Raw genomic sequence first — 57,671 nt, forward strand, 5'->3', positions numbered from 1 at the left:
CCCCAAATGAATACCATCCACAAACACCACATGATGGACCTCATCCACCACGCCCGGCAGGGGCCACACCTCCCACAAACCCTGAGTGCGACGCCGGAACGACCGTCCCGCCCCCGGCATATCGCACTGACGCTCCCGAGACAGCAGCCAGGCTAAGAACTCCTCTAAATGCTTGGCGCGAGTATCCAAAGTAACCACCTGAGAGATCCCGCAAACCCGACACCGCCACCGCTGACGACCAGTTGAAGTCTTGCCATGACGAGTCATCACCTTGCCGCAAACAGGGCACTTCGGAATGTTCATCACCCAAACATGCAGGCAACCAACTTCAACCCCGACTTTGCCGCGCCATCACAAAGGAAACTAAACCCCACAGCAACACAAACTGTCCGACCTTCAAGTTGGCAACCACCAACTTCAACCCCGACTTTGTCGCACCATCACAAGCACAACCCGACCCGCGAGCAACACCAGCTGTCCTATAAGCCGTTTTTCAACCCATTACACCAAGGCACCTCGCGATGCCCGTGGGTCAAAGTTTGCTTACTCGGAGTCTTTCGGGAGCAGGGCCTGAAGGTCCTGCGCAGCCTGGACGATGGCACCGTGGTGGTACTGGGTTGCCTCTTCTTCCGCGGCGATAAGCGCTGAACGGTAAACATCGCGGAAATCGCCATAAGGGAAGCTGTAGTTCGACTTCTCGCCGTAGGATCCCCCTGCGCGGATTCCTAGGTTCCACTCGGCGTAGCCCTTCATGCCCCGCTCGTGGATGTATTCCTTTTGCTGTTCCGAAGAGGGAGCTGCCTTGTCCCAGTCACCTTGCTTGTCGAGAACGTAGCGTCCATCAGCGATGAGCTGCTTGGCGTGCTCGAAGGCATCACGGTTGAGTTCTGTAGCCATGTATTGTCCCTTTCCTGGAAACCGGCCGCCTGTCTTGTTCGATTCTATGGTTCTTACTATCCTGCCGCCTGCGACTCAGTGAACTTTTCCTCTTGTATGTCCAGGGAGTGCGACGCTGGCGAGCATCACCGCCGTAAGGAGGAACAAAAACACGCTTATGCCCCAGATTGTCATATACCCCGACAATGCGGTGATCCGGTCAGGGCCACGGAACGCAGCAAGCACCTGCTTGAACACCGCACCGCCGACGGCTCCGCCCATCGCGAGAAGCGCGGAGTAAATGCCGTTGGCGATGCCGGTACGGCCAAGGGGCGCAGCATGAGAGACCAAGGCGGGCAAGGTACCGACCAAAACCCCCAGACCAAAGCCCGTCAAGATTCCCGAAATCCAGAATGCGAGGACGTAGTGGGGCAGGACGAGGACGACCAACTGTCCCACCGCGCCGAGCAACGCCGCGCTAACCAGCGTTCGGCGCATTCCGGCCTTCGCCGCGATGAAGGATGAAAGGAAGGCGCCGGCCGCAGCAAAGATCAGCATGATCGCAATCATGGTCGCCAACAGAGAGGGCCCTGCTCCAAACCCGTAACCAAATTTCTCGGGGTCGCGACTGAGGTAGTCGGCAAGGTTTGGCGGAGCATCAATCATGATGATCCCCATTGCGAACGCGGACGCGTAAAGCGGGCCCATAGCCTTAGAAACGACGAGCTTCAAGTCCACCGCTGGGTCCGGGGAGCGCTGTTCCCACCACAGCCAGATGGCGAAGAGGACGGCGGTCGCAGCAAAAAGAATCAGGGAAAGCCGGGCATGTGATGGACCCATGAAGGCCAAAGCCAAAATCAGCGTCACGAGGAGCAACCCCAGCCCCACAAAACCCACCCAGTCGATCTTGCCAGCGGATAGGTCGACGTCTGCTGGCAAGAAGAAGAACACGACAACGGTCGACAGGGCCACCATCAGCACCGGCACCATGAGAATGGTGGGCAAATTAGGAAGGAGCGCCTCCGCGGCTCCAGCGGCGAGAGTCCCAACGACGATCCCGCCCATTAGGGAGGCAGAAATAATACTGATTGACCGTGTGGTTGAACCTTGGCTTGCCCGAACGTAAATGATAGCGATCGCGAGCGGCAGCCAAACTCCCAGAGGGCCGATCAGCACCCGCCCCAAAAGCACGATCGCATACGTGGGGGCCACCGCCACCAGCACCGTCCCGACTAGGACGACCCCTATGGCGGCCCGCAAGACTCGGCGGGGCCCATACACGTCTCCCATCCGCGCCATGAGCGGAACCATGACGGCCGCCGCCATCGCCTGCGCGGTTTGGAACCAGTTCATCGCCTCACCAGAGACGCCGACCTGCGCCGCGATCGCCGGCAGCAAAGGAGTGTAGAAACCCTGTACGAATCCGCTGGTTATCTCAATGAAGACGAGAAAAACCAGGACTGACCCCGCTGCTCCGCGGGCGGCACCGACCGCGTTTGGTTGCGCCGTGCGCGGCATTCCTTGGCTCATATGTGAAGTTTACGGCTTAGAGGTTCGCCTGGCCCGTTTTCGCGTAGGTTCGTCTTTACTTGGCCAGCCTCTTGAGTTCTTTGCGGAGCTCGTGGATCTTCGCAGTGGCCTCCGCCAACTGTTCGTCGGTTGCATCCATGGACAGTTCGCGAACTTGGTTCATCAGCCGGTGCGTTGCGTGGCGCAGTCCATCGGCACCTTCTCGAGCGCCCTCGGTTTGCTCCCACACTCTTGCAATGTCTTCTTCTCGCTCGCGGACGTGGGCTTCCCCGGAAGCGGTTATCGAAAACTCGTTTCCGCCTCCCTCTGCAGCCACCGAGGCCACAAGCCCTTCATCAACAAGCTGCGCCAGCGTTGGGTAAACGGAACCCGGACTGGCCTTCCATACTCCGTCGGTCCTCTGCTCAATCCTTTGGATGAGGGCGTACCCAGTTCCGGCCTCTTCTACTAGAAGGGCGAGGAGGGCCAGTCGGACGTCACCGCGGCGGGCGCGTCCTCGTCGTGGACCGGGCATTTCCCCGCGGCCACGTCGGTCCGGACCGTGTCCACGTCCTTTGCCATGGCCCCTCCCATGGCGCATGCCGCGTTCTCCACCGTGGTCCATGCGCGGAGGTTCGTGGTGCTGTCGCCGCTGTCCAGGGGCGCCGTGTCTGTGCGGACCTGCATGCCCGCCCATATCTAAATCGTCAAAAAAGTTCATGATTCATTCCTTCAGAATCTGTCGTCTTGCGCCAGCGTTTCCCACCGACGCACTTACCGACATATCGTTACATGCGCGTTTCTTGACGTCAACGATATATCGCTAATAGAAAGCTGGATCACCTTCGCAGCACTGGCCGTGATAGTTTCGCGGTGTGACACGCAGACGTCCGCAGACCTGAAGGAAGTGCTTCCTGTGACCGATGTCGATCCCTTCGAGAGCCGACCTTTTGTGGTCAGCCACGTCGTGACAACCCTCAATGGTCAAGGGCGCGGGGAATTCGAAACTCTTCCCCTGGCGATAACTGCAGCGGCTCTCTCTGAAGAAATCCGCACCGCTTTCCAAGCCCCCGCCACCCTCATTGATGCTCGCCAGCTCGAAGAACCGATAGGCCCGTTCCTATTGCCTCCGCCAGAGCCCAGTGCCGATGGCAGAGAGGCGACGCCCCACGACGGCGGATATCTAGTCGTTCTGAACCTGGGTGAGGATCCGCTCCCATTCGATCCCCTCAACCCACACGCTGGGGCGACCCTCTACCGCCGACTGGAAGTCCTTTCTTCTACCTGCCCACCCGCCCACGTCGATCAGCTAGAGAAACAAGGAATCCCGCACTTCCAGATCGAGGGCGAAGCCCCCGACCTGGACCTCACTCGCTTTCTGGAAGTCCTGCGCACGAACTACGGGATTGACGCCCTGGTCAGTATCGCCGGGCCGGAAATCAATTCGCTCCTCCTCCGCAGTGGACTAACCGACGAACTTTCCCTTGTAGTTCTTCCCGTCGTGGAAGCGGGCGCGCAGACCCAGAACGTCTTTGCGGCCACGTCAAACCCCTTGGGCCCGACGACTTTTACCCTCGTCAGCGCACAAGCTCTCGAGGATGGCATCCTGTGGACAAGGTACCGGTAATCTAGGGGGGTAGAACCCAAGCACTGACACCGACAACTACTTCGATAAAGAGAGGTGACGATACATGAACTCCCATGACGAAACGGACACCTCCCTGCCGCCGTTGCGCCAGACAATAGCCCCTGGAGAAAAAGAAACCTGCGACTGCGCCAAGTGCCAGTGTCAAGCCTGCGCGGGAATCGGAAACACCCATTGCGCCTGCTGCGCGCACGGATGCGCCTGCTGTGGACACAACGCCGACGCAAAATGCGACTGCCCTGAGGATTGTGGCTGCCGTCCAGGTGACTGCAACTGCGGGCACGGACCCTGCGCGTCAGGCAGCGGGACGGCCTGCGGATGTGGGGCCTAGAAGACAAACACGTCTGCCCTGCATGCGGTGCCCCCTTGAACGACGGCAAACCTTGCACTTGCGGGCGGCCAACTTGACCTCCACACACCCTCGACTACTTGCCTTTGGACAACATGTCCTCACCTAAGCGCGGAGATGCGCCACCAACGATAGAGCCGGCCCAACTCGCCGACAGCCGCACTCTGGCCGCGCTATACGCGACGGCGTTTTCGCCCGACCCAGTCTGGTCAGCGATCGTGCCCAACAACCGGCTTCGGCCCCACGTGATCCGCCGCTCCTTCAGCCGCGATATGCGTCGCGGAGGCTACCGCCATGTCGACGTGGTGCGTGGCGACGACGGTGAGATACTCGCGGCCCTGAACTACGCATCGCCTTCAGATAGCACGGCCAGTGAAGCAAGGCCCTCTTGGCGAGGACGCGGTAGGCAGATCGTTCAAGAGGCGCTACCGCGACTGCTCCTGATGGCGCCGAGCGCGCGTCGCGGACTGATGCATGACCAAGCCGTTCACGCCTGTCGCCCGGAAGAGCCCCACTGGTACCTGCGCGACCTAGTAACCTCCCCCAGCGCGCAAGGCGGCGGCCTCATCCGAAAGGCTCGCGAAGCTGAAGCCGGTATTTCCGGCCTCCCACTCCCCCTCATTGATGAACTTCGTCAGGTTCTCAGAGATAAACCGATAAAAGAGGATCCCCAGCACATAGGACTTGAAATCCCAGCCATCCACAGACCCGCGAAGATCGTTCGCTACCTGCCATATCGTCTTGTGAAGGTCTGCCCGCTGCTGCTCTCTCATGTTCTGCCCAACCACTTTCTATCGCGCCACACTGCACGACTTGCGCCTGGTGGATAACGCCCGTTAGACGACCATGTCCTAACGTATCCGTAGGCTCCGACATCTGTCATCTTGCCCGCCAAATAGCAACGAAAAAGTGGGACATCATTAGTTGATGTCCCACTTTTTAAAACGTCGGGGCGACAGGATTCGAACCTGCGACCTTCCGGTCCCAAACCGGACGCGCTACCAAGCTGCGCCACGCCCCGAGGCCTGACCACGCCGTTTGACCGGCTTGATCACAGCAATGCTACGCACCGCCGTCGATCATCATACCGATAGTTGACTCAAAGCCTGACATTAGAAATCGCCGGTTAAGTCACATGGTCGTGGTTGGTTTGTGCCTTAGAACTTGAAGTCAACAGCAACTCTGGCGCTGACAACCGCACGGATCTGCTTGACAACCTCAAGGTGAGCGGGGTGAACAGCGTAGTTCCGCAGCGCTTCTTCGTCCTCGAAATCAACCACCAGGCCGAAATCCCAGTTCTCTTCATCATTCATGCAGTTCGGACCCGCCTGCAGATCGATGATCCCGGGAACCACGCCTACCAGGGCGCGCAGTTCAGCGGAGAGTCTCTCTGCCACGTCCTCACGAACTGCATTCGAGCCGAGTTTGTCAGCTGAGATCTTCCACATGACCACATGTCGCAGCATGTTCTACCCCTCTTCTACTTGGACTTCCTCAACTCTACTGCTCCCCCAAAAGCAACTGAAATCACCCTGGGAAAGACACTGAGGGACATGGTGAAGCGGGTCGTCCTCTGGTTCTGTGAGTGTCAGCTTTCGCTGCTTGGAAGGCACGGTCAGCCAAAAAGGAAGGAACCCGCATCCATTAACCGGATGCGGGTTACCTAACCTGCTGCTGGGAAAAAGCGACTACTCAACTTCGGGGAACATAGCCAGCAGGTCATCAGCTGCCTGCTCAACTGCTCCGTGGTGGAACTCTGCAGCACGTTCCTTGGCTGCGATGAGACCCGAGCGGTACACCTTTTCAAAGTCACCGTAAGGGAAGCTGTAGGTGCCCTTTTCGCCATAGGAACCGCCAACCTTGATCCCCAGGTGCCACTTGCCGAAGCCTTCCATTCCGTGTTCGTGAATGTAAGCGTTCTGGGCCTCGGTGTCCGGGTTGATCTCTGCCCACTCACCGTGCTTGTCATTGACGAACTTGCCGTCCTCAATCAGCTGGCGTGCGTACTCAACGGCCTCGCGGTTTGCATCAATCGACATACTCTGTCTCCGTTCTGAAGAACTACTGGTCCTAACCATGACAGTCTACTTCCCTCATAGGAACAGTCCGTTCCAAGTTGCCCCGACGAAGCTATCCGCTGAGACCGCGCCCTCAACCAGCGTTGCTCCGGCCGCAAGAGTACCCTGGAAGGAAGATTCAACCCGAGGACCGAGTTCGGCGACTGCCCTGTGCAAACTTGCGAAACGAACGAGAAGCAGGTCCGCGCTAAAAGAGAGGTCGAAGAGAGATGTCCCAAGAAGAGATTCCCCTGGAAGATGTAAGTTCTGAGCCGACTAAGTGCGGTTGCGGCAAGCACCACGGCGAAGGACACGGTTGCCGTTGCGGTGGTCATGACCACGGACACGGCCACCATCACGGTCACGGTCACCATCATGGCCACAGACACGGTGCCGACCGAGGCTGCCCCTGCCGTGGAGGGCACGGCCACGGGCATTCCTACGACGTTGAGTTTGCCTATGAGGGCGAAGGTGATGAGGTGGAAGAGTTCTACCACCCCCACATGATGGGCCCGGTCCCCTTCCATTCTGTCCCCCTGCCCGCCAAGCTACTCCTTGGCGCCCTGGCGATCGGTGAGATCACGCTTAAGGTGATCGCGATTCGCCGCGCCATTCAACGCCGTGATGAGGCGTGGATTCTGCCGCTGGCACTGGTGAACTCGGTTGGCATTCTGCCCACCGTCTACCTTTCAACCCATGGCAAGGTTGCCGACAAGTGACCTCGGGTTCCCCCGCATCCCCCGGGCCAGAAGTTCGTCTGGCGCGGGCGGATGAGGCCAGGGAGATCGCCCAGCTCTACGCAGATACCTTCGCGGCTGACCCAACATGGACTGCGATCGTGCCGAACCAACGGTTGCGCCGCTTTACCATCCGTTCCGGTTTCCTTTCGGAACTGAAACGCGGCAGCTTCAACTACGTCGATGTTGCGGTTGACGAGGACGACCACATCCTCGGGGCCCTGAACTATCACCCACCCGGGGTGCGGACCCCGCGTATGCCTGCCTGGCACCGTTTCATCTACAGGATTGCCGAACGCATCCTCCCCTCGACAAGGCGAGGAATGCTGCATGACAATGCCGTGCATGCGCACCGTCCCGAGGGACCACACTGGTACTTCCGTGATCTGGTGACCTCACCAAAAGCCCGCAACCGGGGTATCGGCACCATGCTTTTGCAGAACCGATTGGCCGAGGTCGATAAGGATCCGCTTCCAGTTTTCCTTGAGGCCACAACCGAGGGCAGCAAGCGTCTCTATGAGCGCCACGGGTTCAGGCATGTAGCCAATGTGACCGCGATTCCCGGAGGAACCGTGTTTATCATGATTCGGCCTCCGCAGACCCCCCGGAACTAGAAGCCAAACCTCTGGGGCGCGCGGGACATTTTGCCCACGATTGCAAAAGGTCTTTCACTCCCCGCCGCTTTCGTTACCAAGTCGTTATATTCAACCTTGCCAATCTCTTTATGTTAGCGCTAACCTTACTTGTAGCGGGGCAACACTTCCCCGCAGTCGTATAGGGCTCACAGTGCTCAAGGTGGAGTGAAGTGTCCGGGTGTCAGGGGTTTCTCCAGTGCATCCGCACCACATTCAACGATGACCTTCACCTTCGACTACAGGCATAGTTGCGGTGAAGGAACGGGATTAACAGTGACAGTTGTTATCAAAGCTGGCGACTACCAGGCCACCCTGGTCGAACAGGGTGCAGGTCTAGCGGGTCTGACCAGTGATGGGCTTGATCTGGTCGTACCCCACGATCCCGCGGTCGAACCGCTCGGCTACTCCGGCAAGGTACTAACCCCGTGGCCCAACCGCATCACCGACGGCACCTACAGGTGGGAGGGCGAGACCCTCAGCGTCCCCATCAATGAGACCGTCACCCAGTCTGCCCTGCACGGCCTGCGCTGCTGGGATCACTGGGAGGTTCTTAGCCGCACGGACGATTCCGTCACCTTCCGCACCGAAATTGAACCGACCTCCGGCTACCCCTTCCATGTGGAGACCACTGCTACCTACTCACTTGACCCTGAGACGGGACTGTCGATCACGGTGGCGACGACGAACCTGGGTGAGGTCGACGCCCCCTACGGCACCTCGATCCACCCCTACCTCACCTGCGGAACCTCCGTCGACGATGCCGTTCTCACCTCTCCGGCAGCAACCGTGCTCGAGGTCGATGAACGCCTCAGTCCCCTGAAGCTGGTCGAGGTCGAGGGAACCCGATTCGACCTGCGCGGGGGCGCCCCCATGAAGGACCGGCAAATCGACCACGCCTTCACCGACCTCCCCGAGGGGACCTGGCAGGTGGTGCTGCGTGATCCGGTTTCAGGGCGCGGAGTCGAGTTGAGTTCTGACCACCCCTGGCTGCAGATCTACTCCGGTGAAATCCTCGACAGACGCGGTGTCGCAGTCGAGCCCATGACCTGCCCCCCGAATGCCTTCAACTCAGGTACCGATGTCATAGTCCTGCAGCCGGGTGAGACCCACTCTTTCCACGCAGCCATCCGCCGCGCCGACTAACCCTGAACGACCCTCATCCAGAAAGGACCCCGACGTGACGACTTCGGTAGACCAGATCACCCCCACCCCTTCAGAAACGATTGCGGCGGGTGAGGCCGCCCTCGGAATCGAGTTTGGTTCCACCCGAATCAAAGCAGTCCTCATCGACGCCAGCGGCACCCCCATCGCCACCGGCGGCTTCGACTGGGAAAACCAACTCGTTGATGGCCTCTGGTCCTACCCGGAGGAGCAAATCTGGGAGGGGCTGCGCGGTGCCTATGCCTCCCTTTGCTCAGATGTGAAGCAGCGCTACGACCTCGAGATCACCCACCTCGGCGCAATGGGCATCTCCGCGATGATGCACGGCTACATCGCCCTGGATGAGGACGGCCAGCTCCTGGCCCCCTTCCGGACCTGGCGCAACACCAACACCGGACCGGCGACGGAGATTCTCTCGGAGGCTCTCAACTTCAACATGCCGCACCGCTGGAGCGGCGCCCACCTCTACCAGGCAGTTCTTGACGGAGAGGACCACCTGGGTTCCATTCGCCAGATCACCACCCTGGCGGGCCTGGTTCACCAGAAGCTCTCGGGTAGGTCGGTTCTTGGGATCGGGGACGCCTCAGGCATGTTCCCCATCGACCCTGTTGCCCACGACTACGACCAGAAGCGTCTGGCGAAGTTCGATGAACTGCTTGCCCAGGCCCAAGTTCCATTCAGCCTGCGCGATGTTCTGCCCCCGGTTCTGGTGGCGGGTCAGGACGCCGGTCACCTCACCGAGGCCGGAGCCCGTCTGCTTGATCCCAGTGGAACCCTGCAGCCCGGGGTGCTCATGTGTCCCCCGGAAGGCGACGCTGGAACCGGGATGGTTGCCACCAATGCCGTTGCGGCCCGCACCGGCAACGTCTCCGCGGGTACCTCGATCTTCGCGATGGTCGTCCTCGAACGGGACCTGGCTCGCGTCCACCCGGAACTCGATATGGTCACCACCCCCGACGGCCTGCCCGTCGCGATGGTCCACTCTAACAACGGCGCCTCCGAATGGGACCAGTGGGTCGGTGTCTTCGCAGAGCTGATTGAGAGCGCGGGGTTCACCCTGCCGCGTCCCGCCCTCTACGACCTTGCCTACGCGAAGGCCCTGGAAGGAGCTGCGGATGGTGGCGGGCTAGTGGCCTACAACTTCCTGTCCGGTGAGCCCATCGTTGGCTTGGACCAGGGACGTCCCCTGTTCTTCCGCACCCCCGACTCCCCCGTCACCCTGGCGAACTTCATGCGCACCCAGCTCATGGCTATCTTCGGTGTCCTGCGCCTCGGCATGGACATTCTGATCGAAGACGAGGGCGTCCAACTGGACCGCCTTCTCGCCCACGGCGGCCTCTTCAAGACCCCGGTGGTGGCACAGAAGATTATGGCCGGAGCCCTGAGAACCCCGGTGGAGGTCAGCACCACGGCCGGGGAGGGTGGCCCGTGGGGTATGGCCCTGCTGGCCCTGTACACCAGCCAGTTCGCGCAGGAGATGACGCTGCCCCAGTTCCTGGATACGAAGATTTTCGCCAGGATGGACTCTTCGGTCATTGAGCCTGATCCGGCAGACATTGAGGGGTTCAACAGCTTCCTGGGCCGCTACCGACGCGGACTTCCCGCTGAGGCAGCTGCGGGAGAGAACAGCTGACCGAGGTCCGCAACAGGCGCACGAAACACCCGTGAACGCTAACCTAGACGTATCCAACACGATGAAGAGGACGGAAACTCAAGCATGACCCCGCAGTGGTCGCCCCGCATGGCGGAGCAGGTTGAAGAAACCAAGAAAGTTGTCTGCGAACTACACACCGAGCTGATCAAGTGGAACCTGGTGGTGTGGACTGCCGGCAACGTTTCCCAGCGCGTCAAAGGGATCGACGGAAGTGACGACGTCATGGTCATCAAGCCCTCCGGCATCCCCTACGACCGCCTCAGCCCCGCCGACATGGTCGTCTGCGACCTCGACGGCAATCTCATCATCGGAGAGCACGCACCCTCGTCTGACACCGCGGCGCACGCCTACGTCTACCGGCACATGCCCGAGGTCGGCGGGGTGACCCACACCCACTCCACCTACGCGACAGCATGGGCTGCCGTGGGTGAAGAGATCCCCTGCGTCCTCACCATGATGGGTGACGAGTTCGGGGGGCCCGTCCCCATCGGCCCGTTCGCCCTCATCGGGGATGATTCAATCGGCCGGGGCATCGTTGAGACGCTGGCGACGTCAAACTCGCGCGCCGTCCTGATGCAGAACCACGGCCCCTTCACCATCGGCCACGACGGCGAAGCATCGGTAAAGACAGCCGCCATGGTTGAAGAGGTGGCGAAGACTATCTGGGCGGCCCGGCAGCTGGGCCCTCTCATCCCCATTCCCCAGGAGAAGATCGACTCGCTCTTCTACAGGTACCAAAATGTCTACGGGCAACGCAGTGAAGGAGCAACTGACCCGAAATGAAAAGCGCATTTGTTGGAAAAGAGATCTGGTTCCTGACGGGCAGCCAGGATCTCTACGGTGAGGAGACGCTGGCACAGGTCGCTCACCAGTCACAGGAGGTCGTCACCGAGCTCAACCGCCCCGGTGACATCCCTGTCCGCATCGTTTGGAAGCCCACGCTAAAGGACTCGGATGCGATTCGCCGGGCCATGCTCGAAGCCAACAGCGACGACAACGTGGTCGGCGTCATCACCTGGATGCACACGTTCAGCCCGGCCAAGATGTGGATCAACGGCCTCGGCGTCCTCAAGAAGCCGCTGCTGCACCTGCACACACAGGCCAATGTTGAGCTGCCGTGGGACACCATCGACTTCGACTTCATGAACCTGAACCAGTCGGCTCACGGTGACCGCGAGTACGCCTACATCCTGTCGCGTCTGCGCATCACCCGTGAAACCGTGGTCGGACACGTTGGTGACCCAGAGGTTCGCAGCCGGGTTGCCAACTGGTCGAGGGCGTGTATCGGCTGGTCGGCAGTGAACGGCCTGAACGTGGTCCGCTTCGGTGACAACATGCGTAACGTTGCTGTCACCGACGGGGATAAAACAGAGGCTGAGCGGATCCTGGGGGTCAACGTCTCCACCTGGTCCGCCAACGAGCTGGTGGAGGAGATCGCCAAGGTTACGGACGATGAGGCCGAGGCCCTCGCCCGTGAGTACGAAGAGCTCTACGATGTGGTTCCCGAACTGCGCGACGGTGGCGAGCGTCACGATTCGCTGGTCTACGCCGCCAAGCAGGAGATCGGTATTCGCCGCTTCCTGGAGGAACGCAATGCCGGCGCATTCACCACCAACTTCGAGGACCTCGGCGCCCTGAAGCAACTGCCCGGCATTGCCGCGCAGCGCCTCATGGCCCAGGGTTACGGCTTTGGCGCAGAGGGCGACTGGAAGACCGCCGTCCTGGTTCGTGCGGTGAAGGCCATGAGTGAGGGACTGCCTGGTGGCGCCTCCCTGATGGAGGACTACACCTACAACCTGGTGCCGGGTGAAGAGCTGATTCTTGGCGCTCACATGCTGGAAATCTGCCCCACCCTGACCACCCAGAAGCCAAAGGTAGAGATTCACCCCCTTGGCATCGGCGGCAAGGAAGACCCTGTGCGAATGGTTTTCCACACCGATCCGGGACCCGCCCTGGTCGTTTCACTGGCAGATATGGGAACCCGTTTCCGTCTGACTGCCAACGAGGTCGAGGTGGTTACGCCACCGGCTCCGATGCCGCATCTGCCCGTGGCTCACGCCGTGTGGAAGCCGCAGCCCTCCCTCGAAGTTTCCGCGGAATGCTGGATGGAGTCCGGGGGCGCCCACCACACCGTCCTCACCAACTCGATTGGCGCCGACATCTTCCGGATCTTCGCCGATATGGTTCGCACCGAACTGCTGCTGATTGACCAGGACACTACAGTCCCTGCGTTCAAGGACAAGGTGCGCTGGAACTTCGCCTATTACCACCTCGCTAATGGCTTGTAAGAGGTAATCTGGCAGGCCGGTGGATGTTGGTGCAGCGCTAAAATCCACCGGTTTTTCACAAATCGACAACAACCATGTGACCGGTGGTGTTTACAGCAGTAGGAGTGTCATGACTAAGCCCACTTCAGCAGGTGGTTCCGCCCCGGTCTCCCGGGCCGGACGCATGCCCTCCATGGCTGACGTTGCGGCCCGGGCCGGCGTCTCCCACCAAACGGTCTCCAGGGTTATCAACAACAAGGGTGCTGTGCGGGATGAGACCCGCCAGCGGGTTCTGGACGCCATGGCTGAAATGGGCTACCGACGCAACGAAGCGGCCCGAGCCCTCGCTTCCAGCCAAAGCCGCCTGATTGGGGTGATCACACCCCGGTTTGTTGAGTGGGGTCCGGCGACCACCCTGCTCTCCCTTCAGCTTGCTGCCAACCACGCCGGTTACTTCGTCAGTGTGGCGACCTTGGCCGAGTTCACCGCTGAAGCGATGCGTGCCGCGCTAGATGACCTGCTCAGCCTGGGGGTGGCCGGCCTGATCGTCATTGCACCGGTTGAACAGATGGCCCAGGAACTGGAAGCGCAAACCGTTCCCGTTCCCACCCTGGTTATCGCCTCGCGTTGGATCAAAGAAGACTCGAAGCTACCCCGGATGGGCATGGATCAGCGTTCAGGTTCCAGGGCTGCCCTGGAGCACCTCAAGGACCAGGGCTGCAGGTCGGTGGCCCACATCGCTGGACCCTCAGATGACTTTGATGCCATGGAACGCGACTATGCCTGGGAGACCTTCACCGAAGAGTTGGGTCTTGAGAAGGCGGCGCGCGTCCGCGGCGACTGGTCCGCAGGCAGTGGGTACAGCGCCATGCAGGAGCTACTGACCCAACCACTGCCCGATGCAGTCTTTGTCGCCAACGACCAGATGTCGCTGGGGGCCCTCAAGGCCCTTTCTGAAGCTGGCATCCGTGTTCCCGAGGATGTGCGGGTGTTCGGGTTTGACGACCAGGACGGAGTCGCCTTCTTTGAGCCGGCCCTGACCTCGGTGCGCCAACATTTCAGCCTGATTGGTAAGAATGCCATCGGGGCTCTCATCGAGTTGATCGCGGGGCAAGAGCCCGAGCTGCAGAGTATTCCCACCAAGCTCAAGATTCGGGCTAGCGCCTAGCACTTCCCTATCCACCGGGCCCTCCGCTGGGGTCCGGATCTCTTTCGCGCCCATTTGCTTTTCACCACACAGCTCTCAAGTGCGCCGGTTTGACTCTTTGCCGACCCAGTAATCAATTGTTACAAAACCGAGACATAACTGACTGGACAGGGTGTTCGTTAGCGCTAACATTGTGTGTAAGAACTCGTTCTAACATTGGAATGATTCTTTCGGCACCAAATCCCGGCTCCCCCGGGGCGAACGTGCAGTTACCCCGGAGGGTCGAGACACAGAAGTTATCGACTGATCGGTCAACCGAAACGACACTCAATGAGGAGAAAATCGAATGAAAGCTATTGGTAAAGGCAGGATGTGGGCCAGCGGCGCCGGCCTCCTAGCTGCAAGTGCTCTGATCCTCGCCGGTTGTGGCGGCGGCGGCGCAGGCGCTTCAAATGAAACCACCGGCGAAGAAGAGTCCGGCGGAGATGCAGGAACCGAGGCCAGCGGTGAATGCGGCACCGATATGACCATCGGTGTGGCCATGCCGACCCAGACCTCAGAGCGTTGGATTGCTGATGGCAATGCTGTGAAGGAAGGCCTTGAGGCCGCCGGATACACCGTTGACCTGCAGTACGCCAACGACGATATCCCCACCCAAACCCAGCAGATCGACCAGATGATCACCAACGGAGCAGACGTCCTCGTCCTCGCCTCGATTGACGGAACCGCACTCTCCAGCCAGCTGGACGCCGCGGGCGCCGCGGGAATCCCGGTCATCTCCTACGACCGCCTGATCCGAGACAATGAGAACGTTGATTTCTACGTTTCCTTCGACAATTACCTGGTTGGCGTTGCCCAGGGCACCGCTCTCCTCTACGGCCTCGGCCTGGTTGAGATGGACGGCACCCCTGTTGCTGACGCACCCAAGGGCCCGCTGAACATCGAGCTCTTCGCAGGTTCACCTGATGACAACAACGCAGGCTTCTTCTTTGGTGGCGCCATGGATACCATCCAGCCATACATTGATGAGGGCGTCCTCGTCGTCAAGTCGGGCCAGACCAAGTTCGACCAGGTAGCAACCCTGCGCTGGTCTCAGGAAGCAGCACAGAAGCGCATGGAAGACCTCCTGTCCTCCACCTACTCTGATGGCGCTGAGCTCTCCGGCGTTCTCTCTCCCTTCGACGGTATCTCCCGCGGTGTCATCACCGCTCTGCAGGGCGTAGGCCTGGGCCCGACACTGTCTGAAGGCCTGCCAGTTGTCACCGGTCAGGACGCAGAAGTCGCCTCGATCAAGCTGATCAATGAGGACATCCAGCAGTCCACCATCTTCAAGGACACCCGCCTTCTCGCCAAGAAGTCGGTTGAGGTTGTCATGGACATTGCCTGTGGCATCGAGCCCGAGGCCAACAACACCGAGGACTACGACAACGGTGTGAAGATCGTTCCGTCCTACCTCCTTGATGTCATGACCATCTACAAGGACAACATCGAGCAGGACATCATTGGTTCGGGTTACTGGACGGCCGAAGAGGTCGCCTCCGGTGTTCCGGCTAAGTAGTCACCACTAGGTCCCTTGGGATCAAGGGTTGGGCGGCAGTGAGTAGGTCTTACTGTCGCCCAACCCAAAAAACCAGACTTTCTGACCATCAAGATTGGTAGCGTTATGGCAGACAACATCTTGGAAATGCGTGACATTTGCAAGAGTTTCTCCGGCGTCGAAGTGCTCAAGGATGTTAACTTCAACGTTCGTAGGGGCGAAATTCACGCCCTTTGCGGAGAAAACGGAGCGGGAAAATCGACGCTCATGAAGGTCCTCTCGGGTGTTTACCCGTTTGGAACTTACTCCGGTGACATCGTCTATAACGGCGAGGTCGCAAAGTTCAACTCAGTCAAGAGCTCCGAGGACGCCGGCATTGGCATCGTCCACCAGGAACTAGCCCTCGTCCCTTACCTGTCGATCGCCGAGAACCTCTTCTTGGGTTCCAAGAAGCCAAAGTCTTTCCTCGGCTCGATTGACTGGAACGAAATGAACCACCGGGCCCAGCAGATGCTTGTTCGCGTCGGACTGGACGAACCGGTAATGACGCCGGTCGGCCAGCTCGGTGTGGGCAAGCAGCAGATTGTTGAGATCGGCAAGGTCCTTGCTAAGAACGTCGAACTGCTCGTTCTTGACGAACCCACTGCCGCCCTGAACGACCATGACTCAGAGACTCTGCTCGGCCTCGTCCGTCAACTGCGGGACTCCGGTGTCACGATCATCATTATTTCGCACAAGCTGAATGAGATTGAGGCAATCGCGGACCGCACCACCGTCCTTCGTGACGGCGCCACGGTTGGCACCCTGGATATGCATGACCCCAATGTCACCCAGGACGACATCATCCGCATGATGGTCGGACGCCAACTCAGCCGACGCTACCCGGACCGTGATTCAAACCCCGGTGAGGTCCTCTTTAAGGTTGAAGACTGGACCGTCCACCACCCCACCCAGCCCGATAGGGTCATCGTCAAGGACGCTGACTTTGAGGTTCGTCGCGGCGAGGTGATCGGAATTGCCGGCCTGATGGGCGCGGGACGCACCGAGCTTGCCATGAGTATCTTTGGTAAGTCCTACGGCTCCCACATCTCCGGCAAGGTCTATAAGAACGGCGAGGAGATCGATGTCTCCACCGTTGCCAAGGCAGTCAAGAACAAGGTCGCTTACGCGACCGAGGACCGCAAGGTGTACGGCCTCAACCTGATTGACGATATCCGCCGCAACATCGGTATTGCCGGGATCCACAAGCACGCTGTGCGCGGCGTGGTCAACGACAACCAGGAGATGGTGGTCGCAACCGACTACAAGTCGGCGATGAACATTCGCGCCAACAACGTCATGCAGTTGGCTGGCTCCCTCTCCGGCGGCAACCAGCAGAAGGTAGTTCTGTCCAAGTGGCTCTACACCGATGCTGATGTGCTGATCCTGGATGAACCGACCCGAGGCATTGACGTCGGAGCCAAGTTTGAGATCTACACCCTGATCAACGACATGGTTGCCCAGGGCAAGGCTGTCGTCGTCATCTCCTCCGAGCTCGAGGAGCTCCAGGGCATCACGGACCGCATCTACACCCTGGCCTACGGACGTATCACCGGCGAGATGCCGACGTCCCAGGCCACCCAAGAAGAACTCATGAGACTAATGACCATTGAACCCAAGAAGGAGTCGGCGTCGTGACCGCTGCACGCGACCTCATAAAAAATACGTTTGGCTCTAGCCTGCGTCAATCCGGCATTTTTGTCGCTTTCGTTGCGATCGTGATTGTCTTTGCGGTCATCAACCCAACGTTCCTCTCGGCCTCCAACCTGACGAACATCGTCCTCCAGTACTCCTACATCCTGGTGCTGGCAATCGGCATGCTGTTCGTCATCGTCCTCGGACAGATTGACCTGTCCGTCGGTTCTGTGGTTGCCCTGACGGGCGCCGTCTCAGCGGTGCTGGTCATTCGCCACGGTTTGCCGTGGTGGATGGGCGTCGTCGCGGCTCTGCTTGTCGGTCTGGCGGTCGGTGCCTTCCAGGGCTTCTGGGTGGCCTACGTGGGAATCCCCGGCTTCATCGTCACCCTGGCAGGCATGATGATGTTCCGAGGTCTGACCTACAACGTCCTCGACAACGTCTCCCTCTCCCCCTTCCCCAAGGGCTACTACAACATTGCCAACGGATTCCTCAACGGCCTGTTTGGTGGGTACGGGGTCGATATATTCACCCTGGTCATCTTCGCGATCGGCGTGGTCGGCTACGCCTACTTCGCCTGGAAGGCTCGCCAGGACAAGCTCAAGTACGGTCAGGCAGTCGAGAACATCGGCTTCTTTATCGCCAAGATCGTCATTGTTGCAGCAGTGGTAATGGCGTTCGCCTACAAGCTGTCCACCGCACGTGGCCTGCCTATCGTCCTCATTATTCTGGCCACCCTGATCCTGGTGTACGGCTTCGTCTCCCAGCGCACCATCTTTGGTCGTGACGTCTACGCCATCGGCGGTAACAAGACCGCAGCCGCCCTCTCGGGTATCAACGTCAAGTCGATCTCCTTCTGGGTCTACGTCAACATGGGCTTCCTGGCCGGTGTTGCGGGTGTCCTCTACTCGGCTCGGATGAATGGTGCCCAGCCGTCAGCTGGCAACATGTTCGAGCTGGATGCGATTGCCGCCTGCTTCGTCGGTGGCGCTTCCACCACTGGTGGTATCGGCCGTGTCACCGGCGCCCTCGTCGGTGGCCTGGTCATGGCTGTCCTCTCCAACGGTATGCAGCTGATGGGTGCCTCGACCTCTACGCAGCAGATTGTCAAGGGCGCCGTCCTCCTCCTCGCAGTTGCGTTTGACGTCTACAACAAGCGTCGCTCGGGCGCAGCCGCCTAACCAAACTGTCCCCCCTTCGGGACAACACAAAAGCGGCCACTCTGGAATCTCTTCCAGGGTGGCCGCTCTTTTGTCATGTTGAGGACGAGAGCTGCGGGTTACTCCGCTGCCAGCGCCTCCACGGGAGAGACTGCTGAGGCTCGCCTGCCGGGCATGATGGAGGCGATAACTGCCGCCCCGATGGCAACCACGACCACAATCAGCCACTGCAGCCAAGGCACCTGCAGGACGTACTCAGAGACACCGACGGGCAGCGACATGAACCCAACCGCCCCGAAGAAGGCACCTGCCAGCAGACCCAGCAGGGTCGAGACCGCCCCGATCAGCAGCGCCTCCCAACTGAGCATTTCGCGAATCTGCTTCTTAGTCATACCGAGGGCGCGCAGCAGGCCGTTCTCCCGGGTCCGTTCGTGAACCGAGAGGGACAGGGTGTTGGTGATACCGACCAGGGCAACGAGAACGGAAACCGCCAGTAGACCCACCACCACGAGGACAAGAATATTGACGATCTGGTCGATTGCGGCACGCTTGGCAACGGATCCATCGAGGGAGAGGTCCGCCCCCTCAGCCTGGATGTCACTGATGACCGTCTGGTAGTTGGCGGGGTCGGTAAGCTCCAGCCAGACCTGCGTTGGCTCGAGGTCGAGACCCATCTGTGCCACCGTTTCGGGCGAGACGATGAAGATGCTGTTGCCCGTTAGAGCATCGCCCGAGATCAACTTCAGTTCCGAACACTTCTCCGCCACGCAAATCTCGGCGGACTCACCAAAGTCCAGCATCCAGTAGGGAACCATTACCGCACCGGTGGGTGGCATTTCAAAGCCACCCCTGACGGCGTCACTCAGGTTGCTTCCCGTGACCAGGGTGCCCTGACTGATGAACTCATTCGGCGTTCCGGCCCCCAGCGTGATGTCGGCGAGTGCACCATCAACCACGGCAGTTTGCTGGACCCCATCCAGGTTGGTAAGCACCTCCAGCTGCTTACCGGTGAAGCCGGCTGCTGGGGCTGAGACTGTCAGGTCCAGCGGTGCATTGCGGTCCAGGCTGGACACAGCCGTCGCACGCATTGACTGGGCTCCGAAAGTCACCATGGTAATCAGGGTGACACCGATGAAGACCGCCACGCCTGTCGCTGCGGTTCGTCCGGGATTGCGAACTGTGTTTCGTGAAGCCAGACGGAATGAAACCGAGCCCGCTCCCCTCCCGAACATGCCCGTAATCAGAGGAAGCACTGATGAAAGCAGGGTGATGAGGGCGGCGGCGGTCAACACCGCTAGGCCCAGCACAGCTGGGAACCGGGTGAGTTTCTCATCAGGATCCGTGGTGGAGAATGCCAGGAAGGCGGCGGATACCCCCAGCCCGACCGTTAGTAACAGACTGATGATCGCCACCGCAATCTGGCGTTTCCTCATCTTGGTCACCGTCACCACGCGACCACCCAGTCCTTCAACCGGAGAGATCCTTGAGACTCGACCCGCGGGCCGCAACCCAGCGGCAAGTGTGAGCAGCGAGCCGACCGCAACCGTAATGATCATCTGCGTGGCGCTGACTGAACCCAGGGCGGCGACAAAGCCCTTGGAGGCCCCGGCTGCTGCCGCAACCGCGGCTCCCCCAAACAGTCCCAGGGCCGCACCGATCAGGGAGCCAAGTAGGCCCACCGCCAGGGACTCAAGCAGCATGAGCCGCCTGACCTGACCACCGGTGGCGCCGATGACGCGCAGCAGTGCCAGTTCGCGTTCCCGCTGACCAAAGATGACCTGGAACGTTGTCCCCACCACGATCATCGCCACAGCTGCCGAAATCGTGGGGAACACCAGCATCATGGCGGTGATGGCGGCATTGGAAGAACCGATCGCGTCTAGGGCTATATCCGTTGCCTCAAACTCCGGGGTGACCACGACACCCGTGATTCCCGCTGCCGAGAGTGCGGCCTCGATTTGCCCCACCAGTTCGGTCTGCTGCTCCCTGGAGAGCCTCTCGGATTGCCCCGCTACCAGGACTCCGTCAAGCCAAGCCGTGGGATCAAGTTCCTTGATCCCCTCTCGCGACATGAGGAGGTCCGTAGTCGACAGGCCGAGACCCGCGTTACCGCCCTCCGAAATGCCGGTAATGGTTATGTCGTGCTCACCGGTCTCGAACCCCTTAAGGGTGATGACAGATCCGACCTCGACCCCGTATCGTTCTGCACTCGCTTCGGAGACCAGGGCTTCAAGTGGCCCGGTCGGGAGTGTGCCCTCAACCAGGTCCGGGTGGGCCAGCAGATCGCCCCCCAGGGCACGAATCATCAGGTAGGAACCCGTCTGCTTCCCTCCCCCGACCAGTTCGGCGCCTGAGTAGTAGATCGGGTAGACCTCTGTCACCCCGGCAATGTCCCGGGCGATCTTCTCGGCCTCCTCTAGTTCTGGAGTGTCAGTCCCGTCCCAGTCCGGCTGCAAAACAGCAGCAGAACCCGCGTACTGTCCCGCCACCTCATTGCGGATTCCAGAGCTCATTGCCCCACCGAAAACCAGGGAGGCAGCCACGAACGCCACGGCAATCCCCACGGCGACCAGGGTCGCCACGTAGCGTCTGCCGTGGAACCTTAGGTTAGCCCGTACCAGCTGCCCCATCAGGCGACCTGCTCGATCTGCTCAGCAGTCGGCTTCCACAGGTCGGCTGCAATCCGGCCGTCCCGCACCACGATGACGCGGTCCGACATGCTGGCGACGTGTTGGTCGTGGGTGACCATGATGATGGTCTGGCCCAGCTGATCCACCGCAGCCCTGAGCAGTGAAAGGACCTCGGCGGTTGAGGCCGAGTCAAGGTTTCCCGTCGGCTCATCGGCGACGATGATCGCCGGCGCCGTCACCAGGGCGCGAGCCAGGGCGACGCGCTGCTGCTGGCCCCCGGAGAGCTGCGAGGGCAGGTGGTGCAGGCGGTCCCCAATCCCTAGGCTGGCGATGATCCGGTCAAAAAGGCCGGGGTCGACATCGTGACCAGCCAGGGTGCTGGGGAGGAGGATATTGGCTTTGGCATCGAGGGTGGGGATCAGGTTGAAGCTCTGGAAGACGAAGCCGATCCGGTCGCGTCGCAGCCGGGTCAACTTGTCATCTGAGAGGCCCTGGAACTGCTTTCCTTCCAGTGCAACCACCCCGGAGGTGATCGAGTCCAGTCCCGCCAGAACATTGAGCATGGTCGACTTGCCGGACCCGGAGGGCCCCATGATGGCCGTGAACTGCCCCGAGTAGAAGTCGATGGAGACTCCGTCGAGGGCGGCCACCTTGGTGTCCCCCTGGCCGTAGATCTTGCTGACGTTGCGAAGACTGGAGACAGCGTCGGTACGTGGTGCCGCCGTGCTGCTCGCCTGGTTTACTCTGCTGTCCGCGTAGGTGTCGCGGGGTTCTGTTTGGCTCATGCCTTCGAGTCTGCCAGGCGACCTCGTCAAAAGAGGTGGGGGAAGTCCCCTAAAGATCCCTGGTCAAACCCCGGTGTCCCCAGTGGGTGCCCCGGTTGTCACGGGTTCCTCTTCCACATCCTCGGTCTCAAGTTCAGCTTCCAGTTCGGCTTCCATCTCGGTCACGTTATTGTCGAGGACGACTTCCTCGTACCACCCAGTCAGTGATTCATCATCACGATCAAGCCAGCTTCCAGCCCCCCGATCGGGGTGGGTCACGCCGGCCGAGAACGCGAAAGAATCTCCGTGCTGCTGGATCCCCTTCCTTACGCCCTCGTCAATTGCCACACTGGCGTACTTGCGGCGCAGAACCAACGGATCCGTGGAAAGGTCCTTCCACCAGGCCACCATCATCAGGATGAGGATGATGGCGAACGGAAGAGCCGAAATCGTCACCAGGGCCTGGAGGGCACTGACCGTGTCCTCACCCCCGGTGATCAGCAGGGTGATGGCGGTGGCAGAGAGCGCCACTCCCCAGACGGCGGTCAGTCGCTTACTCGGGTTGCTCTTGCCCCGCTGGCTGATGGTCGCCATGACCAGTGAGGCCGAGTCAGCACTGGTCACGAAGAAGATGACCAGCGCAAACATGGCGATGATTGCCGTGATGGTTGCGAAGGGCAGGTTGCTGAGGACGCTGAAAAGGTATTCCTGACTGGAACCTGCGGCAGAGATATTGGCGCCGTTTTGCTCCATCCACATCGACGTTCCGCCAAGGGTCGAGAACCACAGCAGGCTGACCAGCGAGGGGATCACGATGACGACGGTGACGAACTCACGAAGTGTTCGCCCCCTGGAAATACGGGCGATGAACATGCCGACAAACGGGGTCCAAGAGACCCACCAGGCCCAGTAGTAGGTGGTCCAGCTCTCCATGAAGTCCGCGGCTTCCGGGGATGCTGAGGCCGAAACGGCTAGCATCGGGCCCAGTTCCGTCACGAAAGCAACCACAGCTGTTGGGATGAAGTCGAGAAGAAACAGGGTTGGTCCGGCCAGGAAGACGAACAGTCCGAGGCCGAGTGCCAACATCATGTTGATATTGGAAAGCATCCGAATCCCGCGTTTGACACCCGAGACCGCAGATAAAATAAAGGCAATGGTGAGGGCAACCATGAGGCCGATGATGACCCCGTTTCCAAGGGGTCCAATGCCCGCGACAATCTCGACCCCCTTGCCGATTTGCAGGGCGCCGAGCCCCAGGGACACCGCCGTCCCAAACAGGGTGACCAGAATAGCGAAAGTGTCGATGACACGACCGAAGGGAATGGCCAGCTTTTCACTAAAGATCGGCGTGAAAATGGCCGAGATCAGCGGTGATCGTCCTCGTCGGTAAGCCGAGTAGGCGATTGCACCACCCACCAGGGCGTAGTACGACCAGGCCATCGGACCCCAGTGCAGCAGGGTCTGCGCAATGGCTGCCTGCATCGCCTCAGGTGTCCCGGCATCGACCGTTGAGGCCGGGGGGACATTGAGGAAGAAGTGCAGCGGCTCGTAGGGGCCAAAGAAGAGTAGGCCAATCCCCATTCCAGCCGAGAAGAGCATGGCAACCCAGGAACCACGAGAAAACTCTGGTTCCTCGTCATCGGTACCGAGGACGATGTTGCCCTTAGCTGAGTAGCCCACCACCAGCATGAAGATAAAAACAGCAATGGTCAGCAGGGTGAAAAGCCAGCCGGTGTGGATGGACACCCAGTGCACCGCGACTCCAGCAGCGTGCCCCAGGGCTTCCGAGTCGAATGCACCGACGAGGACCAGAGCAACAACGGCGACTAGCGCCGCCCCCGACACCCACCAGTCAATGCGAAAACGTCTGCTGTTTTCATCAACGGCGATTCCGGGTAGAAGTGCTGGATGCAGGGCGCCATCCGCGCCTACCAGCTCGCGAACAGTTCGTGGAACCCGCGATGAGAGTGTTTTCTTGCTACGACTTGTCTGTTCAGACGACATTAGTAAAGTTGGGTTGCTTCCCCTTCTCCAAGGGTCGGACGACGTGAAAAACCCGGGGCCTCTCATGCAAAGATCTGGTCTGCAACACTGTCACCGACCAGATCTGTTAAGCAGGCTAACACGGGCCCAAATGGTGAGCCGGTTCTGGTTTCGAAGTTCCGGACAGCCTGAGACAATGAAAAACATGACTTCACAACTGACTTCTGAGCGTCGTATTGTCTTCGTTGACATTGATGGAACCCTGGTCAACCACGGCTCCCCCGTCCTCGATTCAGCGAGAGAAGCCGTGCGGGAAGCCCGACGCAACGGCCACCTGGTCTTCATTGCCACCGGCCGCGGTGAAGCCGATGTGCAACCCGATATTCGTGAGATCGGCTTCGACGGGGAGATCACCAACAGTGGGGCACTCGCCCACATTGGCAACGAAACTGTGCTGTCACGTCCGATGGAAGTGGCTGATATGCAGTTCCTTATCAACTACTTCGAGGGGCGGGGGATTCCCTACCTGGTGCAAACTCACGATCAGACCTACACCACCGAGGCGGCGAAGGCCGTCATGCTGGCCTACGACGCCTACCTCCGCGAGCAGCTGACGCCGGGAGACGATCTTGAAGAGGTCCATACCTTCGCCAACTTTGCCGCCGGTTTCCCCGATGTCTCAGAGGCCGATCTCACACATGCCGCCAAGCTGGTGTTCATTTCTGAGGCCGACCTGGACATGCGGGTAATTGCCGATGATATCGGGGATCGCTTTCACCTGGTCCCCGGAAGCATGCCGGTTTCAATCGGTTCCAACGGAGAGATTTCGCCGCGGGGGATAAACAAGGGCAGCGCCATCGAAGAGGTTCTTCGACGCCTCGCTATCCCCACCCAAAACGCCATCGGAATCGGGGACAGTTGGAATGACGTCGAGATGTTTGATGTTTGCGGTGAGGCCGTTGCCATGGCGGGCGCAGACCAGGGCGTCAAAGAACACGCCGATCACATCACGGGTTCTGTTGAAGAAGGTGGCCTTGCCCAGGCGTTTGCGAACCTGGGGCTGACCTCCGCTCACGTCCTCAACTAGGCAATCTGGGCGTGCCACTGCTGCAGTGACCGCACCTCGTCCCCACCCTCTCGGTGCTCGGCAATCCCGAGCGCTGCCATGTAGGCCTCAGAGGTGGTAGTGACGTAGGGAACCCGCGCCCGAATGGCCGCTTTACGCAGCACGCTGTCGTCATACTCAGACTCGGTTCCTGCCGGGGTGTTGATGACCAGCTGAACCTGCCCGTTACGAATGGCATCAACGGCACTGGGTCCGTCCTCGTGAACCTTGAAGATCAGTTCGGCGTGGATCCCGTAGGTGGCGAGATAGTCCGCGGTTCCATCGGTTGCAAGCAGCTGGAAACCACTTTCCACCAGTAGTCGAGCTGCGCGCAGCAGGTTGTCCCCGGGGCTACCCGGTCCCTCATCAACACGGTCGCGTCTCGCAATGGTGATGAGGGCGCATCCGGCGCTGGGAAGCTGTGCGAGGGCGGCTTCTTCAGACTTGTGGAACGCCAGCCCGGGTGAGGTCGCCAACCCCAGGACCTCGCCGGTCGAACGCATCTCGGGGCCAAGAACAGGATCGACCTCGGGAAACATATTGAAGGGGAAGACTGCTTCCTTGACCCCGAAGTAGGGCACATGCCGCTGCTTCAGCTTCAGCGCAGCGAGGGTTTCCCCCAGCATGAGCCGGGTGGCCAGGGATGCCATGTTGACGTCACAGATCTTCGAAACCAGGGGGACCGTCCTTGAAGCGCGTGGGTTGGCTTCGAGGACGTAGACGGTTCCGTCCGAAATGGCGTACTGGATGTTGATAAGGCCGATGACGCCAAGCTCAACGGCAATCCGCCTGGTGTAGTCCCTGATGGTCTCCAGTTCCGTATCCGAAATCGAGATACTGGGGATGATTGCCGCGGAATCACCGGAGTGGATTCCGGCGTACTCGACGTGCTCCATGACTGCGGGAACGAATGCCTCGCTGCCGTCGCACAGGGCATCGGCCTCGCATTCCAGCGCATTCTCAAGGAACTGATCAATCAGAATGGGGCGCTTTTCAGAGACGCCCTCGGCATTCTCCATGTAACTGCGCAGCGTTTCGTCATCGTGAATGATGGCCATTCCCCGTCCCCCCAAGACATAGGAGGGGCGCACGATCACCGGGTAGCCGATCTGGTGGGCGGACTGAACCGCGGCATCCGCGGTGACCACCATGTCGGCGCTAGGCATGGGGATCTCCAAGCGATCCATCAAGGCCCGGAAACGATCCCGGTCCTCAGCCAGATCAATCGTCTCCGGAGAGGTGCCGATGATGGGAACCCCGGCATCCTTGAGCTGCTGGGCAATGTTGAGCGGGGTCTGTCCGCCGAACTGGCACACCACCCCATCGGGCTGCTCGCGCTCCACAATGGCGAGGACGTCCTCGACTGTTAGCGGTTCAAAGTAGAGGCGATCAGCGGTGTCGTAGTCGGTTGAGACGGTTTCAGGGTTGCAGTTGACCATGATGGTTTCAAAGCCGGACTCCCGCAGGGTGTAGGCGGCGTGAACGCAGCAGTAGTCGAACTCAATCCCCTGACCGATGCGGTTGGGACCGCCGCCGAGAACCATGATGCGAGGCTTGGTGTGCGGAGGCCTTTCCTCTTCCCCACCCTCGGTTTCAACGGGGAAATAGGTGGAGTAGTAGTACTCGGCGTCCTCAACCCCTGAAACAGGGACGGTCCCGAAGTGGTGTTTGATGCCCCAGCCCAGGCGGACAGCGCGCAGTTCGGATTCGGCGACACCGAGGAGCCCCGCGAGGTAGGCATCGCTCAGGCCCGCCTGCTTGGCAGTGCGCAGGACTTCCCCGGGCAGCGTCTTGAGGTCGTAGAGGGTTACATCGACCTCGGCTGCCACGACCTGAGCCATCTGTTCCAGGAACCAGGGGGTGATCGAGGTGGCCTCTGCCAGCTGCGAAACCGAAATCCCCCGACGCAGTGCCTCATACAGCGCGTACTGGCGGTTCGAGGACGGAATGGTTGCAAGTTCCAGGAGCTCGTCCTCCCCCATCTGGCGCAGGGCGGGCACGTGCCCCAGACTGTCACGGCCGTTCTCAAGGCTGCGAGCCGCTTTGCCGAGGGCCTCTTTGTAGTCCCGGGCGATGCTCATGACTTCACCAACAGCCCGCATCTGGGTGCCTAGCTGATCTTTTGCAGCCGGGAACTTCTCAAAGGCCCAGCGGGCCATCTTGGCGACGACGTAGTCCCCCTCCGGGGTGTACTTCTCCAGGGTTCCATCGCGCCAGTAGGGGATCTCATCCAGCGTCAAACCGGCTGCAAGCAGGGTGGAGACCATCGCGATGGGCAGCCCCGTAGCCTTGGATGCCAGAGCAGAGCTACGGGAGGTGCGGGGGTTGATCTCGATGACGACGACGCGACCAGAGGCCGGGTCATGAGCCATCTGCACATTGGTTCCACCGATAACCCCGATCTCGCTGACGATGAGGTGGGCGATCTGTTCCAGTCGCCGCTGCAACGCTGGTTCGATGGTGAGCATCGGCGCGGTGCAGAAGGAGTCCCCGGTGTGAACACCCACGGGGTCGACGTTTTCGATGAAGCACACCGAGATCATCTGGTCCTTCGCGTCCCGGATGACCTCGACCTCTAGTTCCTGCCACCCGAGGATCGACTCTTCGATCAGAACCTGGTCGATGGGGGAAGCCTGGATTCCGCGAGCTGCGACCTCCGCCAGTTCGTCCTCGTCATCAACGAAACCACCTCCCGCACCCCCCATGGTGTAGGCGGGACGAACCACGACCGGGTAACCGGTGCTGGCGGCAAAAGTGACCGCATCCTCGACCGAGGTGACGGTCTTCGAGCGCGGGGTCTCAACCCCGATCTCTGCCATGACCCGCTTGAAGGTCTCGCGATCCTCCCCGCGTTCAATGACGTCACGGGTGATACCGATCATTGAAACTCCGTGACGTTTCAAGGTCCCCTCTTCCTCTAGTTTCACCGAGAGGTTCAGGGCAGTTTGACCGCCCAGGTTCGGCAGAAGAGCATCGGGACGGGAGGCCGCAATCACCCGCTCCAGGGACCCTGCTGTGAGGGGTTCAATGTAGGTCTCATCAGCCATCAGCGGGTCGGTCATGATGGTGGCGGGATTCGAGTTGACCAGGGCGACCTTGTAGCCAAGACGTCGCAGGGCTTTGCAGGCTTGGGTTCCCGAGTAGTCGAACTCGCAGGCCTGACCGATCACGATCGGGCCGGAACCAATAATCAGCACCTTGTCAATGTCATCCCGCTTGGGCATGTGGTCCTCCGACCCCCTCGACTGTGGGCCGCACATCGCGGCTGGTGCAGAGCCTAGGGCGGTAGGCGGGGAGGACGCGGGTTCCGTTCAGCGCTGGGGAGGCACTTGCGCAACCCCTTGTCGCGGGCGTAATGGGGGCGGGTTCTGCGGGTAACTGAGGCAAGGGGTCCATCTTGTCGGAGGGGGGTTCTATGGTGTGGAGGTTGGTAGAAACTGGTTTTGAGGGGATGGCTCAATGGACACGCTGGTGGTTGTGCTCTTGGTTTTGGTTCTGGTTACCAGCGCGGTGGCCGCTGTGGCAGCGGGGCTCCTTCTGCGCCGGTCGTCAGAAACCGCAGGGGCAAGAGGTGGAGGCTACGACCCAGCTGTGCTCTTCGGCCAGGTTGAGGCAGTCAACCAACAGTTGCGGGTAATAGAGGCGACCCAGGGGTCTCGTTCTGTCGAACTGCAGCAGGTCCTGGAGTCTCGACTTTCCTCCCTGGCATCAAGGAACAGCGAGGATGCTGCCCTCCGGATGAGGACGGAGTCAGCGATGAGGGAAGAACTGCAGAGGACTCTCGGAGAGCGGCTGACCCAGATGGAAAACCGGATCGCCGAACTTGCTAAAGAACAGAACCAGGGTCTCCTCCTAATGCGCCGTGACAACGCAACAGAGATGGAAAAGCTTCGTGCGAACAATGAGGCCTCCCTTGAAAAGATGCGTGTCACGGTTGATGAAAAACTGCAGGGAACACTTGAGAAGAGGTTGGGAGAGTCGTTCAAGTTGGTCTCTGACCGCCTTGAACAGGTGCAACGTGGACTTGGTGAGATGCAGAATCTGGCCACCGATGTGGGTGGCTTGAAGCGGGTTCTTTCTAACGTCAAGACCCGTGGCGCATGGGGTGAAGTCCAGCTCGCCCGCCAGCTGGAGGACATCCTCACGGTTGGTCAGTATGCAGAGAACGTAGAGATTCGGCCGAACTCCGGTGAGCGGGTTGAGTTTGCTGTATCGCTTCCGGGGCGAACCGAAAACACCACCGTCTACCTCCCTATCGACTCCAAGTTCCCCCAGGAGCCGTATGAGCGCCTGCTGGCGGCTCAGGAAGACGGCGATCTCGGGGCTATCGCGGCGGCGACGAAAGAACTTGAAAAGGCACTTCTGTTCCAGGCCTCCCAAATCAGTTCCAAGTACATTGCTGTCCCCCACTCCACAGATTTCGCCATCATGTACCTACCGACTGAGGGACTGTTTGCAGAGGCCATTCGGATGCCCGGCTTCGCCGCTGATCTGCAGCGTGACAAGCGCATCATCATCACTGGGCCCACCACCTTGATGTCATTGCTCAACAGCCTGCAGATGGGCTTCAAGACCCTGGCTATCGAGAAGCGTTCCTCAGAGGTGTGGCAGGTTCTCGCTGCCGCAAAGGCAGAGTTCGTCAAGTACGGGCAGGTCTGGGAAAAGTTGGGCAAGCAGTTGCAGACTGCCCAGAACACGGTTGAAGAGGCCGGACGCAGGACCCGCGCTGTGGAACGTCGCCTGAGGAATGTTGAGGACCTTGAGATTGAGGGCGGGGCCTCCCACGAACTGGTCAAAGACTCTGCAACTGGCCTGCCCTCACTATCCTGAGGCGCAGGCCACAGGCCAGTCCTTGTTCAGTGCAGAGATGAAACAGCAGGTGTTCCATGACTAGTACTTCCGATCCCCAGCAGACCTCACAGTCAACCGTAGGTGTGGTTGACGAAGCGGTAGATCCCTATCCCACTGTTCCTAAGGCCTGGTACAACATTGCGGCAGACCTGGCGGAACCCATTCCACCCCACCTGCATCCGGGAACGGGCGAACCAGTCACAGTTGACGACCTGGTGGCGCTCTTCCCAAGGGCCCTCGCGGAACAGGAACTAGCCACCGAGCAGTACATCGAGATTCCTGAGCCCGTCCGGGAGGTTTATGCGTCCTACCGCCGCACTCCCTTTCTTCGAGCCCGGCGCCTAGAGAAGGCCTTGGGAACCAAGTCCCGCATCTACCTCAAGTTCGAAGGGGCCTCTCCGGTTGGCAGCCATAAGCCAAACTCTGCCATAGCCCAGGCCTACTACAACGCCGCTGAAGGCATCACCAAGCTCACCACCGAGACCGGTGCGGGTCAGTGGGGTTCATCCCTGGCACTGGCTGGCGCCATGTTCAACATTGATGTTGAGGTGTGGCAGGTCAAGGCCTCTTATGAATCAAAGCCCTATCGCCGCTACCTAATGGAACTTTACGGCGGCAAAGTTCACTCCAGTCCCTCAGAGCTAACTGAGGCCGGTCGAGCCATTTTGGCTCAGCAACCCGAAACCACTGGAAGTCTGGGTATGGCGGTCAGTGAGGCTGTTGAGGTGGCGATGAAAGACCCGCAGGCGCGCTACGCCCTCGGTTCCGTCCTCAACCACGTCGTCCTCCACCAGACGGTCATTGGCCAGGAAGCCCAAGCCCAACTCGAAGAGGCCGGTGAGGGCGCCCCCGACGTGGTGGTGGGTTGCGCCGGCGGTGGTTCCAACCTGGCGGGACTGGCTTTCCCCTTCCTCAAGGATGTGATTTCGGGGCAGGCCACAACCCGGGTCATTGCTGCTGAACCGGCCGCATGTCCCTCACTGACTCAGGGAGAGTACCGCTATGACCACGGTGACTTCTCCGGCATGACTCCCCTGCTCAAGATGTACACGCTGGGCAAGGACTTCGTCCCGGATCCCATCCACGCGGGCGGACTGCGGTATCACGGCATGTCCCCGGCTCTCAGCCACACTGTCAAGCTGGGTTATGTCGATCCGGTTGCCATTGAACAGCAGGATGCTTTCAATGCGGGCATCCTGCTGGCGCGAACCGAGGGAATCGTCCCTGCCCCAGAGTCCACCCACGCCCTTGCCGCTGCCATCGACCGCATCAACGCTTCCGACGAAGAGGAAGTCGTGGTCATCGGGGTCTCCGGTCACGGCCAACTGGACCTACCGTCGTACTCCGCATTCGTCGGCAACTACGAGAGCCCGGTCAAGAAGTAGGGGCACCGTTCTTCCCAGGGTCACGCGCGACGCAGAGTCTCCAGCGCGCGTGAAACTCTGCGTGGCAGGTCCTCCGTGGCGTCCACAGGTAGCGCATTGACCGGCCACCATTTCACGTCCTCACTCTCATGGCTGACCGCGACGGTGTCATTCCGTCGGGCTGCGAAGGCAAAGCCAATGTCCCAGTGAACCCGGCAGGTACCAAAGGAAGATGAGAGGGCGTGGCGGTCTAAATCGACCGGCAGTGGGCTGAGTGCCTCAAGGGTGCTCAGCCCACTTTCCTCTAACCCTTCCCGCTGCGCAGCCGCAAACAGGGACTGGTCCTGGGACTCGATGTGTCCACCGAACTGCACCCAGAACTGACCTTTTCTATGGAAGCAGAGCAGTATCTCAGTGAGGTCCGGGTTGAACACGTAGGCGCTGGCCGTAAAGTGTTGCGCCGCAGACGTCTCTCGGTAATCGTGGTTCTCGTCCTCCGCGAACTCAACGTACTCGGAGAAAAGTTCTCCCAGGTCGATCCCATTCACGCGACACTCTTCCAGCGTCTTAGACACAGTCGGGTTCATTCGCCCACTCCCTCAATCTGCTTCTTACCAACTACCGCGTGGTGGCTAGTTTGCCTCACACCACTCCAGGAACTCCTCGGCCGCAATGATGGGTTTGTCGTACTGGGCAGCCTTCTTGGCCTTGCCCGACTGCGTTCCCCTCTCAGCCACCACAAGGACATCCATCTTGGTCTTGGTGACAGTCTGGGTTACAACCAGGCCGTGCTTGACCGCCAGGCTCTCCAGTTCTTCACGGAACATGAGGCGACCGTCATCGTTCATCACCGTGCCCGTGAAGCAGACCCTGGCCCCGGGGACCAACACATCCTGTGCCTGGGGCGGCCCGAAAAGAGTTCCGTCGTCCTCAGGCACCCGGGCTGGTCTGGCCCCAAACTTCTCGCGCAGGGCCTGCGCTGTCTCAAAGGCTTCCCGATCGGGTCCGAGGATCCTGCCCCACATGGTCTGCAATAGGGCATCGGCCTCAGCGCTGCCGACTTTCAGGCCAGTCAGTGTCATGCGATTCGCCACCCCGGGATCAGCGTGAAGCGGAGGTCGAGTAAGCAGCATCCCGGGACCTGCCGCAGCTTCCGGAAAGGCCGTCCCCCATTCATCAGGTAGACCGTCTTCACGGGACACACCTGCGGCTGCATCACGAATGGCGCGGGCCCGGTCCAGAGCACTCCCCCGGGTCAAAGCGCGGCGCAGATCAAGATGCAGGTCAAGGGTGGAGAGTTCTTTCCCCACCGGCATTTCAACCACCACCCCACCTCGCTTCAACTCTGAGTCGATCTGACCGAGGAGGTTGTCAATGTCTAGGCCAACGGGCACGCGACCACTCAGGACTGGAGCCAGGGCCGCCCAGGCTTCGGTGAGCACGGGAGCAAACTGAATGTCCCTCACCGCTATGCCGTAGTCGGCCTTGGCGTTGTAGAGGTCGCATGTGGGGTTGATGAGGGTGGAGAGCTCCTGACCGTCCTCGGTCACCGCCGCTATTTCGACGGGTCGGGGACGGTAACGGTCCCCTTCACTGCCCACCATCAGAGCCGACAGGTAGACCTCGCCCCGAGCACTACCGTGGCGCTTGCTTGATTCGAGGTAACGGCGTACCCGATTGTCGGTCTTCAGGTCCCGAGGTAGTACGTCCCGCTTCAGAACCAGACCCTCAAGACTGGTGCAGCGACTCAGTGCCACGTAGAGCTGCCCGCTCGCGAATGTGCCTCCGCTGAGATCCACCATCACCCTGTCGAGGGTTTGCCCCTGGCTCTTGTGGATCGTGATGGCCCAGGCCAACTTGAGGGGTAACTGGGTGAAGCTGCCAACTGACTTGTGGCGCAGGCGCCCGTCCTTGACCTCCGGCCTGGTGATTTCCCATTCGTGGGGTTCGACCTCAACAAGATCACCGTCCCGGGTTCGGACAGTCACCGACTCAGAGGGGGTGATGCCTTCAATGCGGCCCAGGGTGCCGTTCACCCAGTGGTCGTTCTGGTCATTATTAAGAAACATGACCTGAGCCCCAACCGTAAGGTCAAGTGACTGCTCAGCAGGAAACTCGAACGCATCCTTCTCTCCGGTCACGACGGCCTCGAAGCGATAGATCGGGGTTGATAACCTCGCCAGCATTTCATCATTTCGGGCTTTGGCAACCCGGTTGGTGGTGGTCAAAGTCAGCCAGAACTCATTAAGGGGCGGCTCAAAACCGGGGTTGGTGCGCTGGTTCAGCAGCGAACGGGCGTCGTTGAGCAATGCCCCATCCCGCACCCCATTCAGAAGGGATACCAGTTGGTAGTCACCAATCTGCCGGAAGACAGTAGAGAGTTCTACCGTGGGGAACCGGTCCCGCTTGAAGTACTGAGCAGAGAAGAAGAACGGCGTCCCGTACTTCTCCTCAAAGTAGGCCCGTTCGTCCTCGTGAACCACCGGCGGCAACTGGTAGAGGTCCCCCACCAGCACTAACTGCACCCCTCCGAACGGCTCACCAGGGCGGGGGCCAAAACGTTCAAGGGCGATCGCCATGGCATCGAAGAGGTCCGCCCGGAGCATCGAAACCTCATCGACGATCAGCGTGTCGAGACGGGCCAAAGCTTTCTGAAAGCGGGTGGGTCGGTAGCTGGCGCTACGCGCCCGAGAGTCGTCGTCACCCGGACGGAATGAGAAGAGGCGGTGGATCGTGTAACCGCCGACGTTGAGGGCAGCGATACCAGTTGGCGCCACCGTAATAGCCTTGCGTTTGGTGGTGGCCAGGAAGTTCCGCACCAGGGTCGACTTACCGGTTCCCGCCTTGCCCGTTACGAAGACATTCTCACCGGAATGGAGCAGCTCGAGAGCCCGCTCAAACTCCGCTGTCATGACAAGGTCGGGTTTTGACATCCCACAATCCTAGTCCGCTTCGGACTTCCATTCCGGAGGCAAAACCGACCTCACATTAGACGCCCGAGGAAGACGAACCTTCACTCACGAGCGGGCTCGCAATCTGACATTGGGCATCTTCGGTGCTGGGAGCGGCGGCAGTTGCCCCTCCGGATAGGGGCCAAAAAGGGCTGGCTTCCCCCTGTCGCGGGGATCTTCCGTTTCGAAGCCCAGTTCGGCCTGGTAGCGACGCCGAAACTCTTCGATCTCGTCGTGACTACGCCCGACGAGGTTCCACCACATGACGATCTGCTCATCAAACGGGATCCCACCGAGCAGAATTATGCGTGTCGCCTCCGGACCAGCCGTAAGCCGCATCGTCCTCGACCCCGGCGGCACGTAGCCGAGTTGCCGGTGTTCGACCAAAGTGTCGTTCACCCGAATGTTCCCGCTCTCCGCAAGCGCGGCGTACTCAAAGTCCTCACGAGTTGCGAACTCGACTTGAGCGTTTGGGGCGAGGACGAACTCGACCCCGAGCAGTTCGGCGGTACGCGTTTGGACCGGTGAGGTCGAGCCGAGCAGCGAACCGATGAACACCCGGGCTTCCCCTCCCGGGAAGGACACTGGCTCAGGCCGATAGTGGGCAAAGTCCTTGGCTGAGAAGCGCGTCGCGTCAGGCAGCGCATACCAGAGCTGGACACCGTGAAGCACGGTGGTGTCCTCACTACTAATCTCCTGGTGGGTGATCCCGCTTCCAGCCAGCATCAGGTTCAGCTCCCCTGGAAGCACCTCAGCCGCTACCCCGTTGGAGTCAAGGTGGTGGATACGTCCGGTGAAGATCCACGACACGGTGGCGAGTCCGGTGTGAGGGTGGCGTGGCACCACCATTCCCCCTGTGGCTGCGACGTCGTCGGGTCCGTAGTGGTCCAGAAAGCACCATGAGCCAACCAATGATCGTTCTCTCTGCGGCAGGGTGCGGTGCACGGTCATCGCCCTGATGCCCCCGAGCGGGACCGCACGCGGCGCCAGCACCTCCACGTCCGTGCAAACCTCGCCCGGGCCGAGGACGTCAAACGGTGGATCAGCTTCCTGGTTGCTCATCTGCCCTCCTAGTTGCTTGAGAATACCTTGGAAGCTCTCCATCCCACCTAGGGTGGCGGGCTCCAAATCGGTCTGTAAGGACGGCAATCTCACCCTCGGTACAAGTTCCATCCGACCTATGCTGAAGTGGCTATGCCTGACTTTGAAACTGCCCCTAATGAATCCCAGCTTGACCTGCTGGTTGACCTTTTCGACCACGGCCCCGTCGCCCTCATCACGGGTGCTGGGGTAAGTACTGATTCGGGGATTCCCGACTACCGCGGCCAGGGCACTCCCCCACGTACCCCAATGAGTGTCCACCAGTTCTCCACCGAGCACCGCTACCGGCAGCGTTTCTGGGGTGGAGCACGGATCGGCACCGAGCACTGGAAGTCGATTCAGCCCAATGACGGTCACCGAGCTGTGGCCCGCCTTGAAGCGGCCGGCCTACTCTCGGGTGTCATCACGCAGAACACCGACGGACTACACCGCCGAGCTGGTTCGAAGAAGGTAGCCGAACTGCACGGTAACGGGTCGATCATGCGCTGTGTTGAGAATGGACACCGCTGGAACCGTGAGGAAACTCTGGCGTGGTTCGACGTCGCTAACCCCGGTTTCGTGGAGAAGAACCGTGACGCCCAACTGACACCGGACGGTGATGCTGACGTGCGGGATGTTGACGAGGTCGTCGTGCCGATCTGCCCTGCCTGCGGAGGCCAGCTGCGTCCCGATGTCGTCTACTTCGGCGAACACGTCCCCACCACAACCTTCGCCCTCGCCGAAGAGATCCTGGCAGGGGCCGGAGCACTGCTGGTGGCGGGCTCATCCCTTGCTGTGAACACCCCGATCCGGGTCATCAACCGCGCTGAAGCCAGGGACCTTCCCATCGGCATCATCAACCGCGGCCCCACCGCCATCGACTCACGCCCCTCCATCGCCGTGCGCATCGAAGGTGGCACCACCGACTGGCTGGGGGCCCTGGCTGGGAGGCTCGGGGCCTAGCGCTGACGGCACCGCCTTAGATTTCACTCGAGAAAGCGCCATCCAAGGGCCTGAAGCTGGCTACTCCCCGCCCTTCGCCAACTTCGACGGCCACCAGATCGCGCGCCCGATGTCCGTGGCCAGGGCCGGCACAAGCAGCGACCGCACGATGAACGTGTCCAGCAGAACGCCGAACGCAACGATGAAGGCTATCTGCACCAGGAACAGGATGGGTATGACCGCAAGCGCCGCAAACGTCGCCGCGAGGACCAGACCGGCCGAGGTGATAACTCCACCAGTAATGGCTAGACCGCGTGAGATTCCGTCGCGAGTCCCGTGCTTGATCGATTCCTCCCGCACCCGGGTCATCAGGAAGATGTTGTAGTCAATCCCCAGGGCAACCAGGAACACGAAGCCGTACAGCGGCACCGCGGGGTCAACTCCCGGGAACTTGAAGACGTGGTTGAACATCAGCGCGGCAACACCGAGGGCGGTCCCGAAGGAGAGGACGGTCGTGCCAATGAGGATCAGGGGCGCCACCACTGAACGCAGCAGCAGCATAAGGATCACCAGGATGACCACCAGCACCACGGGAATGATGAGGGTGCGGTCGTGAACCGAGGCGTCGTTCGTGTCCACTGCCGTTGCCGTTACCCCGCCGATGAGGGCGCCGGTGTCGGTCAGTTCGGCTCGTGCAGTACGAATGGTTTGCTCTGCTGCCTCGGAGTCCGCGGCGTCGGTCAGGGTGACCTGAAGCAGCACCTCACCGTTGGATACGGTTGGCTCTGGTGCCGGGGTTCCAGGCGGTCCGAATGCCTGGATTCCCTCGGCGGTGACGAGGGCGGTACCACTCGGTGAGTCTGCGGCCGTAACCGCGATGCTATCCACGCCCTCTAGGCTAAGCAGGGTATCCACCGTCGGCTGCAGTTCGTCCTCGGTTGTCAAGACGTACATGGGGCTGCCGGAACCACCCGGGAAGTGGTCCCCCAGGACGACCTGTCCGTCGCGGGCTTCACTGGGGCCCAGAATGAGGTCGGACTGCGAGACACCGGAGGCGTTGAGTTGTCCCGCGCCGAACACCCCGGCAATGAGGACAACTACCGTGACCACCCAGATGGGACGTGGGTTGGAGCGAATCTTCTTGGCTAGGCGAGCCCAGATCCCAACCGGCATGCCGTGTTCTTCGGCAACGACCTCGGGTTCATAGTGGGGAACTCGCGGCCAAAACGCCGCCCTACCGAACGCGAAGAGGATCGAAGGAAGCAGGGTGAGGGCGGCCAGCATCGCGAACACGATGCCGATTGACGCCACCGGACCCAGCGCACTGTTGGACTTGAGGTCAGACAGAAGCAGGCACAACAACCCGGCGATAACCGTTCCACCGGAAGCCAGAATCGGTTCCACAGACGCTCGCAGAGCCTGCCTGGTTGCGACCCCCTTGTCCCGCGTCTTTCTCAACTCTTCCCGGTAGCGGGAGACGTAAAGAAGCGAGTAGTCGGTGGCGGCACCAATGACGAGGATGAAGAGGATGCCCTGGGTCTGCCCGGACAGCATGAACAGTCCGGCCTTCGCTAGCCACCAGTTGGTCAGCAGCGCGACCGTCAGCGCCATCATGCTGGTGGTCAGGACCGCCACCGGCAGAAGTAGAGAGCGGTAGACAACGACCAGGATGATGAAAACAGCGATGAGGGCGACACCGAGGAGAAGCCCGTCAATCCCAGCAAATGCGTTGGCGAGGTCGGACGTGAACCCAGCCGGCCCGGTGACGTAGACCTGAACACCCTCGGGGGCTGAAGCCCGCAGATCGTCGCCTATTGCCGCGGTGATTTCGAGGACGTTGTCTGGATCCTCGATGGGGACGAATACCTGGGCGGCCAGGCCGTCCTCGGACGGAATGAGGGGAGAGACTTCGGTTGACACTCCTGCCACATTCTGTGGGAGGGCTGCAACGGCCTCACTGAGCTGCCCCAGCTGTTCTGGTGTCAGCGGGGAGTCGCCCTCGATAACCACCACCGCCGGAATGGCGTCGGAGTCGCGGAAGTCAGCCTGGCGTTCCTGCACCTGGGTCGCATCGGATGAGGACGGAAGGTAGGCACCCTGCTCATTGGAGGAGACCTCACCAACACGGCCGAAGTAGGGGCCACCCACACTTCCGGCAGCGAGCCACAGAAGGATCAGCAGAGCGGGAATCAGGATTCTTGCCCAACGTCGACCCTTCTGCCCCTCATGTCTAGGCTTCGCCTGCTGTTTTGCCAGCTCAGTTTTCATAATTTCCAACCTTACCTAGCCAAGTTGCTTTATCTAGCTTGGCTAATAAATGATGTGGGCTAATATAACACCATGGCGAGTAATACTTCAATTCCAGATGATGTCCCGGGTCTCTACGATGTCGAAGCAAATGACCCCGATAGCAGGCTGGTTGATCGATCCCAGATGGATGACGCCTCAATGCGCCAGATCGGGAAAATCATGTCTGCCCTGAAGGCGCTAAGGGATGCCGAGGACCTGCTCACTGAGGCATCTTTGACCTATATGAAACTGGGCCGGAACGACATGCGGGCCCTGCACTACCTCATCGTCACGGCCAACAGTGGCGAGATAGCCACCCCAAGCATGCTTGCCGCTCACCTCAAGATCTCCACGGCGTCAACTACCAAGCTGCTCGATCGACTTGAGCGCGGCGGACACATCACCCGTTCCATTCACCCCGATGACCGGCGCGCCATCGCCCTCGCAATCACGCCACAGACGCGTGAGGCCGCAATGTCCACGGTCGGGCGCCAGCAGGCCAAACGCTTCCACGCAGCTGCCCGCTTAACACCGAAGGAAAGGGAGGTCGTGGCACGCTTCCTGTGGGATATGGCCGGTGAACTCGACATTTCTAACGAGGCCTGGGCTACCGAGCACAGCTAGTCATCTGGGAAATCCCTCTGAACAGCCGAAGTCTCCCTGTTCTTTGCTTCAGTCAGCCCACGAAAAGACGAGCACCATCGCGGACTCGAAGGTCCGGCCTCAGTAGCACTGCTCGCGGAAGTTACCGAAGACTTTCAGCAGCCAGCTCATCTTCAACAAGCTGGAGCAGGTGCTCTGAAAAGGCAACGATTCGCACCTCTTCAACATTGGTTGGGGTACTAGCCAGCGTGGTTACTGCCGCATTGATCGCGTCACGCTCTGGCCATCCGTAAACTCCGGCGCTCAAAAGCGGAACAGCAATCGTCTGAGCACCGAGTTCGTCCGCCACCTGAAGAACCCGGCGATAACAAGACTCCAACAGCCCGCGGTCACGCTGTCCTGCGGCATAGTTCGGGCCGACGGTATGGATCACCCAGTTGGCAGGGAGGTCCCCCGCAATCGTCCAGCCAGCGTCACCTGTCACGAGCCCATTAGGGAATCGCTCGATGCAGTCCTGGAGTACCTGGGGTCCACCTACCCGATGGATGGCGCCATCCACACCGCCACCACCTCGCATGCGCTCGTTCGCCGCATTGACGACAGCATCAACGTGCTGCTCAGTGATGTCCCCAAGAACCGCCGTGATTCTCATAGCCGCGCCTTCCTGATCTCGTCCTCATCCAGGATATCGACGACGTTCAGCATCAGCAGAGCACTAGCTCTCGCAATGTGCTCCGAGCCTGCCTTGATCCAGATACCCAATGTCACGATGTCTGGTTCAGGTAAAAGGTGTTCAGGCGCCTACTGAACTCGTCGGCTTGGTGGATGTTCCACTCGTGGCCGGCGTTGGGCACAAGCTGTAGCTCAGCCGCTGGAATGCTGGCAGCAAGTTCCCTTGCGGCGGCAAGGTTTGGAAGGTCTCTGCGCCCACACATTACAAGGGTCGGAGCAGCGATCTGCGGCAGCTCTGCTCGGAAGTCCGTTTCGCCGACGGAGCGGAGGATGGTGAGCATCCGCTGCTTGCTCATACCTGGCTGGGTAAGCAACCTGGCTGGGAGGACCCGCATGATCGAGTTCTGCACCTTCATCAGTAGGGGGTTAGGACGAACCTGACCTCCAGAGAGCACAAGTGACGCCACCCGCTCCGGGTAGTCGATAGCGAACCGGGTGGCAACCATCGCACCAAACGACAGCCCGCATAGGTGCACCTGTCCGATACCCCGCTGATCAAGCAAATCACGAACTGCGTCGGCCACGACGGTGAGTGAAAACCCCTCACCTTCTGCACCGATGAAGTCAAGTAAGTTCGGGGCGCTTCCGGTGAAACCATCAGGGAGTGCAGCGATTTGGGCACTCCAAGAGTTGGGGCCAGCGCCTATCCCGTGCAGGAACACGACTGAATGTGTCTTGGTTGCCATTGCCCCACAATAGCCGCGGGGCGTTGAGTCGTACCTGGCTCCCTTGGCAGATACCTCGACCGGAACACCCACCGTAGAAAAAGAATGAGGTCCAAACCTTCGCGAAAGTTAGGACTATCAGCGAGGGTTTGAACCTCTCCCATATGGGGTGGCTGACGGGACTTGAACCCGCGACAACCGGCACCACAAGCCGGGGCTCTACCAACTGAGCTACAGCCACCATTGCTACTTTTGGTTTTCCAACCTTCAACAGCAAGTACAGATACTAGCAGACCTAATCAGGGTCAAAGACCACTCACCAACCCAGTTCATCCAGTTCATCATCATCCAGGCCGAAATAGTGCCCTATCTCGTGAACGACTGTGCGGTATACCTCTTCTTTGACGGCCTCACGGGTCTTGTAGATGCGCACAATGTTGCTCTGGTAGATGGTGATTGTGTCCGGCATGGCACCGGCATAGAAGCCGCGTTCGGTCGCCGGAACCCCACGATACACCCCGAGCAGGCTGCGTGATCCCCGGGGCGCCTCACCCTCAACGATGAAGGCGCAGTTCTCCACCGCCTCGGTGAAGTGAGCGGGGACGCGCTCCAGCGCCTGCTCCACCATTTCTTCAAACTCTTCGTCGGTGATTGGCGACTCTGGGTCACCGGGTGCGGTTGGAAGGGGAGGCGCCTCGGCCTCCCCACCAGCCGCGTCCTCGTTCATCACCAAAACGCACGCATGCCAATGGCGTCAGCGAAGTTACCCATGGCCTCGGGAGTCGCGTCCACATAGAGGTCGGCGTCGACGAGGGCGATCTCCATCACCAGGAACGACCCTTCCCCATCCGGCACCACGTCCACGCGGTTGTAAAGGAACTGCTCATCACGGCCAATGCGCGAGCGCACGTAGTCGTGGATGACCGCACGAATCTGCTCACCCCACATAAGTTCCTGCTCGGTGGGAATGTGCGCCTCGGTCACGGCCTCACGAATCGAACGGTCCGTAACCTCTGAGGGGTGCAGCAGCGCCTTCTTCTGCACGGCGTGAGAGAGCAGCCCGTTGAAGAAGACCAGTGACATTTCACCGTGAACATCAATCTCTTCGCGGTAGCGCTGCACCATGACGTCGCGACCTTCAGCCAGCAGCCCCATGGCCTGTCCGATGGCGGCCTGACGCTGGGACAGATCAAGAGTCGAGTAACGGCCAATGTCACGCACACCCGAAGACACGGTTGGCTTAACGACAAAGTCACCGAAGGCGGGGAATCGGGCGTGAACCTGACGCTTCTCGTAGTTCTTCGAAGCCTGGATCCAGGTGGTCTGAATCGTCGGCAGGCCACGGCTTGCCAGCTCTTGCAGATAGTGCTTGTCCGAGTTCCACGTCAGCACATCCGCACTGTTCAGCAGTCGCGGCACCGTCCTCGCCCACGCGAGGAACTTCTTACGGTCCCTCGCGTAGTCAACCACCGAACGAACGACGACCATTCCCGCCGCCTCCCAGTCGACATCCGGATCCGTCCAGACCTTGATCTGGGGGTCCATGCCGCGTTCTGCAAGCGCGTCAAGCAGCCCGTTCTCATCCGGGTAGAGGTTCGGCATCGAAGCCGCGGTCGCAAGGGTCACCTTTGGTTTGCTCATAGACCTCAGGATACCGGGTCGCCAGAACTTCCTACGCTGCTTGACGCTTTATCGTCGAGGACGAAATCCTCTCCTTCTAACGAAGCCCCTCCGGACGAGCCGCCGCCTCTTCGATCAGGGCGTGCACCAGCTGCGGGTAGGTGATACCCACGGCACCAAACATGGTCGGATACAGCGACGCCGGGGTGAAGCCGGGCAAAGTGTTGATCTCGTTGAGGATCAGTCGTCCCGTCTCTTCGTTGTAGAAGAAGTCGATGCGGGAAATTCCCTCTCCCTCCACCGCCTCAAAGGCGACGAGGGCGGTCTCCTGGATCCGCCGTGCCACTCCTTCGGGCAGGTCTGCCGGGCAGTCGAGGGCGACGGCATTGGGGTCGAAGTACTTGGACTCGTAGTCGTAGAACTCTTCCGTGAGGACACGAATCTCGCCGATGGCCGAAGCTGTCAGGGAACCGTCCGCGGTCCCGAGGACGCCGCACTCCACCTCTCGGCCGGGACTGGCGGCCTCCACTATCACGCGGGGGTCGTGGGACATGGCCTCTTCGACCGCCGCATCCAGCTCGGAGGGACCATCGACTTTAGAAATCCCCAATGAGGAGCCGGCGCGGGTTGGCTTCACGAACACCGGGTAGCCCAGTTGCCCGATGCGCTCGCGACACGAGGCCGCGTCCCCCTGCCAGTCGACCCTGGTGAAAGTGGTCCACTCCCCCACATCAATGCCCGCGGCACCGAGCACCGTCTTGGTGAGGTACTTGTCCTGGCACACCGCCGAGGACGCCACGCCGCAGCCGACGTAGCGGATGCCGGACATCTCCAGGAGACCCTGCAGGGTTCCGTCCTCACCAAATGGTCCATGCAGCAACGGGAAGACCACATCAATCTCACCGATTGTGGTGACAGTGGCGACGATCATCGCGCCCGCCTCATCGACCTCGTACTGAATCAGGGTCTTGGTGCCGGGAAGAATCGCGACTCGCAGGTCACCGGCCTCAACCGTGTATCCGCCACTGTCGCTGAGGGCGTAGGCCGAAGGGTCATTCGGCATTGGGACCCACAGTCCCTCAGGGGAGATTCCCACGGCGAAGGTCTGCCACACCTCCTCGTTGATGGAGGCGAGGACGCCCCCGGCGGTGGCACACGAAATCTGGTGTTCCCCGGAAGTCCCCCCGAAGAGGACGACGACAAGAGGGCGCTGCGAATCAGTCATGAGGAAACTCTAGTCCAGCAGCTCGATCTCCCAGCCGTCCATCTTTTTTGGTCGACCCAGAAGCATCTCTCCCATGTCGGCGACGGTGGCGCGGCCCTCCACCACCTCGACGACACCGCGCGTAATCGGCATGTCGACGTCGTGGTCCTGCGCCAGCTGCAGCATCGGGACGGCAGTCTTGGCGCCCTCGGCAATACCCGGGGACAGCGCCAGCGCCTCCTCGAGGCTCATCCCCTTGCCCAGGCGGAACCCCAGCGAGTAGTTGCGGGACAGTCGCGACGAGCAGGTAGCAACCAGGTCGCCAACCCCCGCGAGGCCTGAGAACGTGCTGGGCTTGGCTCCGAGCGCTACCCCCAGTCGGGTCATCTCAGCCAGGCCGCGGGTGATCAAAGTGGCGCGGGTGTTGGCACCCAAACCCATGCCCTCGGAAGCTCCGATGGCGAGGGCGATGACGTTCTTTGCCGCACCCGCCACCTCAACCCCGAGGAGGTCGCTACTGACGTAGGGACGGAAGTAGTCGTTGTGGCACAGTTGGGCGATCATCTTGCCCGTCTCAACATCCGTGCTGGCCACGACCGAGGCCGTGGGCTGGTGCATGGCGATCTCCATTGACAGGTTCGGCCCCGAGATCACCGCGAGCTGAGCCGCATCCAGGTTGCCCGCCGCACCCATTAGCTGGGAGACGGTCCGCATGGTGCCGGGTTCGATCCCCTTCGAAAGTGACACGTAGGGAACGTCCGGAGCGAACTCAACAGCCCGGCCCACCATCTGCCCGGTGACGCTGACGGGAACCGCCAGAAACACGGCCTTCGCCCCGTGGACTGCCTGTTCGAGGTCGGTGGAGGCAGAGATACTTTCCGCTAGTTCCACCCCTGGCAAATATGCCGAGTTTTCTCTGGAGTTGACCATGTCAACGACGGTTTCGCGACGCCCCCACATGCGCACTTCATGCCCGGCATCCGCCAGAACCTGCGCGAAAGTGGTCCCCCAGGACCCTGTACCCAAAACTGCAACATGACGCTCTGTTCGTCCCACCGTGGACCCCTTAGAATTAGTTGTGCTACCTCTATTGGCCTAAACCTAAGGGTAGCTCCTGAGGAGGAATCATGTCTCTAATTAGTAGCACCCCGACCCTCCGCAAGCGGACTCGGGTCCTGACCACCCTGGTGGCTCTTGCCGCCCTGGCGCTCGGGGTAACGGCAGGCTGCTCATCCTCGCCAACCTATTCCAACAATGCTGAGCCTTCCGGAACACAATCCTCCGGCACCACCACCTCCCAGTCGCAGCACTACGACGATGACGACCAGGACGACAAGGGTGATCTTGAAGAAGAAGACACCGCCAATGACGGGCCTAACACGACCGTCAACCAATCTGACTGGGTCACTTCATCCAGCTACACACCCACCGAAATGCCGGCCACGCAACCCATTGTCACCGACCTGCGGGTCGGGCAGCACAAGGGCTACGACCGCGTCGTAATTGACCTGACGGGCGAGGGCCCGGTGGGTTGGGAAGCCCGCTACGTTGATGTCGTCAACAGCCAGGGTAAAGGCGACCCCGTCGACATCCCGGGAACCAAGTTCCTCCAGCTCGTCCTCGTCGGCACCACCATCCCGGTGACCGACCAGGAACTGGACGACTACTACGATGACAACGACATTGAGTCCGGACAGGTCATCAACGCCGTTTACGACTCAACTTTTGAGGGTCGCAGCCAGTTTGTGATCGGCACTGATAAAGAGCGCCCGTTCCATATCTTCTGGCTTACCGACCCGCTGCGAGTCGTCATCGACATCTCTGCCGAGTAGCAGCTAGTCCCTGTCAAATGAAGGCTGAGCTGGAAGGATGTCAACCTTCCGGTTCGCCTTCGCCAGGGAGCGGCGCCACTTTGAGAACGACTTCAGCTCATTCTTAGAGGGGCCGCCGCGCTCTTTCATGTTCCAGGGCACCAGTGGTTGGGCCTCACCGCGCAGTTCTTCACTTGCGTCCCCCAGGGCCTTCTGCAGGCGCGCCGTCAGTTCGCGGACGCCCTCGTGGTTGGTTGAATCGCCCTCGATATCGGAAAAGTCAATCGGGGGCAGGACCCGGATGAAGAGGCCGGGGCGTCGGCGGTGCAGTGACAGGCCGGCGTAACGGTCCATGATGTCCTGCGCGCCCCACTGGACCACGGGGACAATCGGGATGCGGGTGTCGAGGGCGAGGCGGGCCAATCCGGTTTTGCCCTTCATCGGCCAGAACGCGGGATCACGGGTCAGCGTGCCCTCAAAGTAGATTCCCACCACGTCACCGGCATCAAGGGCTGCGCGGGCGTACTTCAGCGCATCCGTGGCCTCCGCCGAATCACGCATGACGGGGATCATCCCCCACCAGCGGAAGAACGGGCCGATCACCGGGACCTTGAACAGGGAGTGCTTGGCCAGGAATCGCACCTCATACCCGTTGTCCGCCATGAAGTAACCCATGGAGACCGGGTCAAAGTTCGACATGTGGTTCGGGGCCAGGATGAAGGCGCCCTCTTTCGGCAGGTTCTCTACCCCGTACCACTGCGGCCTCGACAGCAGGTTCACCACCGGTTTGAGGACGTGGTAGCCGAAGCGATACATGCCCTTGATGTTGCCCTTGCGGGGACGTGCACCCTTTTGCGTCACTGCGACCTCCTACTTACGCGTCCTACCGATTAACTATCCACTATCCGCCGGCTTCAGGCAGGTTTACGCCCCGGAGCCAGCACCGTCAGTGCGTCCGGGATGACCCTCACTGTCATCGGCAGCTCGCCAATCTTGTCACCATCGGCGAGGACGGGCATTCCCACCGGGCGTGTCATCTCAATCTTTCGTCCACTGATAACGCGGATCAGCGGGGTCTCCACTCCCCTCTGGACGAGGGCGCGTGTCAGCAGTGGCAAAGCCTTGAACCTGGAAACCCGCTCAACGTTGATGACTTCCAGTTTGCCGTCGTCGGCGCGGGACTGCGGCAGCAGGTTCACTCCGCCTCCAAACCATCCGGTGTTGGAGATAGAAGTGAGCCATCCGCCCAGGTCGACTGGAACATCGTCGATACGAGCTTCAATCGGCTGGGCCTTGAACTTGCCCGCAAAGCCGACCGTGGCCCCCCACGCGTACGCCATGGGACCCGATCGCAGCCAAGAATCGTTAGCCACCTGGTTGGCTACCGCGTCGATCCCCAGAGAGACGATACCGAGGGCGATCTTGGTGCCCAGTGCGCTGGTCACCTCGATGCCGTCCAGTGGCCTCGTCCACAGCGCAATCGTCTCCGGCTCAGCAGCGCCGAGGCGTTTAGCCCACTTCACCGCATCCGCCCCGATGCCGAGGTAGCGGCACAGGTCGTTGCCGCGACCCCCCGGGAAGGGGATGAGGACGCCGCTGTGACCGACGCGTCCTGAGGCAGCGGCGGAGATGTAGCCGTCCCCGCCCAGCGCACCGACATAGTAGGTGGAGCTGAGTCGGGTCAGGCGTTCGACATCATGCTCGTTGGTGGTGACGTGGACTTTGACTTCCCAGCCTCCGTCCCGAAGTGCTGTAACCACTTCCCGGCCGACCCGCAGGGCATGACCGCGCGCCGAAACGGACGACACCAAAAGTGTCATTTCTCTTGGTCGGGTCACACGTACTCAACCTTCGCGTGCAGCTTGAGCAGTTTCGACATGAAGTGCTCGTAGCCGCGGGAAATAACGTCAATCCCAGAGACATGGGAGACGCCCTCAGCGGCTAGGGCTGCAATCAGGTGGCTGAAGCCGCCCCGCAGGTCCGGGACCGTGATGTCGGCGCCGTGCAGCGGGGTGGGGCCGGAAATAACTGCGGAGTGGTGGAAGTTCTTGGCCTGGAAACGGCAGGGCGCCGAACCCACACACTCGGTATAAACCTGAATGTTGGCGCCCATCTTGCGCAGTGCGGTGACGAAACCAAAGCGGTTCTCATAGACCGTTTCATGAACGATCGAAAGCCCATCGGCCTGCGTTAGAGCCACGACCAGCGGCTGCTGCCAGTCGGTCATGAATCCGGGGTGAACATTGGTTTCGAGGACGATTGGCTTCAGCGAACCGCCCGGGTGGTAGAAGCGGATTCCGTCCTCTTCCACATCGAATGCGCCACCGACCTTGCGGAAGGTGTTGAGGAAGGTGATCATGTCCGGCTGGTGGGCCCCACGCACAAAGACGTCGCCGCGGGTGGCCAGAGCGGCCGAACCCCAGGAGGCTGCCTCAATCCGGTCCGGCAGGGCGGTGTGAGAGTAACCCTCGAGGCGCTCCACCCCCTCGATACGGATGGTGCGGTCGGTGTCAACCGAAATGATGGCACCCATCTTCTGCAGGACGTTGATCAGGTCCATGATCTCTGGCTCAATGGCCGCGCCCGTCAGCGTGGTGATGCCCTGGGCCATGACAGCCGTCAGCAGGGTCTGCTCCGTTGCGCCGACGGACGGGTAGGGCAGGTTGATCTGGGTGCCCTTGAGGCCGCCCGCAGGGGCGGTGAGGCGGATACCCTCGGAGGTCTTCTCGACCTCGGCGCCAAAACGACGCAGCGTCTCCAGGTGGAAGTCAATGGGGCGGTCACCGATGACGCAGCCACCCAGCTCAGGGATGAACGCCTCACCCAGGCGGTGCAGCAGCGGGCCACAAAAGAGAATGGGAATCCGCGAGGATCCCGATAGCGCATCAATCTCGGTGGGGGTGGCGGCATCGACGTGGGAGGGGTCGAGGATCATGACGCCCTCTTCCTCATCAAAGATCACATCCACACCGTGCAGGTTCAGCATGTCACGAACCACATCAACGTCACGAATCAGCGGAACGTTGCGCAGCTGCGACGGCGAATGACCCAGCAGAGAGGCAACCATTGCCTTGGGGACGAAGTTCTTCGCCCCCCTTACAGAAATCGTTCCGTAAAGCGGGCTTCCGCCCTCAACCCTCAGAACCTTACCGCTGGGGGCAGTTGAACTAAGAGCCGTGTCAGTCTTTTGCAAGAGGAACTCCCTATTCGTGAGCCGAGATAGGAGCGAGTTTACCGCCTGTTCGAAGGCCCGCCTGTAGAGAAGCGGCACACTTGGCCAAAAGCTGATCAGCCCTACAGCGTTTTTGGCTTCCAGCTTGGTCTTTCGGCCTCGAAAGCAGAGATATCGCCCTCGGCGCGCAGGGTCAGACCGATGTCGTCCAGCCCCTCCATGAGGCGCCAGCGGGTGTAGTCATCAATCTCGAACGGGTAGGTGGCTCCCCCGGCTTTGACCGTGCGGCCTTCGAGGGAGACTTCCAGCTCAGTCCCAGGCTCCGTCTCCATCAGCTTCCACAGCGCCTCGCAGTCCTCCTGCGAGATCACGCCGGCCACCAGGCCCTGCTTTCCTGAGTTGGAACGGAAGATATCCCCAAACTTGGGGGCGAGGACGACGCGGAAACCGTAGTCCTTCAGCGCCCAGACCGCGTGCTCACGCGAGGATCCGGTACCAAAATCCGGTCCGGCTACCAGCACCGAACCTCGGGCGTAAACGGGATCGTTGAGGACGAAGGCCGGATCTTTCCGCCACGCCGAGAACAGTGCGTCCTCGAAACCCGTCCTCGTAATCCGCTTCAGAAAAACGGCGGGGATGATCTGGTCAGTATCGACATTCGATCGTCGCAGTGGGACACCGATGCCCCTGTGAGTGCTGATCTTTTCCATGCCTACTTCGCCTCTCCGGTTTTACTTGTGGCGTACTCTGCCCCCAGTTGCGCCCCCGGCGGGATGACATCGAGGTCGGCCGGGCTGGACAGCGTGCCCCGGATAGCGGTTGCCGCCGCGACCAGCGGCGAAACCAGGTGGGTGCGGGCATCGCGTCCCTGACGCCCCTCGTAGTTGCGGTTCGAGGTCGAGGCGCTGCGCTGGCCCGGCTGAAGCTGATCGGGGTTCATCCCCAAACACATTGAGCAGCCCGCGCTGCGCCACTCCGCACCGAAATCGGTGAAGATCTTGTCCAGACCCTCTTCCTCAGCCTGGAGCTTGACGCGCTGTGAACCAGGTACCACCAGCATCTCAATACTGTCGGCCTTCTTCTGGCCCTTGAGGACGGCTGCGGCCATCCGCAGGTCTTCGATGCGGGCGTTGGTGCAGGAACCCAGGAACACCACGTCGACCGGGATGTCCCGCATCTTGGTGCCGGGAGCCAGGTCCATGTAGGCGAGGGCGCGCTGCGCCGCCGAACGGTCGATGGGGTCTGCGAAAGAGTCGGGGTCGGGCACCTCACCCGACAGGGGGACTCCCTGACCCGGGTTGGTCCCCCAGGTGACGAAGGGTTCGATGTCGGCGGCGTCGAGGACGACCTCGGCATCAAAAACTGCGTCCTCATCGGAGGCAAGCTGCTTCCAGTTCTCTACCGCCGCGTCCCAGTCCTCACCCACCGGGGCGTGCGGGCGCCCCTTGATGAACTCAAACGTCGTCTCATCCGGGGCGATCATGCCGGCACGGGCCCCGGCCTCAATCGACATGTTGCAGATGGTCATGCGGGCTTCCATCGACAGTTCCCGAATCGCCTGACCGCGGTATTCGAGGACGTACCCTGCTCCCCCACCCGTACCGATCTTGGCAATCACGGCCAGGATGATGTCCTTGGAGGTGACCCCAGGCTTCAGCGACCCGTTAACGGTGATCGCCATGGTTTTGAACGGCATGACAGGCAGGGTCTGGGTGGCGAGGACGTGCTCTACCTCAGAGGTACCGATCCCGAAGGCAAGGGCTCCGAAGGCGCCGTGGGTCGAGGTGTGCGAGTCGCCGCAGACGATGGTGGCACCCGGCTGGGTCAGACCCAGCTGCGGACCGACGACATGGACAATGCCCTGTTCAACATCGCCCAGCGAATGCAGCCGCACCCCGAACTCTTCTGCATTCTGGCGCAGGGTGTCAATCTGCAACCTGGAGGTCAGGTCGGCAATTGGCAGGAAGATGTCCTTGGTGGGGGTGTTGTGGTCCTCAGTGGCGATGGTGAGGTCGGGGCGACGCACGGGACGTCCCGCCAGTCGTAGTCCCTCAAAAGCCTGCGGGCTGGTTACTTCATGGACAAAGTGCAGGTCGACGTAGAGAAGGTCGGGAGCATTCCCCTCACCCTTCTTGACAACGTGCTGTTCGCGCACTTTTTCGGCCATTGTTTTGGCCATACCGGTTCACCCCTCCGCCAGACGATTCTTCGAGGCCTGTACTGATTTGGTTAGACTTGGCTGAGAACCACGTGGGCCTATGGGCCCCTAGTCCTTCGTTCCACTAGAGTTTGCGACCTGTCCACACTGTGTCGATTTTGCATCTCATTAGTTGGAATGACAGTATTCAGCCATGGACGAGACTAGCGATTCCAGTGGCGTTGGTGTACTCGATAAAGCCGCTATGGTCCTTGGCGCCCTTGAGGGGGGCCCGGCGACCCTAGCGCAGCTGGTGGCGGCCACTGGCCTGGCCCGCCCCACAGCGCACCGCCTGGCTGTGGCCCTTGAGCATCACCGCCTGGTGACGCGCGATATGCAGGGTCGGTTCGTCCTCGGACCACGCCTGCAAGAATTGGCTTCGGCGGCCGGTGAGGACCGCCTGATTTCCTCTTCCCTACCGATCCTGGTGGCGCTTCGCGATCACACCAAGGAATCGGCGCAGCTGTTCCGCTGGCAGGGCGACTACCGCGTCTGTGTGGCCTCCGCAGAACCCAAGACCGGTCTGCGCGACTCAATTCCCGTCGGCGCCACACTGTCTCTCAAGGCTGGTTCTGGGGCCCAGATTCTGCTGGCGTGGGAAGAGCCGGAGCGTCTGCACCGGGGACTCATCGGCGCCTCATTCACCGCCACCACCCTGTCTCAGGTGCGTCGCCGCGGTTGGGCCCAGTCGGTGGGGGAACGCGAACCGGGTGTAGCTTCGGTTTCAGCTCCCGTGCGCGGACTGGACGGCCGTGTCATCGCCGCCCTCTCGGTCTCCGGACCGATTGAGCGCATGGGTCGCCAGCCCGGACGACTCTACGGCCCCGCGGTGGTTGCGGCGGCGAACCGCCTCACTGAGTTCCTCCGAAGCATCGAAGAATCCGGACTCTAATCCGGCTTCCCCACGAAGACCTACCGGCCGCGGCGCTCCTTCTTGAGGGCCGCGGCTTCTTCGTAGGCGGCCTCATACGCCGGCAGGGCGTTCTTCCAGGAGTAGGGGATCTCCACCGACTGGTTGTGCTGCTGGTAGTTCCGCACCTCGACTTCATCACGCACCCAGTCGACCAGGACCCGAACCATCTGCTCATCCGTGGGAACGGACCGTCCCTCAACCCCGTCGAGAACGGCTGCCCCAAAGCCCGACTGTGAGCGCGCCAAAATTGCCAGCCCGGCAGCTCTTGCCTCAAGGCCCGAGATCGAGAAGGCATCCTTGATGCTGGGAGAAAGATAGATGTCACTGGTGGCGTAAAGTTCGACCAGCTGGTCCCTGCTGAGGCGACCGGGCAGTTCCACCCAGTGCTCCATGCCGTGCTTGGTCAGGAAGTGGGCGGCCCGCTCCAGTCCAGGTCCCTCCCCCGCGATGACAGCCCGCAGCGGTGAGGGAGATTTGGCAGCGCCCTCCGCGGCGTTGTTGAGCCCGAGGCGCAGGCCCACTTCGCGAAGGATTTCAAGCAGTTCAGGCACACGCTTCCGGGGGGCGAACCTGGTGGCGGTGACGGCGACAAGCCCGTCGTGAACCACCGGCTGCACCCGCCAGTCCTCCGGGGCAACCGAGTTGTTGAGGACACGAACCAAATCCGGATTGACGACCTCCCGCACCCGAGAGGCAGTTAGCTCTGAGTTGGGCAGCCACAACACCGGAGCCTCGGCCAGCCCCGTCATGAGGGCCGCACCCCTGTAGAGGGGGATGGTGGGGAACTTGGACCAGATGGAATGAACGGTGGCCACCACGGGAACCGGGGTGTCATTGAGAGAGGCGAGGACGGCTGTGGCGACAGGGGTCAGTTCCCCGAGGTGGGCGTGCACCGCGTCGGGGCCGAGGAGCCCGATCAGTTCCACGAAGCGTTTCGGGGCGTGGGGGTCGACGGGGGCCCCGAACGGGTTCTGCCACTCTGAGCGAATCACGGTGTAGGGAAGGGAATCTGCCGGATCGACCGTAAGCCCCTCGGGCAGCTCGACCTCAGTTCCGGTGATCCCCAGGGTACCCACCCCTGAAGAGACACTTCGGGGCATTCCCCTAGCCGGCTCACGCATCGCAGCGGTAAGGACGATAACCTCGTGTCCCTGCAGGGCCTGCTGGGTGGCCAGACGCGCCACCTGCGTTTCGATCCCACCCATGATCGGGGCAAACGTGTCAGAGACGTGAACGATACGCACGGCACTCCTTGGGGCCAGATACAGAAAAAGCCCTGTATCGAAATCTGATACAAGGCAGTGGTACCCCCAACGGGATTTGAACCCGTGTCGCCGCCGTGAGAGGGCGGTGTCCTAGGCCGCTAGACGATGGGGGCCCGGCTTAGCTGCTTCGAAAACCGAACCAACCTCGCTTGTACTCCCAACGGGATTTGAACCCGTGTCGCCGCCGTGAGAGGGCGGTGTCCTAGGCCGCTAGACGATGGGAGCCAGGAAGAACTAACCAAAAGTTAGATCCGCTGGGGTACTAGGACTCGAACCTAGACTAAAAGAATCAGAATCTCTCGTGCTGCCAATTACACCATACCCCAAGGTTGCTGGCCGTTGAGGACCAGCGAAATAGAAGATTACCCGAACCAGTAACCCGCACTCAAATCAAAAACTCGACTTGTGGCACATGTCGCTAGAAGGGTGAAGCGCCCCCTTGAGGGGGCGCCCCTTCCACTAGGAGAAGTTCCTGAAACGGGTCAGGGAAGCGTCCTTACCGAGGATCTCCATTGACTCAAACAGGGGTGGCGAAATGCGGCGACCGGTGAGGGCGACACGGGGCGGGGTGAAGGCAAAGCGCGGCTTCAAGCCCAGGCCTTCGATCAGGGCCACGTTGAGCGCCTCCTGGATCTTCTCAGCCGTAAACTCATCGGCTGGGATCGGCTCCAGGGCCTCAATGGTGGCCTGGAGAACTTCGGGAGCATCCTCTTTGAGCTGCTTGCGCGCATCATCCGCAATGACAATCTGCTCGTCAAGGGTGAAGAGGAACCCCAGCAAATCCGGGGCTTCCCCCAACACCTGCATCCGGGTCTGCACCAGGGGGGCAGCCGCGGTGAGGATGCGCTGCTCCTCAGGAAGCAGGTCCTCGAAACGTTCCGCACTGACCAGGGAGGCGCGATGCAGGAAAGGCGCCAGGCGAGCGCGGAAGTCCTCAGACTCAAGCAATCGAATGTGCGTGGCGTTAATCGCCGTGCACTTTTTGATATCAAAACGGGCCGGGTTCGGGTTGACATCCTTGATGTCAAAGGCCGCCACCATTTCTTCCATCGAGAAGATGTCCTCGTCTGGGCTGATCGCCCAGCCCAGCAGCGACAGGTAGTTCAGCAGCCCCTCTGCAATCATTCCGTTCTCACGGTGCAGCAGCAGGTTCGACTCCGGGTCGCGCTTAGAGAGCTTCTTGTTGCCCTCTCCCATCACGTAGGGCAGGTGACCGTAAAGCGGGGTGTACTTCGCAACCCCCAGCTCAACCAGGGCCTTCATCAGGACAACCTGGCGCGGCGTGGAGGAGAGCAGATCTTCACCCCGCAGGACGTGAGTGATGTCCATGAGGGCATCATCAACCGGGTTAACCAGGGTGTAGAGCGGGTCCCCATTGGCGCGAACGATGACGTAATCCGGCACGGAACCCGGCTTGAACGTCACCTCACCGCGAATCAGATCATTGAAAGTGACGTCCTCATCAGGCATGCGAATACGAATGACGGGTTCGCGTCCCTCGGCACGGAAAGCAGCCTTCTGCTCGTCGGTGAGGTCGCGGTCAAAACCGTCGTAGCCCAGCTTCGGGTTGCGTCCGGCGGCGCGGTGACGCTCCTCGACCTCTTCGGGGGTCGAAAACGACTCGTACGCATAACCGCCCTCAAGCAGTTTCCGCGCCACATCCCGGTAGATATCCATCCGCTCCGACTGGCGGTAGGGACCGTGGGGTCCACCCACCCCAACGCCCTCATCCCAGTCGAGGCCGAGCCAGCGCATCGACTCAATAATTTGCTCAAATGACTCTTCGGAGTCCCGAGCAGCGTCGGTGTCTTCGATGCGGAAGACGAATGTGCCCCCCGTGTGACGCGCGTAGGCCCAGTTAAACAGGGCGGTGCGGACCATCCCGACGTGGGGGGTTCCGGTTGGAGACGGGCAGAAACGCACACGGACCTTAGGTCCGTCGGAAACAGAAGTAGTCATGATGAACCAGCTTACCGCCGCCGTGAGGCGCTCCATACTGCGGAAGATGTGGGCCTCAACGCAGCCGGTCACACCGGGGTCCTCCCTCGACCCGCATTGAGTGCGAAGATAGGTGGGTACCCGTTGCGCAGTGAACAGGAAGTGACCAGAAATGACCCTGTGGACACCAAGTGAGGCCGAGTTAACGGAAGCTGGGACCCAGAAGTGGTCAGGTGTGACGACGACAGGTGGCGAATCGACACTGGGAGCCTGGGTTGCCGAAATGGACTTCGGAACCTCCCCCGCCGTCGAAGCCAGGCTTCGCAAAGCGATCGACCAGGGCTTCTTTGGCTACCCCCCAAACTGGGCACGGGAGGCGGTCAAGACCGCACTGGTAGAACTGCAGGACCGACGCTTCGGCTGGGTCATCAAAGAGGGATGGGTTGATGTGGCGCCCTCGGTACTCAGTGCAATGAGGGCGACAATCGAGTTCCTCACCCGCCCCGGTTCGGCCGTCATTGTCCCAACCCCGGCCTACATGCCCTTCCTGACCATTCCCGTTGAGCACGGCCGCGAGGTCATCGAGGTCCCCTCCCTCCACTGCGAAAATGCAGCTGACGCAACCGAAGCGTGGTCACTGGACCTAAAGGGGATTGAGGACGGACTCAAAGCTGGCGCGGGCCTGGTCATCCTCTGCAACCCCTGGAACCCCACGGGCAGGAACCTCTCGATAGAAGAGTTGCGCGCCCTCCACGATGTTGTCTCCAAGTACGACGCCCTGGTTTTCGCGGATGAGGTGCATTCTCCCCTCGTCCTCGACGATCCCGGCAACTTCGTCTCCTATGCCTCACTGGGCCCCAGCTACGCGAAACATGCCGTCACCGCCGTCTCGGCCTCAAAGGGCTGGAACATCGCAGGATTGAACTGCGCCCAGGTGATCATTCCGGATGCCCAGCTGCGCGAAAAATACCTAGCGGCCCCCAAGGGAGCCTTCGGGTATCCGGCCGCCCTCGGCCTGCTCGCAGCAGTCCCCGCCTACCTCTCCTCTGACGAGTGGTTGGGTCAGGCGATCACCCAGATCAACGCCAACCTCGACCTGCTGGGAGAAGCGCTCAGCGGAACCGGCCTCGACTACTTCCGCCCCGAAGCCACCTACCTGACGTGGATCGGGTTTGAAAACATCGAAGGCATAGAGGATCCGGCCACTCTTCTTCGCGAAAACTACCGCGTCGGTGTCAACGGCGGCACCTCATTAGGTCGGGGCTACGAGCGCTGGATTCGAGTCAACGCTGCCATGTCACCGCAGCCCTGGGCGAAGGTCGTCAAGGCCATCGTCGACCTCGCCCAGAAGGGAAACTAGCGGCGCAGAACAGGGTTGGTCAGAGTGCCGATCCCCTCGATCTCAATACTGACCCGATCCCCCGCCTGAATCGGCGCCACGCCAGCCGGGGTACCCGTGAGGATGACGTCCCCCGGCAGCAGCGTGAATACCTGCGAAGCTGCCACAATCAGGTCGCGCACCCCGACGATCATTGACGAGGTCGAATCATCCTGACGAACCTCACCGTTGACGGTGGTGGTGATACGCAAGTTATCGACGTCAAGCTCCGGGTCTACCACCACCCAGGGCCCCAGCGGGCAGGCGGAATCAAAGCCCTTGGCGCGGGTCCACTGACCATCCAGCTTCTGCTTGTCACGGGCAGAGACATCGTTACCGATGGTGTAACCGAAGACGACATCATCGACATCCTCCGGGTTCAGGTCCTTGGCCACCGTCTTGATAATGACTGCCAGTTCACCCTCGGGTTCAACATGGTTCGACCACCGGGGAAGCACAATGGGATCATCCGGACCGATCACAGAGGTGTTCGGTTTGATGAAAAAGACTGGCTCCGAGGGAACCTCAGCCCCCATCTCAGCAACATGCGCCGCATAGTTGCGCCCGACACCAACCACCTTGGAACGGGGAATCACCGGAGAGAGCAGGCGAACCTCGTCCAGTTCAAACACCTCTCCGCTCAGTTCAATCTGGTTGAACAGGGGGTCGCCACGCAGTCCGAAGATCCGCGTCGAATCATCTTTGATGAAGCCGTACTTGGGGGAAGAACCATCTGAGAATCGCACAATACGCATGACGCGATTCTAGCCACGAACCCGGGTCCACATTACGAAAGTGAGGGCGCTTTCGCCCGGGGCGCACCACCTGCAAAGCACGGGACCCAACACCGGGATCACCCGACGTGGGATGATCGGGGAATGGCTGCCGCAACACTGAACCTACTGCTCGATCAACTTGAGGACGAAGGACTGTCCGAGAGCATCGACGACCTCTACGAAGCCTTCGCCGACTGGGCGGAGGAATCGGGTCGCCCCCTCTATCCCCACCAGGAGGACGCGCTGCTGGAACTGCTCGACGGCAACCACGTCATCGCGCAGACACCGACCGGGTCTGGGAAGTCCCTCATTGCGCTTGCGGCCCACTTCATCTCTCTGGCCCGCGGGGGACGTTCCTACTACACCGCCCCCCTCAAGGCCCTGGTATCCGAAAAGTTCTTTGAACTGGTCGATGCCTTTGGTGCCGCGAATGTCGGCATGGTCACCGGCGATGTCGCCCTCAACCCCCTGGCCCCCATCATCTGTTGCACCGCAGAGATCCTTTCCAACCAATCGCTACGCGAGGGGGAGGGTTTGGACTGCGACATGGTGATCATGGACGAGTTCCACTTCTACGGTGACCCCCAGCGCGGCTGGGCCTGGCAGGTCCCCCTGCTTGAGCTTCCAGCCCCCCAGTTCGTCTTCCTCTCTGCCACCCTCGGAGACACCAGTCAGATCGCAGCTGACCTCAAAGAGCGCACCGGCCGTGAAACCTCACTGATCTCAGACGCGCAGCGCCCGGTCCCCCTTGAGTATGAGTACCTGGTGGATGAACTCGGTCCCGTCGTGGAGCGCCTCATCAAAGAGTCTCGCTCCCCCATCTACGTCGTTCACTTCACCCAGAATGATGCCGTGAAGACCGCCGTCTCACTCAGTCGCACACTCGACCTCCCCAAAGACATCCGCTCAGAAATCCAGGCGGCTCTGCGCGGGGTCGAGCTGGCGCGGGGCTTCGGTAAAACCCTCCGTGAACTGCTACTCAAGGGCATCGCCGTCCACCACGCCGGAATGCTGCCACGTTACCGGCGCC

Annotated in this window: 47 protein-coding genes, 5 tRNA genes and 3 pseudogenes (1 of these 55 running past the window's edge); 20 read left to right on the forward strand and 35 right to left on the reverse strand. The window is 60.8% G+C overall.

Annotated elements, in window-relative coordinates; translation table 11 throughout:
- The 5 genes and pseudogenes from CS903_RS09460 to CS903_RS05460 all read right to left on the reverse strand — a co-directional run.
- Positions 1–189, reverse strand: a pseudogene (locus CS903_RS09460) (IS256 family transposase); the annotation flags it as partial.
- Between the two features lie 24 nt (positions 190–213).
- Positions 214–303: pseudogene (locus tag CS903_RS09800) on the reverse strand (IS1/IS1595 family N-terminal zinc-binding domain-containing protein); the annotation flags it as partial.
- 240 nt (positions 304–543) lie between these two features.
- Positions 544–897 carry a hypothetical protein gene (locus CS903_RS05450; RefSeq protein ID WP_099332554.1) on the reverse strand — a complete coding sequence of 118 codons (354 nt, stop codon included), beginning with the start codon at positions 895–897 and terminating at the stop codon, positions 544–546.
- A gap of 75 nt (positions 898–972) precedes the next feature.
- Positions 973–2,406, reverse strand: coding sequence for an MFS transporter (locus CS903_RS05455; RefSeq protein WP_099332555.1), 1,434 nt, complete (start codon positions 2,404–2,406; stop codon positions 973–975).
- A 55-nt stretch (positions 2,407–2,461) separates the two neighbouring features.
- On the reverse strand, positions 2,462–3,010 hold the full coding sequence (locus CS903_RS05460; protein WP_164996690.1) for a PadR family transcriptional regulator: 549 nt from the start codon (positions 3,008–3,010) through the stop codon (positions 2,462–2,464).
- A gap of 291 nt (positions 3,011–3,301) precedes the next feature.
- On the opposite strand from CS903_RS05460, the gene CS903_RS05465 reads away from it, so the two are divergent.
- The gene (locus CS903_RS05465) at positions 3,302–4,012 is read left to right on the forward strand and encodes a dihydrofolate reductase family protein (RefSeq protein ID WP_099332557.1); all 711 of its coding nucleotides are present in this window, start codon (positions 3,302–3,304) and stop codon (positions 4,010–4,012) included.
- Positions 4,013–4,936: 924 nt separating this feature from the next.
- On the opposite strand, the pseudogene CS903_RS05470 reads toward CS903_RS05465, so the two are convergent.
- The 4 genes and pseudogenes from CS903_RS05470 to CS903_RS05490 all read right to left on the reverse strand — a co-directional run.
- Positions 4,937–5,152, reverse strand: a pseudogene (locus CS903_RS05470) (type I restriction-modification system subunit M N-terminal domain-containing protein); the annotation flags it as partial.
- A gap of 174 nt (positions 5,153–5,326) precedes the next feature.
- Positions 5,327–5,400: transfer RNA gene (locus tag CS903_RS05475), tRNA-Pro, on the reverse strand.
- Positions 5,401–5,536: 136 nt separating this feature from the next.
- Positions 5,537–5,845: a Dabb family protein gene (locus tag CS903_RS05480; RefSeq protein WP_099332558.1), complete on the reverse strand. Its 309-nt coding sequence runs from the start codon at positions 5,843–5,845 to the stop codon at positions 5,537–5,539.
- 222 nt (positions 5,846–6,067) lie between these two features.
- Positions 6,068–6,418 (reverse strand): hypothetical protein, encoded by a 351-nt coding sequence (locus CS903_RS05490; RefSeq protein WP_099332560.1) that lies wholly within the window; start codon positions 6,416–6,418, stop codon positions 6,068–6,070.
- Between the two features lie 248 nt (positions 6,419–6,666).
- Between CS903_RS05490 and CS903_RS09465 the strand changes: the two genes are divergently transcribed.
- The 10 genes from CS903_RS09465 to mmsB all read left to right on the forward strand — a co-directional run bounded on the left by CS903_RS09465 (position 6,667) and on the right by mmsB (position 18,429).
- Positions 6,667–7,155, forward strand: coding sequence for a DUF5652 family protein (locus CS903_RS09465; RefSeq protein WP_207203767.1), 489 nt, complete (start codon positions 6,667–6,669; stop codon positions 7,153–7,155).
- Positions 7,152–7,787, forward strand: coding sequence for a GNAT family N-acetyltransferase (locus tag CS903_RS05500; protein ID WP_164996691.1), 636 nt, complete (start codon positions 7,152–7,154; stop codon positions 7,785–7,787). The genes CS903_RS09465 and CS903_RS05500 overlap by 4 nt, the downstream gene beginning before the upstream one ends.
- Before the next feature lie 294 nt (positions 7,788–8,081).
- Entirely contained in the window at positions 8,082–8,951 is an 870-nt protein-coding gene (locus CS903_RS05505) for an aldose-1-epimerase (protein ID WP_164996692.1), read from the forward strand.
- Positions 8,952–9,006: 55 nt separating this feature from the next.
- Positions 9,007–10,602: a xylulokinase gene (locus tag CS903_RS05510; RefSeq protein ID WP_099332659.1), complete on the forward strand. Its 1,596-nt coding sequence runs from the start codon at positions 9,007–9,009 to the stop codon at positions 10,600–10,602.
- Between the two features lie 84 nt (positions 10,603–10,686).
- Complete coding sequence (locus CS903_RS05515; RefSeq protein WP_099332563.1) at positions 10,687–11,406, forward strand: L-ribulose-5-phosphate 4-epimerase; 720 nt, start codon at positions 10,687–10,689, stop codon at positions 11,404–11,406.
- Positions 11,403–12,911, forward strand: coding sequence for an L-arabinose isomerase (araA, locus tag CS903_RS05520; RefSeq protein WP_099332564.1), 1,509 nt, complete (start codon positions 11,403–11,405; stop codon positions 12,909–12,911). Before CS903_RS05515 ends, araA begins: the two co-directional genes overlap by 4 nt.
- 109 nt (positions 12,912–13,020) lie before the next feature.
- Positions 13,021–14,058, forward strand: a complete 1,038-nt coding sequence (locus tag CS903_RS05525) for a LacI family DNA-binding transcriptional regulator (RefSeq protein ID WP_099332565.1) — start codon at positions 13,021–13,023, stop codon at positions 14,056–14,058.
- 325 nt (positions 14,059–14,383) lie between these two features.
- Positions 14,384–15,595, forward strand: a complete 1,212-nt coding sequence (gene chvE / locus CS903_RS05530; protein ID WP_207203768.1) for a multiple monosaccharide ABC transporter substrate-binding protein — start codon at positions 14,384–14,386, stop codon at positions 15,593–15,595.
- A 105-nt stretch (positions 15,596–15,700) separates the two neighbouring features.
- Positions 15,701–17,251 (forward strand): ATP-binding cassette domain-containing protein, encoded by a 1,551-nt coding sequence (locus CS903_RS05535; protein WP_099332566.1) that lies wholly within the window; start codon positions 15,701–15,703, stop codon positions 17,249–17,251.
- Positions 17,248–18,429 carry a multiple monosaccharide ABC transporter permease gene (mmsB, locus tag CS903_RS05540; RefSeq protein WP_099332567.1) on the forward strand — a complete coding sequence of 394 codons (1,182 nt, stop codon included), beginning with the start codon at positions 17,248–17,250 and terminating at the stop codon, positions 18,427–18,429. The genes CS903_RS05535 and mmsB overlap by 4 nt, the downstream gene beginning before the upstream one ends.
- Before the next feature lie 98 nt (positions 18,430–18,527).
- Here the strand turns inward: mmsB and CS903_RS05545 are convergent, their stop codons facing one another.
- The 3 genes from CS903_RS05545 to CS903_RS05555 form a co-directional block, all read right to left on the reverse strand.
- The gene (locus CS903_RS05545; protein ID WP_099332568.1) at positions 18,528–21,038 is read right to left on the reverse strand and encodes an FtsX-like permease family protein; all 2,511 of its coding nucleotides are present in this window, start codon (positions 21,036–21,038) and stop codon (positions 18,528–18,530) included.
- Positions 21,038–21,823 (reverse strand): ABC transporter ATP-binding protein, encoded by a 786-nt coding sequence (locus CS903_RS05550; RefSeq protein WP_099332569.1) that lies wholly within the window; start codon positions 21,821–21,823, stop codon positions 21,038–21,040. Before CS903_RS05550 ends, CS903_RS05545 begins: the two co-directional genes overlap by 1 nt.
- Before the next feature lie 63 nt (positions 21,824–21,886).
- A complete protein-coding gene (locus CS903_RS05555) occupies positions 21,887–23,806 on the reverse strand; it encodes a BCCT family transporter (protein WP_099332570.1) in 1,920 nt (639 codons plus the stop codon).
- A gap of 184 nt (positions 23,807–23,990) precedes the next feature.
- Here CS903_RS05555 and CS903_RS05560 point away from each other — a divergent pair, with 184 nt between their 5' ends.
- Positions 23,991–24,872: an HAD family hydrolase gene (locus CS903_RS05560; protein ID WP_164996693.1), complete on the forward strand. Its 882-nt coding sequence runs from the start codon at positions 23,991–23,993 to the stop codon at positions 24,870–24,872.
- Here CS903_RS05560 and carB read toward each other — a convergent pair.
- Complete coding sequence (carB, locus tag CS903_RS05565; protein WP_099332571.1) at positions 24,869–28,114, reverse strand: carbamoyl-phosphate synthase large subunit; 3,246 nt, start codon at positions 28,112–28,114, stop codon at positions 24,869–24,871. The genes CS903_RS05560 and carB overlap by 4 nt on opposite strands.
- Before the next feature lie 235 nt (positions 28,115–28,349).
- Here carB and CS903_RS05570 point away from each other — a divergent pair, with 235 nt between their 5' ends.
- Positions 28,350–29,720 (forward strand): DNA recombination protein RmuC, encoded by a 1,371-nt coding sequence (locus CS903_RS05570; RefSeq protein WP_099332572.1) that lies wholly within the window; start codon positions 28,350–28,352, stop codon positions 29,718–29,720.
- 56 nt (positions 29,721–29,776) lie between these two features.
- Positions 29,777–31,126, forward strand: a complete 1,350-nt coding sequence (locus CS903_RS05575; RefSeq protein WP_099332573.1) for a TrpB-like pyridoxal phosphate-dependent enzyme — start codon at positions 29,777–29,779, stop codon at positions 31,124–31,126.
- Between the two features lie 20 nt (positions 31,127–31,146).
- Here the strand turns inward: CS903_RS05575 and CS903_RS05580 are convergent, their stop codons facing one another.
- From CS903_RS05580 to CS903_RS05590, 3 genes are all read right to left on the reverse strand, one after another.
- The gene (locus CS903_RS05580; protein WP_099332574.1) at positions 31,147–31,692 is read right to left on the reverse strand and encodes an NUDIX hydrolase; all 546 of its coding nucleotides are present in this window, start codon (positions 31,690–31,692) and stop codon (positions 31,147–31,149) included.
- A 45-nt stretch (positions 31,693–31,737) separates the two neighbouring features.
- Positions 31,738–34,038: an AAA family ATPase gene (locus tag CS903_RS05585; protein WP_099332575.1), complete on the reverse strand. Its 2,301-nt coding sequence runs from the start codon at positions 34,036–34,038 to the stop codon at positions 31,738–31,740.
- An 84-nt stretch (positions 34,039–34,122) separates the two neighbouring features.
- The gene (locus tag CS903_RS05590; RefSeq protein WP_099332576.1) at positions 34,123–35,118 is read right to left on the reverse strand and encodes a pirin family protein; all 996 of its coding nucleotides are present in this window, start codon (positions 35,116–35,118) and stop codon (positions 34,123–34,125) included.
- Positions 35,119–35,250: 132 nt separating this feature from the next.
- Here CS903_RS05590 and CS903_RS05595 point away from each other — a divergent pair, with 132 nt between their 5' ends.
- On the forward strand, positions 35,251–36,099 hold the full coding sequence (locus CS903_RS05595) for a Sir2 family NAD-dependent protein deacetylase (protein ID WP_099332577.1): 849 nt from the start codon (positions 35,251–35,253) through the stop codon (positions 36,097–36,099).
- A gap of 60 nt (positions 36,100–36,159) precedes the next feature.
- Here the strand turns inward: CS903_RS05595 and CS903_RS05600 are convergent, their stop codons facing one another.
- Entirely contained in the window at positions 36,160–38,346 is a 2,187-nt protein-coding gene (locus CS903_RS05600) for an MMPL family transporter (protein ID WP_099332578.1), read from the reverse strand.
- Between the two features lie 72 nt (positions 38,347–38,418).
- Between CS903_RS05600 and CS903_RS05605 the strand changes: the two genes are divergently transcribed.
- Positions 38,419–38,991, forward strand: a complete 573-nt coding sequence (locus tag CS903_RS05605) for a MarR family winged helix-turn-helix transcriptional regulator (RefSeq protein ID WP_099332579.1) — start codon at positions 38,419–38,421, stop codon at positions 38,989–38,991.
- A gap of 121 nt (positions 38,992–39,112) precedes the next feature.
- On the opposite strand, the gene CS903_RS05610 is transcribed toward CS903_RS05605, so the two are convergent.
- From CS903_RS05610 to CS903_RS05640, 7 genes are all read right to left on the reverse strand, one after another.
- Complete coding sequence (locus tag CS903_RS05610) at positions 39,113–39,622, reverse strand: macro domain-containing protein (protein WP_099332580.1); 510 nt, start codon at positions 39,620–39,622, stop codon at positions 39,113–39,115.
- 112 nt (positions 39,623–39,734) lie between these two features.
- The gene (locus tag CS903_RS05615; RefSeq protein ID WP_099332581.1) at positions 39,735–40,388 is read right to left on the reverse strand and encodes an alpha/beta fold hydrolase; all 654 of its coding nucleotides are present in this window, start codon (positions 40,386–40,388) and stop codon (positions 39,735–39,737) included.
- Positions 40,389–40,532: 144 nt separating this feature from the next.
- Positions 40,533–40,608, reverse strand: a tRNA-His gene (locus CS903_RS05620).
- A gap of 75 nt (positions 40,609–40,683) precedes the next feature.
- Positions 40,684–41,094, reverse strand: a complete 411-nt coding sequence (locus CS903_RS05625) for a metallopeptidase family protein (protein ID WP_099332662.1) — start codon at positions 41,092–41,094, stop codon at positions 40,684–40,686.
- Positions 41,094–42,008 carry a DcsG N-terminal domain-containing protein gene (locus CS903_RS05630; protein ID WP_099332582.1) on the reverse strand — a complete coding sequence of 305 codons (915 nt, stop codon included), beginning with the start codon at positions 42,006–42,008 and terminating at the stop codon, positions 41,094–41,096. The genes CS903_RS05625 and CS903_RS05630 overlap by 1 nt, the downstream gene beginning before the upstream one ends.
- Positions 42,009–42,084: 76 nt before the next feature.
- Complete coding sequence (locus tag CS903_RS05635) at positions 42,085–43,212, reverse strand: D-alanine--D-alanine ligase family protein (RefSeq protein ID WP_099332583.1); 1,128 nt, start codon at positions 43,210–43,212, stop codon at positions 42,085–42,087.
- Positions 43,213–43,221: 9 nt separating this feature from the next.
- Positions 43,222–44,247, reverse strand: coding sequence for an NAD(P)H-dependent glycerol-3-phosphate dehydrogenase (locus CS903_RS05640; protein ID WP_099332584.1), 1,026 nt, complete (start codon positions 44,245–44,247; stop codon positions 43,222–43,224).
- Between the two features lie 71 nt (positions 44,248–44,318).
- Between CS903_RS05640 and CS903_RS05645 the strand changes: the two genes are divergently transcribed.
- Positions 44,319–45,023, forward strand: coding sequence for an AMIN-like domain-containing (lipo)protein (locus CS903_RS05645; RefSeq protein ID WP_099332585.1), 705 nt, complete (start codon positions 44,319–44,321; stop codon positions 45,021–45,023).
- A gap of 3 nt (positions 45,024–45,026) precedes the next feature.
- Here CS903_RS05645 and CS903_RS05650 read toward each other — a convergent pair whose 3' ends face one another.
- The 5 genes from CS903_RS05650 to leuC all read right to left on the reverse strand — a co-directional run bounded on the left by CS903_RS05650 (position 45,027) and on the right by leuC (position 50,353).
- A complete protein-coding gene (locus tag CS903_RS05650; protein ID WP_099332586.1) occupies positions 45,027–45,863 on the reverse strand; it encodes a lysophospholipid acyltransferase family protein in 837 nt (278 codons plus the stop codon).
- 53 nt (positions 45,864–45,916) lie between these two features.
- A complete protein-coding gene (locus CS903_RS05655; RefSeq protein ID WP_099332587.1) occupies positions 45,917–46,822 on the reverse strand; it encodes a diacylglycerol/lipid kinase family protein in 906 nt (301 codons plus the stop codon).
- A 14-nt stretch (positions 46,823–46,836) separates the two neighbouring features.
- A complete protein-coding gene (gene murA / locus CS903_RS05660) occupies positions 46,837–48,195 on the reverse strand; it encodes a UDP-N-acetylglucosamine 1-carboxyvinyltransferase (RefSeq protein ID WP_099332588.1) in 1,359 nt (452 codons plus the stop codon).
- 101 nt (positions 48,196–48,296) lie between these two features.
- Positions 48,297–48,884 carry a 3-isopropylmalate dehydratase small subunit gene (gene leuD, locus CS903_RS05665; protein WP_099332589.1) on the reverse strand — a complete coding sequence of 196 codons (588 nt, stop codon included), beginning with the start codon at positions 48,882–48,884 and terminating at the stop codon, positions 48,297–48,299.
- 2 nt (positions 48,885–48,886) lie between these two features.
- Positions 48,887–50,353, reverse strand: a complete 1,467-nt coding sequence (gene leuC / locus CS903_RS05670; RefSeq protein WP_099332590.1) for a 3-isopropylmalate dehydratase large subunit — start codon at positions 50,351–50,353, stop codon at positions 48,887–48,889.
- A gap of 172 nt (positions 50,354–50,525) precedes the next feature.
- Between leuC and CS903_RS05675 the strand changes: the two genes are divergently transcribed.
- Positions 50,526–51,263 (forward strand): IclR family transcriptional regulator, encoded by a 738-nt coding sequence (locus tag CS903_RS05675; protein ID WP_099332591.1) that lies wholly within the window; start codon positions 50,526–50,528, stop codon positions 51,261–51,263.
- 20 nt (positions 51,264–51,283) lie between these two features.
- Here the strand turns inward: CS903_RS05675 and CS903_RS05680 are convergent, their stop codons facing one another.
- The 5 genes from CS903_RS05680 to gltX all read right to left on the reverse strand — a co-directional run bounded on the left by CS903_RS05680 (position 51,284) and on the right by gltX (position 54,508).
- Complete coding sequence (locus tag CS903_RS05680; protein ID WP_099332592.1) at positions 51,284–52,528, reverse strand: glycosyltransferase family 4 protein; 1,245 nt, start codon at positions 52,526–52,528, stop codon at positions 51,284–51,286.
- Between the two features lie 58 nt (positions 52,529–52,586).
- Positions 52,587–52,662 (reverse strand) — tRNA-Glu (locus CS903_RS05685).
- A gap of 39 nt (positions 52,663–52,701) precedes the next feature.
- Positions 52,702–52,774 (reverse strand) — tRNA-Glu (locus CS903_RS05690).
- Between the two features lie 29 nt (positions 52,775–52,803).
- Positions 52,804–52,875, reverse strand: a tRNA-Gln gene (locus tag CS903_RS05695).
- 133 nt (positions 52,876–53,008) lie between these two features.
- Entirely contained in the window at positions 53,009–54,508 is a 1,500-nt protein-coding gene (gene gltX, locus CS903_RS05700; protein ID WP_099332663.1) for a glutamate--tRNA ligase, read from the reverse strand.
- A gap of 151 nt (positions 54,509–54,659) precedes the next feature.
- Between gltX and CS903_RS05705 the strand changes: the two genes are divergently transcribed.
- Positions 54,660–55,847, forward strand: a complete 1,188-nt coding sequence (locus tag CS903_RS05705) for a MalY/PatB family protein (RefSeq protein WP_099332593.1) — start codon at positions 54,660–54,662, stop codon at positions 55,845–55,847.
- Here CS903_RS05705 and CS903_RS05710 read toward each other — a convergent pair.
- On the reverse strand, positions 55,844–56,620 hold the full coding sequence (locus CS903_RS05710) for a fumarylacetoacetate hydrolase family protein (protein WP_099332594.1): 777 nt from the start codon (positions 56,618–56,620) through the stop codon (positions 55,844–55,846). The two genes, CS903_RS05705 and CS903_RS05710, sit on opposite strands and share 4 nt — an antisense overlap.
- Positions 56,621–56,743: 123 nt before the next feature.
- On the opposite strand from CS903_RS05710, the gene CS903_RS05715 reads away from it, so the two are divergent.
- Positions 56,744–57,671, forward strand: the start of a protein-coding gene (locus tag CS903_RS05715; RefSeq protein ID WP_099332595.1) for a DEAD/DEAH box helicase. The gene runs 1,784 nt beyond the window's last position; 928 of the gene's 2,712 nt are visible here — the first part of the coding sequence; the start codon lies at positions 56,744–56,746; its stop codon lies beyond the right edge, outside the window.

This window comes from Actinomyces minihominis (assembly GCF_900187855.1).
Lineage (GTDB): Bacteria > Actinomycetota > Actinomycetes > Actinomycetales > Actinomycetaceae > Scrofimicrobium > Scrofimicrobium minihominis.

Coding starts and splice junctions, on each gene's coding strand:
- CS903_RS05450 (WP_099332554.1), bottom strand. CDS start 897: ATGGCTACAGAACTCAACCGTGATGCCTTCGAGCACGCCAAGCAGCTC.
- CS903_RS05455 (WP_099332555.1), bottom strand. CDS start 2,406: ATGAGCCAAGGAATGCCGCGCACGGCGCAACCAAACGCGGTCGGTGCC.
- CS903_RS05460 (WP_164996690.1), bottom strand. CDS start 3,010: ATGGACCACGGTGGAGAACGCGGCATGCGCCATGGGAGGGGCCATGGC.
- CS903_RS05480 (WP_099332558.1), bottom strand. CDS start 5,845: ATGCTGCGACATGTGGTCATGTGGAAGATCTCAGCTGACAAACTCGGC.
- CS903_RS05490 (WP_099332560.1), bottom strand. CDS start 6,418: ATGTCGATTGATGCAAACCGCGAGGCCGTTGAGTACGCACGCCAGCTG.
- CS903_RS09465 (WP_207203767.1), top strand. CDS start 6,667: ATGTCCCAAGAAGAGATTCCCCTGGAAGATGTAAGTTCTGAGCCGACT.
- CS903_RS05515 (WP_099332563.1), top strand. CDS start 10,687: ATGACCCCGCAGTGGTCGCCCCGCATGGCGGAGCAGGTTGAAGAAACC.
- araA (WP_099332564.1), top strand. CDS start 11,403: ATGAAAAGCGCATTTGTTGGAAAAGAGATCTGGTTCCTGACGGGCAGC.
- CS903_RS05525 (WP_099332565.1), top strand. CDS start 13,021: ATGACTAAGCCCACTTCAGCAGGTGGTTCCGCCCCGGTCTCCCGGGCC.
- chvE (WP_207203768.1), top strand. CDS start 14,384: ATGAAAGCTATTGGTAAAGGCAGGATGTGGGCCAGCGGCGCCGGCCTC.
- CS903_RS05535 (WP_099332566.1), top strand. CDS start 15,701: ATGGCAGACAACATCTTGGAAATGCGTGACATTTGCAAGAGTTTCTCC.
- CS903_RS05545 (WP_099332568.1), bottom strand. CDS start 21,038: ATGGGGCAGCTGGTACGGGCTAACCTAAGGTTCCACGGCAGACGCTAC.
- CS903_RS05550 (WP_099332569.1), bottom strand. CDS start 21,823: ATGAGCCAAACAGAACCCCGCGACACCTACGCGGACAGCAGAGTAAAC.
- CS903_RS05555 (WP_099332570.1), bottom strand. CDS start 23,806: ATGTCGTCTGAACAGACAAGTCGTAGCAAGAAAACACTCTCATCGCGG.
- CS903_RS05560 (WP_164996693.1), top strand. CDS start 23,991: ATGACTTCACAACTGACTTCTGAGCGTCGTATTGTCTTCGTTGACATT.
- carB (WP_099332571.1), bottom strand. CDS start 28,114: ATGCCCAAGCGGGATGACATTGACAAGGTGCTGATTATTGGTTCCGGC.
- CS903_RS05570 (WP_099332572.1), top strand. CDS start 28,350: ATGGACACGCTGGTGGTTGTGCTCTTGGTTTTGGTTCTGGTTACCAGC.
- CS903_RS05575 (WP_099332573.1), top strand. CDS start 29,777: ATGACTAGTACTTCCGATCCCCAGCAGACCTCACAGTCAACCGTAGGT.
- CS903_RS05580 (WP_099332574.1), bottom strand. CDS start 31,692: ATGAACCCGACTGTGTCTAAGACGCTGGAAGAGTGTCGCGTGAATGGG.
- CS903_RS05585 (WP_099332575.1), bottom strand. CDS start 34,038: ATGTCAAAACCCGACCTTGTCATGACAGCGGAGTTTGAGCGGGCTCTC.
- CS903_RS05590 (WP_099332576.1), bottom strand. CDS start 35,118: ATGAGCAACCAGGAAGCTGATCCACCGTTTGACGTCCTCGGCCCGGGC.
- CS903_RS05595 (WP_099332577.1), top strand. CDS start 35,251: ATGCCTGACTTTGAAACTGCCCCTAATGAATCCCAGCTTGACCTGCTG.
- CS903_RS05600 (WP_099332578.1), bottom strand. CDS start 38,346: ATGAAAACTGAGCTGGCAAAACAGCAGGCGAAGCCTAGACATGAGGGG.
- CS903_RS05605 (WP_099332579.1), top strand. CDS start 38,419: ATGGCGAGTAATACTTCAATTCCAGATGATGTCCCGGGTCTCTACGAT.
- CS903_RS05610 (WP_099332580.1), bottom strand. CDS start 39,622: ATGAGAATCACGGCGGTTCTTGGGGACATCACTGAGCAGCACGTTGAT.
- CS903_RS05615 (WP_099332581.1), bottom strand. CDS start 40,388: ATGGCAACCAAGACACATTCAGTCGTGTTCCTGCACGGGATAGGCGCT.
- CS903_RS05625 (WP_099332662.1), bottom strand. CDS start 41,094: ATGAACGAGGACGCGGCTGGTGGGGAGGCCGAGGCGCCTCCCCTTCCA.
- CS903_RS05630 (WP_099332582.1), bottom strand. CDS start 42,008: ATGAGCAAACCAAAGGTGACCCTTGCGACCGCGGCTTCGATGCCGAAC.
- CS903_RS05635 (WP_099332583.1), bottom strand. CDS start 43,212: ATGACTGATTCGCAGCGCCCTCTTGTCGTCGTCCTCTTCGGGGGGACT.
- CS903_RS05645 (WP_099332585.1), top strand. CDS start 44,319: ATGTCTCTAATTAGTAGCACCCCGACCCTCCGCAAGCGGACTCGGGTC.
- CS903_RS05655 (WP_099332587.1), bottom strand. CDS start 46,822: ATGACACTTTTGGTGTCGTCCGTTTCGGCGCGCGGTCATGCCCTGCGG.
- leuD (WP_099332589.1), bottom strand. CDS start 48,884: ATGGAAAAGATCAGCACTCACAGGGGCATCGGTGTCCCACTGCGACGA.
- leuC (WP_099332590.1), bottom strand. CDS start 50,353: ATGGCCAAAACAATGGCCGAAAAAGTGCGCGAACAGCACGTTGTCAAG.
- CS903_RS05675 (WP_099332591.1), top strand. CDS start 50,526: ATGGACGAGACTAGCGATTCCAGTGGCGTTGGTGTACTCGATAAAGCC.
- gltX (WP_099332663.1), bottom strand. CDS start 54,508: ATGACTACTTCTGTTTCCGACGGACCTAAGGTCCGTGTGCGTTTCTGC.
- CS903_RS05705 (WP_099332593.1), top strand. CDS start 54,660: ATGACCCTGTGGACACCAAGTGAGGCCGAGTTAACGGAAGCTGGGACC.
- CS903_RS05710 (WP_099332594.1), bottom strand. CDS start 56,620: ATGCGTATTGTGCGATTCTCAGATGGTTCTTCCCCCAAGTACGGCTTC.